General features: G+C 43.2%; 35 protein-coding genes. 15 read left to right on the top strand and 20 right to left on the bottom strand.

The window, feature by feature from the left end:
- The first annotated feature begins 113 nt into the window (after positions 1 to 113).
- Positions 114 to 1,421, top strand: coding sequence for a peroxiredoxin (locus M2132_RS09270; RefSeq protein ID WP_280673115.1), 1,308 nt, complete (start codon positions 114 to 116; stop codon positions 1,419 to 1,421).
- 110 nt (positions 1,422 to 1,531) lie between these two features.
- Here M2132_RS09270 and M2132_RS09275 read toward each other — a convergent pair whose 3' ends face one another.
- Complete coding sequence (locus M2132_RS09275; protein ID WP_280698273.1) at positions 1,532 to 1,717, bottom strand: hypothetical protein; 186 nt, start codon at positions 1,715 to 1,717, stop codon at positions 1,532 to 1,534.
- Between the two features lie 190 nt (positions 1,718 to 1,907).
- Between M2132_RS09275 and M2132_RS09280 the strand changes: the two genes are divergently transcribed.
- The 3 genes from M2132_RS09280 to M2132_RS09290 all read left to right on the top strand — a co-directional run bounded on the left by M2132_RS09280 (position 1,908) and on the right by M2132_RS09290 (position 4,700).
- Positions 1,908 to 2,819: a TraB/GumN family protein gene (locus M2132_RS09280; protein WP_280673113.1), complete on the top strand. Its 912-nt coding sequence runs from the start codon at positions 1,908 to 1,910 to the stop codon at positions 2,817 to 2,819.
- A gap of 126 nt (positions 2,820 to 2,945) precedes the next feature.
- The gene (locus M2132_RS09285) at positions 2,946 to 3,845 is read left to right on the top strand and encodes a DUF2156 domain-containing protein (RefSeq protein WP_280673112.1); all 900 of its coding nucleotides are present in this window, start codon (positions 2,946 to 2,948) and stop codon (positions 3,843 to 3,845) included.
- Between the two features lie 9 nt (positions 3,846 to 3,854).
- On the top strand, positions 3,855 to 4,700 hold the full coding sequence (locus M2132_RS09290; RefSeq protein WP_280673111.1) for a GNAT family N-acetyltransferase: 846 nt from the start codon (positions 3,855 to 3,857) through the stop codon (positions 4,698 to 4,700).
- 6 nt (positions 4,701 to 4,706) lie between these two features.
- On the opposite strand, the gene M2132_RS09295 is transcribed toward M2132_RS09290, so the two are convergent.
- From M2132_RS09295 to M2132_RS09315, 5 genes are all read right to left on the bottom strand, one after another.
- Positions 4,707 to 5,534 carry an MBL fold metallo-hydrolase gene (locus M2132_RS09295; RefSeq protein ID WP_280673110.1) on the bottom strand — a complete coding sequence of 276 codons (828 nt, stop codon included), beginning with the start codon at positions 5,532 to 5,534 and terminating at the stop codon, positions 4,707 to 4,709.
- Between the two features lie 89 nt (positions 5,535 to 5,623).
- Entirely contained in the window at positions 5,624 to 6,574 is a 951-nt protein-coding gene (locus tag M2132_RS09300) for a nitronate monooxygenase family protein (RefSeq protein ID WP_280673109.1), read from the bottom strand.
- Between the two features lie 94 nt (positions 6,575 to 6,668).
- Entirely contained in the window at positions 6,669 to 7,832 is a 1,164-nt protein-coding gene (locus M2132_RS09305) for a peroxiredoxin (RefSeq protein WP_280673108.1), read from the bottom strand.
- Between the two features lie 69 nt (positions 7,833 to 7,901).
- A complete protein-coding gene (locus tag M2132_RS09310) occupies positions 7,902 to 8,669 on the bottom strand; it encodes an amidohydrolase (protein ID WP_280673107.1) in 768 nt (255 codons plus the stop codon).
- Between the two features lie 34 nt (positions 8,670 to 8,703).
- Positions 8,704 to 9,252: a lysophospholipid acyltransferase family protein gene (locus M2132_RS09315; RefSeq protein WP_280673106.1), complete on the bottom strand. Its 549-nt coding sequence runs from the start codon at positions 9,250 to 9,252 to the stop codon at positions 8,704 to 8,706.
- 238 nt (positions 9,253 to 9,490) lie between these two features.
- Between M2132_RS09315 and M2132_RS09320 the strand changes: the two genes are divergently transcribed.
- Positions 9,491 to 11,152, top strand: coding sequence for a glycogen/starch synthase (locus M2132_RS09320; protein ID WP_280673105.1), 1,662 nt, complete (start codon positions 9,491 to 9,493; stop codon positions 11,150 to 11,152).
- A 99-nt stretch (positions 11,153 to 11,251) separates the two neighbouring features.
- Complete coding sequence (gene glgP / locus M2132_RS09325; protein ID WP_280673104.1) at positions 11,252 to 13,828, top strand: alpha-glucan family phosphorylase; 2,577 nt, start codon at positions 11,252 to 11,254, stop codon at positions 13,826 to 13,828.
- Positions 13,829 to 13,909: 81 nt separating this feature from the next.
- Here glgP and M2132_RS09330 read toward each other — a convergent pair whose 3' ends face one another.
- Together M2132_RS09330 and glmS are read right to left on the bottom strand one after the other, a co-directional pair.
- On the bottom strand, positions 13,910 to 15,805 hold the full coding sequence (locus M2132_RS09330; RefSeq protein ID WP_280673103.1) for an amidophosphoribosyltransferase: 1,896 nt from the start codon (positions 15,803 to 15,805) through the stop codon (positions 13,910 to 13,912).
- Between the two features lie 137 nt (positions 15,806 to 15,942).
- Entirely contained in the window at positions 15,943 to 17,787 is a 1,845-nt protein-coding gene (gene glmS, locus M2132_RS09335; protein WP_280673102.1) for a glutamine--fructose-6-phosphate transaminase (isomerizing), read from the bottom strand.
- A 359-nt stretch (positions 17,788 to 18,146) separates the two neighbouring features.
- Here glmS and M2132_RS09340 point away from each other — a divergent pair, with 359 nt between their 5' ends.
- From M2132_RS09340 to thrA, 8 genes are all read left to right on the top strand, one after another.
- The gene (locus M2132_RS09340; RefSeq protein WP_280673101.1) at positions 18,147 to 18,830 is read left to right on the top strand and encodes an ABC transporter ATP-binding protein; all 684 of its coding nucleotides are present in this window, start codon (positions 18,147 to 18,149) and stop codon (positions 18,828 to 18,830) included.
- A 30-nt stretch (positions 18,831 to 18,860) separates the two neighbouring features.
- Complete coding sequence (locus M2132_RS09345) at positions 18,861 to 20,108, top strand: ABC transporter permease (protein WP_280673100.1); 1,248 nt, start codon at positions 18,861 to 18,863, stop codon at positions 20,106 to 20,108.
- A gap of 29 nt (positions 20,109 to 20,137) precedes the next feature.
- The gene (locus M2132_RS09350; protein ID WP_280673099.1) at positions 20,138 to 21,388 is read left to right on the top strand and encodes an ABC transporter permease; all 1,251 of its coding nucleotides are present in this window, start codon (positions 20,138 to 20,140) and stop codon (positions 21,386 to 21,388) included.
- Positions 21,389 to 21,451: 63 nt separating this feature from the next.
- The gene (locus M2132_RS09355; RefSeq protein ID WP_280673098.1) at positions 21,452 to 22,591 is read left to right on the top strand and encodes an efflux RND transporter periplasmic adaptor subunit; all 1,140 of its coding nucleotides are present in this window, start codon (positions 21,452 to 21,454) and stop codon (positions 22,589 to 22,591) included.
- Positions 22,592 to 22,618: 27 nt separating this feature from the next.
- Positions 22,619 to 23,962 carry a TolC family protein gene (locus M2132_RS09360; protein ID WP_280673097.1) on the top strand — a complete coding sequence of 448 codons (1,344 nt, stop codon included), beginning with the start codon at positions 22,619 to 22,621 and terminating at the stop codon, positions 23,960 to 23,962.
- A gap of 5 nt (positions 23,963 to 23,967) precedes the next feature.
- Entirely contained in the window at positions 23,968 to 24,729 is a 762-nt protein-coding gene (locus M2132_RS09365; protein ID WP_280673096.1) for a GDSL-type esterase/lipase family protein, read from the top strand.
- A gap of 4 nt (positions 24,730 to 24,733) precedes the next feature.
- Entirely contained in the window at positions 24,734 to 25,342 is a 609-nt protein-coding gene (locus M2132_RS09370) for an L-threonylcarbamoyladenylate synthase (protein WP_280673095.1), read from the top strand.
- Between the two features lie 256 nt (positions 25,343 to 25,598).
- Positions 25,599 to 28,040 carry a bifunctional aspartate kinase/homoserine dehydrogenase I gene (gene thrA, locus M2132_RS09375; protein WP_280673094.1) on the top strand — a complete coding sequence of 814 codons (2,442 nt, stop codon included), beginning with the start codon at positions 25,599 to 25,601 and terminating at the stop codon, positions 28,038 to 28,040.
- 166 nt (positions 28,041 to 28,206) lie between these two features.
- On the opposite strand, the gene M2132_RS09380 is transcribed toward thrA, so the two are convergent.
- From M2132_RS09380 to M2132_RS09400, 5 genes are all read right to left on the bottom strand, one after another.
- Entirely contained in the window at positions 28,207 to 30,651 is a 2,445-nt protein-coding gene (locus M2132_RS09380; protein WP_280673093.1) for an FAD-dependent oxidoreductase, read from the bottom strand.
- Between the two features lie 60 nt (positions 30,652 to 30,711).
- On the bottom strand, positions 30,712 to 31,068 hold the full coding sequence (locus M2132_RS09385) for a MarR family winged helix-turn-helix transcriptional regulator (protein WP_280673092.1): 357 nt from the start codon (positions 31,066 to 31,068) through the stop codon (positions 30,712 to 30,714).
- Positions 31,069 to 31,315: 247 nt separating this feature from the next.
- Positions 31,316 to 31,642: a cupin domain-containing protein gene (locus M2132_RS09390; RefSeq protein WP_280673091.1), complete on the bottom strand. Its 327-nt coding sequence runs from the start codon at positions 31,640 to 31,642 to the stop codon at positions 31,316 to 31,318.
- A gap of 19 nt (positions 31,643 to 31,661) precedes the next feature.
- Positions 31,662 to 33,293, bottom strand: a complete 1,632-nt coding sequence (hcp, locus tag M2132_RS09395) for a hydroxylamine reductase (protein WP_280673117.1) — start codon at positions 33,291 to 33,293, stop codon at positions 31,662 to 31,664.
- Between the two features lie 27 nt (positions 33,294 to 33,320).
- The gene (locus M2132_RS09400) at positions 33,321 to 34,169 is read right to left on the bottom strand and encodes an ATP-binding protein (protein ID WP_280673090.1); all 849 of its coding nucleotides are present in this window, start codon (positions 34,167 to 34,169) and stop codon (positions 33,321 to 33,323) included.
- 112 nt (positions 34,170 to 34,281) lie between these two features.
- Between M2132_RS09400 and M2132_RS09405 the strand changes: the two genes are divergently transcribed.
- Positions 34,282 to 34,944, top strand: coding sequence for a Crp/Fnr family transcriptional regulator (locus tag M2132_RS09405; RefSeq protein ID WP_280673089.1), 663 nt, complete (start codon positions 34,282 to 34,284; stop codon positions 34,942 to 34,944).
- 14 nt (positions 34,945 to 34,958) lie between these two features.
- Here M2132_RS09405 and ccsA read toward each other — a convergent pair whose 3' ends face one another.
- The 7 genes from ccsA to M2132_RS09440 form a co-directional block, all read right to left on the bottom strand.
- Positions 34,959 to 35,741, bottom strand: coding sequence for a cytochrome c biogenesis protein CcsA (ccsA, locus tag M2132_RS09410; RefSeq protein WP_280673088.1), 783 nt, complete (start codon positions 35,739 to 35,741; stop codon positions 34,959 to 34,961).
- Positions 35,738 to 37,021 (bottom strand): cytochrome c biogenesis protein ResB, encoded by a 1,284-nt coding sequence (locus tag M2132_RS09415; RefSeq protein WP_280673087.1) that lies wholly within the window; start codon positions 37,019 to 37,021, stop codon positions 35,738 to 35,740. The genes ccsA and M2132_RS09415 overlap by 4 nt, the downstream gene beginning before the upstream one ends.
- Before the next feature lie 41 nt (positions 37,022 to 37,062).
- Positions 37,063 to 38,559, bottom strand: a complete 1,497-nt coding sequence (gene nrfA, locus M2132_RS09420) for an ammonia-forming cytochrome c nitrite reductase (RefSeq protein WP_407932419.1) — start codon at positions 38,557 to 38,559, stop codon at positions 37,063 to 37,065.
- A gap of 8 nt (positions 38,560 to 38,567) precedes the next feature.
- Positions 38,568 to 39,152 (bottom strand): cytochrome c nitrite reductase small subunit, encoded by a 585-nt coding sequence (nrfH, locus tag M2132_RS09425; RefSeq protein ID WP_280673086.1) that lies wholly within the window; start codon positions 39,150 to 39,152, stop codon positions 38,568 to 38,570.
- A gap of 228 nt (positions 39,153 to 39,380) precedes the next feature.
- Entirely contained in the window at positions 39,381 to 39,569 is a 189-nt protein-coding gene (locus tag M2132_RS09430; protein WP_280673085.1) for a transposase, read from the bottom strand.
- A gap of 187 nt (positions 39,570 to 39,756) precedes the next feature.
- Positions 39,757 to 44,712 (bottom strand): hypothetical protein, encoded by a 4,956-nt coding sequence (locus M2132_RS09435; RefSeq protein WP_280673084.1) that lies wholly within the window; start codon positions 44,710 to 44,712, stop codon positions 39,757 to 39,759.
- A gap of 73 nt (positions 44,713 to 44,785) precedes the next feature.
- Positions 44,786 to 45,439, bottom strand: coding sequence for a hypothetical protein (locus M2132_RS09440; RefSeq protein WP_280673083.1), 654 nt, complete (start codon positions 45,437 to 45,439; stop codon positions 44,786 to 44,788).
- Positions 45,440 to 45,557 lie beyond the last annotated feature (118 nt).

A 45,557-nucleotide genomic window follows, 5' to 3' on the forward strand; every position in this document is an offset into this window, starting at 1 on the left:
AGAGATTGAGCAAATATTCAACGCGCTTATTTCATTGATAATAAATATTTTAACTAAACAAATCAGCGAATTGTTTCAACTACTGATTCGCATTACTAATAATTGAGACATCTATGATAAAAAAAAATCTCATAAGTATTTCCTTTTGTCTTGCCGGTATATGCAGCCTTGCTGCTCAACAAGTACAACTGCAATCGCCGCTCTTGGCAAATAAGGATGCCAAACTCTATTATTTTACAGGGGCTAAAGTCGATTCCCTGCTTTCGGTAACAGATGCTTCGGGGAAGGTTATCTTTAATATCACTTCCGGTGATTACCGGGGTATGGCGGCATTGGTTGTTCCCGGCGCGGGAGGTGTCGAACTGGTAGTGGTGGAGCCTGCGGTTACAGTAGAATGCGACAGTAACCAGCTGAATACTGAAACTGTCAGTTTCTCCGGTTCCAAAGAAAATTCCTTCCTCAAATATATCTTTACAAACCAGAGCCGTTATATGCGGCAGCAGACTTGGCTACAGGCAGGCAACCAGCTATTCGATGCCGGTTCGCCTGTCCTGTCGGCTATTCAGTCCGAACAGGCAAAAGTAGAAGCTGCAATGCAGGCCTTAGATAAAGAGATTAACTCATCTTCCCTTTATTCAGCTAAATATTACCGTCTGGTCGATTTTATGAACCGCCTTTTCGACACCGAACAAAAACGGGATAGCGAAAGGGCTGCCTTTATCCGCAAGGAAATGGAGGAAACACTGGATATTGCTTCTCTATATACATCGGGGCGGTTGTGGGGCAGCGTATTGAACTTCTATATCAGCCTGTTCAACCATACCGCCGGAGAAGATAAGCAACAGCAATATGCAGCTTCAATACAGCGCGCATCGCAACGGCTGCCCGCTCCGTATTACGAAGCTTTCTTGGCAGGCTGTATAACAGAAACGGAGCGATTCGGCTGGCGTGAGGCACAGGATGGTATCCTTGCTGCGATTCATCCGCGGTTCGCGCCTTCCATCGGAAGCCTTCAACGGGCATTAGGTGCGTACCGTGCGAAGAATAGCGAAACCATGCCTTCTCTTGTGGGGCTGGAAGATACTAATGAGTTATATGATAAAACTTTGGTCGTTTTTTACGATTCGAATTGCGGCAATTGCAGCATTGAAATGTCACAGTTGGTAGCAGCTTATCCCCGATTGCAAGAAAAAGGCGTCCGAGTGGTATCCATCGCTGCCGATGTAGACAAAAATAAGTACGAAAATAGTATTAAAGACTTTCCGTGGAAAGATAAACTATGCGACTTCAATGGATTCGAGGGGGTGAACTTTGCCAATTATAATGTAATTGGTACTCCTTCTTTTTACTTGCTGAATAAGGATAATAAGTTAGAGGGGATATATTTTGCGGTGGGAAAGGTTATAGAAGGTGATCTATGAATGATGAATGAAAAGTTTAAAGCTAAGGAGGGTCAAAAGTGGGAGCGTAAATTAAACTGTGTCAGCGTTTCGCTTTCACTTTAAGGTTTCAGGTTTTTTATACCCCTGTCTCATTCAATGGGTAATGAGGAACCTGAGTTGGCAATGATGTATTCTTTAATGCCGACTGCCGGATTTACTTCCACATCACGGATTGTTACTGTTGAAGGAAGCGAATTCTGTCGAAATGTAACCGTTAGCGGTTGCACTACTATTCCAACAATTAAGTCGGACGGGAGTGATACCCATATACTCAATATATGCGATAAGTTTTGCGATTCACGGTTTTGTGTAATGTTTAGGTCTACAAGCTTCCCAGGGCTTGTAGGCCTTTTTTATAGGGAGAGGTAATATAAAATTAAGAAAACCCTCACAGATATAGCACGTTTGCCTATTTATCCTTATTTTTAAGGTGAATTTTCAGTAAACGAAATAGCACGATCAATTATGAAAAAAACGCGCGCTTCTATTCTTGTATTGGCATTAATGGTTTGTTTGTCCGTACAATTGTGTGCCGGCCAAGAATTTACAGGGGCTTTGCTTTGGCGGATTTCGGGGAACGGGCTGTCCCGCCCATCTTATATAATGGGTACGCATCACTTTGCGCCGATAGGCTCATTGAATCGTATTGCAGGGCTGCAAGACGCGCTCGCCGAATCGGAACAGGTTGTAGGAGAGCTGCTGGAGTCTGACATGGAAAATCTGAAGGATCAGTTTGTCGATAAAATTGTACTACCCGCAGGGTACAGCTATCGGACAATGCTTACCGAAGAAGAATACAACCTCCTTGACGAGTATCTGACCACAAAGGTCGGGCTGGGCATGGAGCAAATGAGCCTCATGAAACCGGCTTTCATTGCTATAATGTGTGCCGAGCAGATGAATATGGCCGCAAACCCCGAATTCGATTTGTCGGTTCACGAAGACATGGATACTTATTTTCAACAGATTGCCATCCGAGACGGCAAATCGGTTGTAGCACTGGAAACCGTTGATGAGCAGATGCACGTCTTGTTCGAAAACGGCTCGTACCAAGAACAAGCCAAAAGCCTTGTTTGTACAATCCAAAATTTAGACTACTCCATCAGCATGATAAAAGAAATGGATGCTTACTACGAGGCTGGCAATCTGACGGCTTTGTTCGGTCTGATAGACGATCCCCACGATCCTTGCCCCATGAGCCGGGAAGAAAAAAACATGCTGAATAAAGACCGTAATCGGAAGTGGCTGCAAAAACTGCCGCGGATAATGGCCCATAAGCCAAGCTTTATTGCTGTGGGTTGCCTGCACCTTGCCGGAAAAGACGGGCTTCTGTACAACCTTCACAAACAAGGATATCTGGTTGAGCCTGTAAAGTAAAAACAATAGGAGCAGAAAGGCTGTTAATAATATTTAAGCCAAAATACAGATTTACGGACTAATCTAAAACGGACGTATCTTTGTTTATTGGATAAGACAAATAGAAATGACACTCACAAAATTCCTATGCTCAACTTTAAACCAATAACCCTTGCCGACAGAGATACGATATGCGAAGCCCTTGCCGGGCATCCTTACCGGGCTTGCGATTTCACCTTTGCCAACCTGTATGCGTGGAACGCAAAGTTTAAAACCCAATATACAATCGCTGACGGTACGCTCTTCCTTCGTTTCAGGGGAGCATGCACCAATATGTTCTACATGATGCCTGTTGGGGGGCAGCTTACTGTGAAACAAGCCGTAGAAAAAATGATGGCAGATGCCGCCAATAATGGTGTTGCATTCAGCATGAAAGCTATTACCGACAGGATGTGGCAAAAAATAGAAACCGAAATGCCCGGCCTTTTCGACTATACGCACGAACGTGAAAACGATGAGTATATATACCTGACAGAAAAACTGATAACCCTCAGCGGAAAAAAATTGCAAAGCAAGCGCAATCATATAAACCGTTTCAAGGCCGACAATCCCGACTGGGAGTATAGCTCTGTTACAACCCAAAAAGACTTGGACGAATGCTTGGAGATGCTCAACAAATGGGACGATGTACACGATGATCCCGGCAATTCGCTCGAATACGATTACATTGCCACAAAACTAATGCTCCAAAACTTCAACCCTCTGGAGCTAAAAGGTGGAGCAATCCGTGTGAACGGACAAATAATTGCTTTTTCGCTGGGTGAACCGCTAAACGAAGACACTTTTGTGGTACATGTAGAAAAAGCATACAGCCACATAAACGGCGCTTACACCATTATGAACCAACAATTTGCCATGCACGAGGCTTCCGAATACAAATACATAAACCGAGAGGAAGACATGGGGCTGGAATCGCTACGCAAAGCAAAACTTTCTTATCAGCCCGAACTTATTTTGCAGGAGGGCATTGTAAAACTTAAAGCATAGACCCGCCTTATGATTCGATTTGCCAACAACGAAACAAAACCCGAAGTCAGGGACATGTGGAAAACCTGTTTTGGAGATTCCGACAGCTTTATAGACATGTATTTTGCCCAAAAATACAAGAACGAAAATACCCTCATCTACATCGAAGACGGCAAAGTTGCCGCATCCTTGCAGATGCTGCCTTATACAATAACTTTCTGTGGAGAGGAAATTCCCTGTTATTACTTTTCGGGCTTATGCACCCTACCCCAATACCGCCGGAAAGGGTATATGGAGAAACTAACTCTTGAAGCCTTCAGGGTGATGCAAGAGCGTTCCATTCCGTTGGCAATACTGATTCCCGCCGAAGATTGGCTTTACGGATTTTACAACCGGTATGGCTTCGAAAAAGTTTTTGATAAAGATACGGACGCCATTCCCTTGAAAGATATTCTGGATAAGTATCCCAACGATTTAATACAAGCATACGAAGCCTTCGACAAACTATTCCGGCACAAGGATTTTTGCGTTCAGAAAACATTCGACGATTTTAAAACCATCGCCTCCGATTATATCGCCTCCGATTATCCCCACAAACATAACCTTGCAGGCATGGCACGTATAGTAGATGCCGACAGGCTTCTGAAAGTTTACGCACGGAACAATCCCGATAAGTCGTTCATGCTGAAAGTATTTGATTCGCTGATTGCACAAAACAATCTGTTGTTCATTAACAAAGATGGTGAAACAGAACTGGATGCCGAAATTAAATTTTTGGCACGGATGCTATTCGGTTATCATACATACGAGTTTAAGCCCAAATACAAGGCTTTATTCGAAGAACATCATCCCATTATGAACCTGATGTTGGAATAAAAAGGATCAGAAAAGTTTAATATCCGAAGGTTTACCCCTGTTCAGCGTTTTCAGCTTTACATCGCGGTTCACCTCGATGCCACTATTGGCTAAGCAGGTTTCTACGGTTTTGTATGCCAGTTGCGGGTGGTTATTATCGTTGCTGAGATGACACAACCACACTTCTTCTAAAGTTGGGGTATAGATAGAGGCTATAAAGTTGCCAGACAGACGATTGCTCAAATGTCCCGACCCCGAAGTTATACGCCGTTTCAGGTATTCGGGATAGCGGCCAAAGCGAAGCATCTCGTCATCGTAATTCGATTCCATTATCAGATGATTGGCTGTCGATGCATAGTGGGTTATGGTTTCCGTGATACGCCCCACATCGGTAATAAGGACAACGGTTTTCCCCTCGAACGTAATCTGATAGCCAACATTTTCGATTGTATCGTGCGGAACATCGAAGGCCGTTACTGTGAATCCCCGGATGGCAAAAGCCTCATCTTTGCATATAATCCGGCGGGAGGTAGAAACCAGATTCTCTACATAGTGGCTGCGCTCTATTCCGGCATGCACAGCTTCTGTTGCATAAACAGGCACATGCATTTTGTTGGCAAATGGCGCTACGTTTTTTATGTGGTCGGCATGATCGTGCGTGACAAGCACACCAATTATTGTTTCTATGGCTATGCCATATTCGCGAAGGTATTTTCTTACTGTCCGGAAGCCTATCCCTGCATCAATCAGAATTCCGTATTCGGGAGTCCCCAGATAGTAGCAGTTTCCACTACTGCCACTCGATAAGCTTAAAAGACGGAAATTTGTTTGTTTTGAGAATAGGTCTAACTGCATGACGTGCAAAGATAGTTATTCCACAATAAAAAAACCTCGGCGCTCATTATTTTTTATAAGATGCCGAGGTTATATTTAGAAATTTTACTTTACAGATTCAATCCGCCCAGTCTTTTCGCACTATCATTAAATTCGGCTATTATATTCTTCATAACTTCGCCAACAGAGGGAATGTCGTCTATCAGGGAGGTAATTTGTCCTATTTCAAGCTCACCTTCAACCAAATCGCCTTCAAATATTCCTTTCTTTGAACGCCTGCGCCCAAGTATTTCTCTGATCTCGTCGGCCGATGCTCCTCTGTCTTCGGCTTCCTGCACTTTTTGGTAGAATTCGTTTTTCACCAAACGTGTAGGGCTTAGTTTTTTTAGAGACAACATTGTGTCACCTTCCTTCAGGCCAACGCAAAGCTTCTTGAATTCGTCCGAAGCCGAACTTTCTTCGGTTATGGCAAAGCGTGAACCTATTTGCACACCCTCTGCTCCCAAAGCCATTGCTGCCAACATGGTGTTGCCTGTTCCTATACCACCTGCCGCAATGAGAGGCGTTTTGGTGAGTACTTTTTTTATCTGCGGAATCAGCACCATAGTTGTTGTTTCTTCGCGCCCATTGTGCCCACCGGCTTCGAAGCCTTCGGCAACGATGGCATCGACACCCGCTTCCTCGCACTTCATGGCAAATTTAGAGCTGGCTATAACATGCGCCACCTTTATTCCATGTCCTTGCAAATGGTTTGTCCATGTTTTAGGGTTACCCGCCGATGTGAAAACGATAGGTACTTTTTCGTCCACTATTATTTGCATAATCTCTTCCAAGTCGGGGTAAAGCATAGGCACATTCACTCCGAATGGCTTGTCGGTTGCTGCTTTACACTTCCGAATATGTTCGCGCAATGTATCGGGATGCATCGAGCCTGCACCTATCAACCCCAATCCACCGGCATTACTCACAGCCGCCGCTAAACGCCATCCGCTGCACCAAACCATTCCCCCTGCAATGATGGGGTATTTTATCCCGAAAAGAGATGTTATTTTATTTTCCATCGTTTTTTCTATTTTTGAAATTACTGTCCGTATGCAAAAGTAGTAATTATTATTGAGGCTCGAATATGCAACCTATTTCACTCTCTCTTCTCTTCTACTGCACAGCATTTTTTAGTAATGCTGCACGGCTGGCTATTTTCCCGTCTTTGATGAAAAAATAGGTAGGTGTGCCAATGATTCCGTAGTTGGCAAACAGTTTGCCATCGGTATCGCTGATGTTGTCTTCCCAAGGGAGATTTTTTGCCCGGTCTTCGTTGGCGGCTATCGAAACGACTACAATGCCCTGCTTTTTCAGTTCGGGATATGCCTCTATCAGTTTTTTCTTTTCATCGTCACAGTGGCTGCAGTTGTTTTCGTAAAAAAACAAGAGGATGTTATTTTTCAGATAGTCGTTTAAGCGTTTTTTCTGGCTTATCTCGAAGTCCACAGGAGGTTCACCAACCACAACACCAATGCTTTTCATGCTTATCAGCAAATTTTTAGTGGGATTTTTTATCCGTCCCGAATTGTACATATAGAGAACAATTTGAGTTTTCACGTAATTCCAGTCATATTGTTCGCAAATTTCTATCATATTGTTGCCAAACTCGTCCATAACTTCTTCCGAGCGCATGTTGTTTATAATCTTTACGGCATCGCCAATCAGATAATCGTCACTGTCCGTTTTTTGCATAACAAACCCTACCCAATAGCTTATCAGGGGCCTCCACAGGGAAGAGTGGTATAAAACATCCATGTCGAGCTCTTGGGTTGCAAACCTACGCATCTCCTCGGTCTGGCTCGGTGTAAAGTTTCCAAAATTATTCAACTGCTGAAAATAGAGGGTTGTTTGCAAAAACCTTTCGGCATAGAGTGTCATATCTATACTCTCCACACCAGCTCTGCCCATAATGTGGTCTTGCAGATACGAATTCTCGGGCGAACCTGTAAATATCATATTACTGAAGTTGGGGTCTACCGCCTCCGAGTGGATGCTTAACGGCTCGTTATCTAATACGAAGTCTATACTGGTTTTCCCGGTCAGTATGAGCGATGCTATACCTCTGTACGATTCTGAGCTTGCCGGTATTTGTATATCGCCACTGCCTGTTATGTTAAGGCTACCCGAAGCGATGGTATCGATATGCGTTCCCCGGTACGTAACAAGCACATAGTCTTGCAACGGAAACTGACTGAAGGATACATGTATAGACGATTGCACCTGCGCGTAAATTCCAATTAAAACAAGCAACAGGCAAAAAAGGTGTTTTCTTTGCATAAATATCGTTTGGGTTTTGTGTTTTGCAAAAATAGGGCTTTATGCCCAATATGAAAAATGAGAAACCGGTTAAATAATAGTAAAACTATCGGCATCTTTCCATACAGGGAATTTTTGCCTGAAATTGTCCAATTCGGCTTTCGATATTTCAATAGTTTCAATTTGTTCCGCACCGTCTTGTATCGACGACAGAATCTTTCCTTTAGCGTCAATCAACCGGGAACCTCCCGAATAGTTCAACCCGTTACCATCAGTACCGATGCGGTTCACACCACACACATAGGCCATATTCTCAATAGCGCGGGCTACGAGCAAACTATCCCACACATGTATGCGGGGTACAGGCCAGCTGGCAACATAAATCAACAGGTCATATTCATTGTCAACGTTTCTGCTCCATACGGGGAATCGCAAATCGTAACATATCTGCAAGCAGATGCGGAAATCTTTGTAGTTGACAATAAGCTTCGAATGGCCCGCTTCAAAATGTTTGGGCTCTTCGCCCATCCGGAAGAGATGTTTTTTGTCGTAATAATATTCTGCATCGGGAGTAATGAAAAAGCCACGGTTAAAGAATTTTCCGGCCGATTGCCCGATATGACTACCGCAGATGGCAACTTTATATTTTTGCGCCCACAATTTCAATGCCGAAACCGTGCTGCCATCGTTCGCTTCGGCTAAGTTGTGGCTGTTCATCGAAAAGCCTGTCGAAAACATTTCGGGCAAAATCACCAGATCGGTTTTCCCCGAAAGGGATGCGATTTTCTCTTCGGTCAAAGCCAGATTCCGGGCTTTGTCTTCCCAAACGATATCGGTTTGTATAAGGCTTATTTTCATGACTATTGAGATTGTTACGTGAATTTAAGCGAAGCTAATTGTTTGCTTCAAATTTATCGGGATGCCTTCCTTGCGCTCCTGCGTAATATAATTGTATTTTAGGCAAATCGCTGTCTACATCGCCCGTAGGATAAAAAACATCTTTAAAGGTCACCGTTTTTTTCTTATAGTCCAAAACCACAATCAGTATCGGCACTTTTGCAGCCAAGGCAATATAATAAAATCCTTTTTTCCACTCTTTCGCTTTTTTTCTTGTGCCTTCGGGTGTAATAGCCAACTGAAAAGTATCTCTTTTGCCGAACTCATCGGCCATTTGCTCTGTCAGCGACGATCTCTTGCTCCGATCCACAGGAATCCCCCCTATCGCATTGAAAAGTAGATTCATCGGAAAGAAAAACCATGTCTTTTTTATCAAGAAACAGGCTCGCCTGCCCATTGCCGAATATATCAGTTTGCCCAAAATCAAATCCCAATTGCTGGTATGTGGAGCAACACAAATAACACACTTTTGGGGGCTTTCGGCAAGGTTTTCTATTTTCCAACCTATCGCTTCAAGAATCTTTTTACTTAATATGCTTATCATTGAGGGCTATCGTATTGAATTAATACTGTTTTCAATCATCATTCTCGTTACTGAGTCCTTAAACAGTATCAATATTAAAAATCCCTTTATTTTATTTCTTATCCATAATGATAAGAACATTCTTTTCCCGGGAATTGTTTTTATTTTTGACAAAAGTAATAAAAAGAAGTTGTGGCATCGGTATATCAAGACAATCTAAATAAAATTAACTTTGTGTTCACATCTCAAAACTAACTGTATGACCAAAAAACAGGTTAAGAATGAATTGCTCATCCCCGATTATGTATTCGAAGCAAGTTGGGAGGTGTGCAATAAAATGGGTGGAATATACACCGTTTTATCGTCGAAAGCCAAAACCATGCAAACCATCTACAACGGAAATGTATTGTTTGTAGGTCCCGATGTGTGGAAAACGGACGAAAGCCCGTGGTTTGTGGAAGATAAAAAACTATTTGCCGACTGGATAAAAACAGCCAAAAAGGCAGATGGGTTGAAAATCCGTTGCGGATATTGGGATGTACCGGGGCAGCCAAAGGCCGTTTTGGTAGATTTCCAATCATTTTTCGATAAAAAAGATGATTTCTACACCCATATGTGGAATACCTTTAAAGTAGATTCGCTTCATGCCTATGGCGATTATGACGAATCGTGTATGTTTGCTTACGCGGCTGCTTCGGCGATAGAAAGCTTCTATAACTTTTACCGGCTGGAAAACAAAAATGTAGTTGTCCATTTTGACGAATGGATGCTGGGCATGGGGCTTTTGTATGTGAAAGACCGCTTGCCAAAGGTTGCCACCGTTTTTACAACCCATGCCACAACGGTGGGGCGGTCAATATGCTCTAACAATAAACCCCTGTACGGACAGCTAAAGGCTTATAATGGCGACCAGATGTCGCACGAGTTGAACGTAGTATCCCGCCATTCGGTCGAAAAAGCGGCGGCTCACGAGGCCGATTGCTTCACCACTGTGAGCGGAGTAACGGCAATGGAATGCGAACAACTGCTCCGGTGCAAGCCCGAAATAACTCCCAACGGTTTTGAAAAAGATTTTGTGCCAACCGGCAGGGCATATACCACAAAACGGAACCGTGCCCGTAAGGCACTGATAGGTATGACCGAAAAGTTGACAGGCCAAAAGATAGACAAAGACTGCCTGCTGATAGCAACAAGCGGACGCTACGAATACCGGAACAAGGGAATAGATGTTTTTATTGATGCCTTAAATCGGGTTAAATATCTGCATAAGCTCGAAAAACAAGTCATAGCCTTTATTATGGTTCCCGCGTGGGTAGACAGTCCACGGGAGGATTTGAAAACGCGCCTCAAAAGTAAAACAGATTATACAACCCCACTCCCCAACCCATTCATTACACACAATATCCATAATATGGATAATGACCAAATTGTGAGTCAATTGCGATGGTTAAAACTCGACGAAGTGCAAAGCCGGGTAAAGATTGTCTTTGTTCCTTCGTACCTGAACGGAGCGGATGGAATACTCAATATGGATTACTACGATTTGCTGATAGGTATGGATGCCACCTTTTTCCCGTCGTACTACGAACCTTGGGGATATACCCCTCACGAAAGTATCGCATTTTCCGTACCCACACTAACAACCTCCTTGTCGGGCTTCGGTGTATGGGCAAAACAGATTGACGATTGTTCTTCTATTGCCAGCGGAATAAGGGTAACAACCCGCAACGACGATAATTTTGTGCATGTGGCTATTCGCATCTGTGATGCCATATGCCAACTGTCGGCTATGCCTCCCGAGCGTGTAGCCGAAATGCGTAAAAAAGCGACAGACAAAGCCGCCATAGCCGACTGGGGACATTTTTACCGTCACTACAGTGATGCTTACAGCAAAGCCTTGCACAAAGCAAAAGCCAGATAATAGAGACTTTAGTAAAAACAACCCGATAAAATTCGTTATATTTGTTGTTATACTAACCTCATTCAGATTTTAAAAATAAGTTTATCAAAAGCACTTAATATGAAAATTCAAGCCAGTTATTCGAATACACCTGTATGGAAATATGCACACACACAGGCCAGACTTCCAAAGGAGTTGGAGTTACTTGAAGAAATAGTGCATAACTTGTGGTGGGTATGGAACAGTGAGGCCACCGACCTTTTTGCTGAGTTAGACCCTAAGTTGTGGAAAGAATCGGGATATAACCCTGTTCTGCTGATTCAAAACCTGTCGAGCGAACGGGAACACCAGATAGTAGCCGACAAGGATTTGATGAAAAAAGTCAGTAAAGTATTTGCCGATTTTGAATACTATATGTCGCAAAAACCCAATCCGGCAAAACCCTCGGTGGCATATTTCAGTATGGAGTATGGTTTTACCCATATCCTGAAAACATACTCTGGCGGTTTGGGCGTTCTGGCAGGCGATTACCTGAAAGAAGCCAGCGACAGCCGTGTTGACCTCGCAGGGGTTGGTTTTCTGTATAAATACGGATACTTTACACAAACCCTATCGCCCGACGGACAGCAAGAGGCTATCTACGAGGCGCAAGACTTCACCACCCTGCCTTTAGAGCCTGTTCTTGAACATGACGGAACCCAGATGGTGCTGGCTGTGCCTTATCCGGGCAGAGATGTGTATGCCAATATATGGAGAGCCAATGTGGGGCGTGTTCCTTTATATTTAATGGATACCGACCTTGAGAGCAACAGTGAGTTCGACCGCGTTATTACCCACCAGCTTTATGGCGGTGACAACGAAAACCGGTTGAAGCAAGAATACCTGCTTGGCATTGGTGGCATTCTGTTGCTTAACAAGTTAGGAATTAAAAAACAAGTATATCATTGCAACGAAGGCCATGCCGCATTGATTAATATACAACGGCTGCTGGATTTGATTGAAGGCGAAGGCCTTACTTTCAATCAGGCTCTTGAGGTGGTTAGGGCATCGGGTTTATATACCGTGCATACACCCGTACCGGCCGGTCACGATTATTTTGACGAAGGGCTTGCCGGCAAATATCTGGGGCAATTCTCCGGTCGTTTAGGAATATCGTGGAACGAACTGATGGATATGGGACGCGAAACACCCGGAAGCCACGAACAATTCTGCATGAGTACCTTTGCCTTGAACACTTGCCAAAGGGCAAACGGCGTAAGTTATTTGCATGGAATAGTCTCGCGCCATATGTTTAGCCCCATCTGGAAAGGGTACTTTGCCGAAGAGTTGCATGTAGGCTACGTAACCAACGGCGTGCATATGCCAACATGGGCAGCCAAAGAGGCAAAAGAAGTGTACGAAAAAACTTTTTCCGAAAACTTTTATGAAGATCAGTCGAACACAAAAATATGGGATGCAATCCAAGATGTTCCTGATATAGAAATATGGAATCTGCGGAAAGCCTTGAAGAAGCGGCTTATCGACTACGTAAGGGAACACCTGAGAGACAGTTGGATAAAAAACCAAACAGACCCTAAGCGCATACTGTCTATCGTTGAAAAGGTAGACCCCGACGCACTTCTGGTAGGTTTTGGCCGCCGTTTTGCCACTTACAAAAGGGCTCACCTATTGTTTACCGACCTCGACCGTTTGGCAAAACTGGTGAATAACCCTAAACGGCCTATCCAATTTTTATTTACCGGAAAAGCCCATCCGGCCGATGGTGCGGGACAAGGACTCATTAAGAAAATAGTGGAAATTTCGCGCCGCCCCGAGTTTATCGGGAAAATCATTTTTCTCGAAAATTACGATATGAACTTGGCCGAGCGCCTCATATCGGGGGTTGATATATGGCTGAACACACCAACCCGCCCCCTTGAAGCTTCGGGCACATCGGGCGAAAAGGCTGTTATGAACGGAGTTCTCAATTTTTCGGTTCTTGACGGATGGTGGTACGAAGGTTTTCAGGAAGGTGCAGGCTGGGCGCTGACCGATAAGCGAAGCTACGAGAATCAAGGCTTTCAGGACGAGCTTGACGCGGCAACTATCTATTATACGTTCGAGAACGTGATTCTGCCACTATACTATGCCCGTAACGAGGGTGGTTACTCCCCCGAATGGATAAAGTACGTAAAGAATTGCATCGCAAAAATAGCTCCGATGTACACAACCAAACGTATGATTGACGACTATATTTCAAGGTTTTATATCCCGTGTACCGAACGCAGCAAATTTGTTACAGACAACAATTATGCAAAAGCCAAAGAAATTGCGGCATGGAAGGAGGATGTATCTTCGAAATGGAATACCTTTACGGTAGAGTCTATCAGGGTGAATGGCGCAGACCCCTCTACTACCCCGATGTCTACCCAGTTTGAAGAAGAAGATATTATCGTGGAAATAGTTATCGACAAGAAGGATATACAGGGCAATTTAGGAGTTGAAACCGTACTGGTGAGAGACGATAATAAAACAAACCGTTCTAAATTCATCTTGGCAAACCGCATTCCGTTGGTAAGGCAAGAAGGTTCTAAACTTTATTTCAAACGCGAAGGAAAGCTCCAGCATATCGGTAATTATAAATACGCATTCAGGGTATTCCCCGATAACCCCGATTTGCCACACCGCATGGACTTTGCTTATGTCCGCTGGATTTAATTTTGAGACGATTATATAGAAAACAAAAGCAGGATAACCTCTTTTCCGGAATATCCTGCTTTCGTTTTTATAATACTTTATTTAATACGACCGCTTGTCTACTCCTTCTATATAGTTAAGGAAGGCAGTATTTACCATACGCATACCGCCGGGGGTGGGATAATTGCCCGAAAAATACCAGTCTCCTTTATTGTTGGGGCAAGCTTTATGCAGATTTTCCACACTCTGGAAGATAATCTCTACTTTGGCTTTAGTTCCTTTCGGGGTCAGCATTTCGGCTATCTTATCCGAAATCTGTTTGTCAGTAAAAGGGGCATATATTTCTTTTACGTAATTCACAATTTCTTCTTTCGGTTTATCACGCTGTGCAGCCGATTTTTTGTAAACGCTGTCTATCACCGATTGCATATTGTTTTCTTTCAGCAATTCTATGGCCGCACGGAAAGCGGCAAACTCGGTCATTCGAGACATGTCTATGCCATAACAGTCGGGATACCTTATCTGTGGAGACGACGACACGATGACTATTTTCTTTGGGTTCAGCCTATCCAATATCTTTATGATGCTCTGCTTGAGGGTTGTGCCACGAACAATACTGTCGTCAATAACCACCAGATTATCCTGATAGGGATCTATCGAGTTGTAAGTAATATCATAGACATGTGCCGCCAAATCGTCGCGACCATTATCTTGCGCTATAAACGTCCTTAGCTTTATGTCTTTTATAGCAACTTTCTCGGTACGTATACGACGCGACAAAATCCCGGCCAGTTCTTGGTCGGTTATATCTTTTCCTTTGCTTAAGATAGCTTTTTGTTTTTCGTCCTGCAGATATTGATCCACGCCTTCGGTCATGCCATAAAAGGCAACTTCGGCCGTATTGGGGATAAAAGAAAATACCGTATGGTCTATATCGTTATCGATCGACTTCAGTATCTGGGGCAAAAGCAATTTCCCCAGTTCTTTACGTTCGCGATAAATATCGGCATCAGACCCACGAGAAAAATATATACGTTCGAAAGAACAAGGAGACACCGTTTTTTTTCTGTCTTGTATTTGCGATAAAGACACCGCACCATCTTTTTTGATGATAATAGCTTGTCCGGGGTCGAGCTCCTTTATATCTTCCACGGCAAGGTTGAAGGTTGTTTGTATTACCGGACGTTCGGATGCCACAACGACAATTTCTTCGTCCTGATAATAGAACGCGGGGCGTATTCCCCAAGGGTCGCGATATGCAAAAGCGTCGCCACAACCAATCAGACCACAAATAACAAATCCTCCATCCCAGTTTGTGCTGGCTTTGTTCAGCAAGAAGTGAAGATCCAGATTTTTTTCTATCATGCTGTTCAGTTCAGCTCCCGAAGCCCCTGTTTTACTGGCTTTATCGTACTGATACTGCACCTCCCTATCGAGGCCATGACCAAGTTTTTCGAGCAACACGAACGTATCGGCATACTCCCGGGGGTGCTGTCCTTCGGCAACAAGCTCGTTAAACAGTTCGTCAACATTCGTCATATTGAAATTGCCTGCCAAAACAAGGTTTCTGGAAATCCAATTGTTTCTCCGCAGAAATGGGTGTACGTACGACAATCCGCTTTTTCCTGTCGTGCTGTATCGTAAATGCCCTAAAAACAATTCGCCGGTAAAGGGCAGGTTCTCTTTGGCGTAAAAAACATCGTTGAGACGTGCGGGGGGTATATTCTCGTAGTTCCGGTGAACATCCGAAAATATTTTGGAAATGGCGCTCGAACCCTCGGCCCTTTCTCTGAAAATAAACTCTTTTCCCGGTGTAACATCCATCTTTACCACAGCCAAGCCGGCGCCTTCTTGTCCCCGGTTGTGCTGTTTTTCCATCAGCAGGTATAGTTTATTCAATCCATATTGCCACGTTCCGTATTTTTCCTGATAATACTCAAGTGGTTTTAGCAGACGGATCATAGCGATCCCACATTCATGTTTTAAGGGCTCTGTCATAGCGGTTTAATGAAGACATTGTCTCTATTTGGGTTGTAACTTCTTATTGAAACGGTAAACGTAAAAGGACAAAGAAATTCTGATTTGTTTTTCTCTGTCCTTTTTTCGTTATTTATATCATATTTAATTCTAAAGTTTTATTCTACGGTAACCGATTTAGCCAAGTTTCTGGGCATATCTACGTCTCTGTTTTTATTGACAGCTATATGGTATGCCAACAATTGCAAAGGAATTGTTGATAGCAGTGGGTCAAGGCACTCGATAGTAGAAGGGATTTCGATGTAATGATCGGCTATATTCTTTATAGCAGTGTCTCCCTCGTTAATGATTGCGATGACACGTCCTTTCCGGGCTTTTATTTCCTGAATGTTGCTCACTACTTTTTCGTAGTTTGCATTGTTAGGAGCAATAGCCACAACAGGCATTTCATTATCAATCAAGGCTATTGGCCCGTGTTTCATTTCGGCAGCCGGATAACCTTCGGCATGAATATACGATATTTCTTTCAGCTTCAAGGCTCCTTCTAATGCTACCGGGTAGCTATATCCACGACCTAAATAAATAAAATTATTTGCGTACGTAAAGATACGGGACAAGTTGCGGATTTCGTCGTTCAATTCCAATATTTTGGATATTTTATTAGGTATGTCTTGCATTTCTTTCAAGATTCGGCCATAGTCCGCTTCCGAAATCGTTCCTTTGGCTTTGGCAATGGTCAAGGTCATCATGGTCAGCACTGTAACCTGTGCGGTAAATGCCTTTGTTGATGCCACACCTATTTCAGGTCCGCAATGGGTATAAGATCCTGCATCCGTATTGCGGGGGATGGAAGACCCTACCACGTTGCAAACACCATAAACAAAAGCCCCTGCTTTGCGGGCAAGTCCTATTGCCGCCAACGAGTCGGCTGTTTCGCCCGATTGCGAAATGGCGATAACCACATCGTCGGGATAGATTACCGGATTACGATACCGGAACTCCGAAGCATATTCCACTTCTACCGGTATCCGGCAATATTCCTCAAGCAGATATTCGCCAATCAGGCCGGCATGCCATGATGTCCCACAAGCAATAATGATGATGCGGCGCGCATTGATAAATTTATCTTTAAAGTCGATGATACCAGACAATGCCACATTCGAACCTTCTACATTAATACGCCCACTCATACAGTTTTTCAGAGTTTCGGGCTGTTCAAATATCTCTTTCAGCATGAAGTGGTCGTAACCGCCTTTTTCAAGCTGGCTAAGGCTCATTTCCAGTTCGGCAATCTGGTGTGTTTTTTCTACATTGCCTATGGTAACAATCCGGAGGTCTTCTCCTCTTTTGATAACAACAATCTCCTCATCGTCAAGATAAATCACTTTTTTTGTGTATTCAACTATTGGCGAGGCATCCGATGCTAAAAAGAATTCGTTTTCGCCAATCCCAACCACCAAAGGACTGCTTTTACGGGCTGCTATTATCTGATCCGGATTTCCTTTTTCTATCACGGCTATGGCATATGCCCCAACAACCTGGTTCAAAGCCACCTGTACGGCCGTAAACAAATCGCATTGATTGCGGTTCTTTATATATTCTACCAACTGTACCAAAACTTCGGTATCGGTACTACTCTGGAATGTAAAACCTTCTTTTTCTAATTCAGCTTTCAGCACAGTATAGTTTTCTATAATACCATTGTGTATGAGAGCCAAAGACTCCGACTGAGAGTAGTGAGGGTGCGCGTTACAATTGCTGGGTTCTCCGTGTGTAGCCCATCGTGTGTGTGCAACACCTATCGTACCCGTTGTGTCTTTTTCCTTTGCAAAATCTTCCAAATCCTGAACACGGCCTTTTGTTTTATATACCGCCAAATTGTTCTGATTGTTAATCAGAGCCACCCCGGCACTGTCGTATCCACGATATTCCAAACGGTGAAGCCCCTTCATTAGAATAGGGTAAGCGTCTCTAAATCCTATATATCCAACTATTCCACACATACATACAAATATTATTGGTTTCTTATTTTTAGTTTTTGGTTTCTTACTTTCTTTGCCCAGAAGATAATAAGCATATTAACAAGAATATGGTTCTGGAGGTTTTTCGAGCGTCAAAGATAAAAAAATAAAGCCGTTGTGACAAATCGTAGAAACTTGCGACTTATTTTTTAAAGACATATTTATTAAATTATCTAATTATATCCCGATTACAATATTTGTGATATTTTTACGTCTCTAATGGTATCGGGAACGAAAAGATAGGAAATACAAAGTATATGTCTGCTTTTTGTAACAAAACCAGCATTTTTGTTAATGTTAGGAAAATTAACCAGTTTTAGCTTCTAAAAAAATTCAGCCTTGTGATAAAAATTAGAAACCTGAATAAAACATACTTCGGAGCATCGCCCCTACATGTGCTGAAAGGCATAAACCTCGATGTGGAAAAAGGAGAATTCATTTCCATAATGGGAGCCTCGGGTTCGGGAAAATCTACCTTGCTTAATATTTTAGGCATCTTGGATAGCTACGATACAGGAGAATATTACCTGAACGATACTCTGATACGAAATCTGAACGAAACCCGTTCGGCGCACTTGAGGAACAAGATGATAGGCTTTGTTTTTCAGTCATTCAACCTCATTTCGTTCAAAAACGCATTAGAGAACGTGGCTCTGCCTCTCTACTACCAAGGTGTAAGCCGCAAAAAACGGAATGCGATAGCTATGGAATATCTCGAAAAATTAGGACTGGGAAAACATGCTGCCCATATGCCTAATGAGCTTTCGGGCGGACAGAAACAACGGGTAGCCATAGCAAGAGCGCTGATTGCCAAACCTCAAATCATTCTTGCCGACGAGCCAACAGGTGCGCTCGACAGTACAACCTCGGTCGAGGTTATGGAACTGATGCGAAAACTGAACATAGACGAGGGTATCACCATGATAATTGTAACCCACGAACAGTCGGTAGCGGATGCCACCGACAGGGTTATCCATATAAGAGACGGGATTATAGGTTCGATTGAAGTCAAGAAAAACATATAATCAAGGAGTTTAGAATAAAAAAGTTAAACCATGTTCGATTTCGATTCTTTAAAAGAAATACTCATAACCATCAGGCAAAACAAACTGCGTACCTTCCTTACGGGTTTTGCCATAGCTTGGGGTATTTTCATCCTCATTGTTTTGCTTGGGGCAGGAAACGGCTTGCGCAACGGGGTTACATCAAACATGACACGGAGGGCAAAGAATACGATAGGCCTTACTCCCGGATATACTTCGATGGCCTATGCGGGGTTGCCTGTTGAGAGAGAAATAAAATTTGACGACCGTGATATCGAACTCATTCGCGACAAAACCGAGGGAGTATCGCACTTCAGCCCAATGCTAAACAAATCGGCTACCATGTCGTACGGTACCGACTACGGCTCATGGTCGCTACGAGGTGTATATCCCGATGCCGAATACATCAACAATATGACCATTCTGGAAGGACGCTTCATCAACGATATCGACATTAAGGAGAAACGGAAGGTTATGGTTATCAGCCCGGAGATGGAAAACATCCTTTTCAAAGACAAAAATCCCATCGGCAAATATCTTACGGTCGACAGTCTGGCTTATATGGTTGTAGGGGTTTATAAAGACGAGGGTTCGTTTGGCTCTTCGCCTGCCTATGCTCCATTTACGACCGTGCAGGCTGTTTCGAGCAAGTTTTTTGGTTTAGACAGGATAGAGTTTGTTGTTCCCGACATCGATACCGAAGCTAAAAGTTTGGCTTTCGAGGAAAGCCTGCGCAAACAGTTGGGAGCCATACACCGTTTCGACCCCAAAGACCGTTCGGCTCTTTACATTCGTAACACAGCCCAAGATGCGGCTCAGGCAAATATGATCTTTGGCGGTGTCGACTTCGTGATATGGATGATAGGCTTCCTCATATTGGTGGCCGGAGTTATCGGCGTAGGCAATATCATGCTCATCACCGTAAAGGAGCGTACCCGCGAGTTTGGCATACGCAAAGCTATCGGCGCCTCGCCGGGGTCTATATTGAAACTTGTGGTGCTTGAGTCTATCATTATAACCGCTGTGTTTGGCTACATAGGCATGATATGCGGTATAGGTATAACGGAGGTTATCAATTACTATATAGAATCCATACCTCGCGACCCCGACGCTCCGGTTATGTTTAAAGACCCTACCGTTGGTTTGGGTATAGTGATTCAGGCCACCCTGACCTTGATTCTGGCAGGCGTACTGGCAGGTTTGATACCCGCGCTGAAAGCCGTCAGGGTGAAACCCATAGAAGCAATGAGAGCCGAATAAATATTTACGATAACAACAATGCTACCGATATGTTAGATAAATGGCAAGAAATATTAGAAACGCTCAACCGCAATAAGCTACGGAGTTTTTTTACAGGCTTTGGAGTTTTTTGGGGAATATTCATGTTGATAATTTTGCTGGGGCTGGGCAGTTCGTTCGAGGGAGGGGCATTGAAGTCGATAGACGGCTTTGCCACCAACTCTTGTTTTTTCTGGACAGGGCGTACAAGCAAACCATACAAAGGCTTTGGCACAGGCCGTTTCTGGACTATGAACAACAAGGACATAACCCAGATAAAACAAAAAGCATCGGCTTTGGAATATATCTCACCCATACTCTTTGTCAATAGCTTCAACAAGAATGTGGTGAACGGACAAAAAACATCAACGAGCGATATCCGAGGGGTGTATCCCGAACATTTCGATATAGAACGACAGGATGTTCTCTTCGGGCGACTGTTTAATGACCGTGACGATAAAACTGAACGCAAATCCTGCATTATAGGTAAAAAAGTTTACGAAACGCTTTTTTCCGAAACAGAAGACCCGATAGGAAAATACATACGTGTAAATGGCATTTACTTACAGGTTGTTGGCGTTATCCGCCCAAAATCGCATGCATCCATATCGGGCGATGTAGAGAACTCGGTGTTTATCCCTTTTTCAACAACCCAGCGCCTTTTTGGTATTGGCGATGTCATTTATTTTATTGCCTGTACCGCTAAACCCGGATACGACTGTGCCACGCTCGAAGAGCAGGTAACCAATATACTGAAAGCCAATCACGATATAGCCCCCGACGATACCAAAGGGGTTGGAAGCGTAAATGTGGAAAAACAGTTCCTTACCTTCTCCAATTTCTTTCTGGGAGTTGAAGCCTTGGTGTGGATTGTGGGTATCGGTTCTCTGTTGTCGGGGATTATAGGCATCATGAATATAATGCTGGTTACCGTACGCGAACGCACCCGCGAGATAGGTGTGAGGCGTGCTTTAGGTGCAAGCCCAAGGAATATACTGACGCAGATAATGAGCGAAAGTTTACTGCTGACAGCCTTGGCCGGTTTTTCGGGGCTATTCTGCGGAATGATACTCTTAGAGATAGTCCGGGCTATAATGACTATGGGGCCGCCCGAAGATTCATTCTTTGTTCCCCCTTTCATCTCGATAAGCAAAGCCATTATAGCACTTTCCATACTTTGCGCTTCCGGCCTGTTAGCCGGCCTGCTGCCTGCTTATAGGGCTTTGCAGATAAAAGCCATTGATGCTATCAGGGACGAATAAATGAAACATCCGGTTAATAGAAATAATACAAAAGAAAAACAATAACATAACATATAGATAAAGATGAAAAAAATATTCAAAATCATTCTTATTTGCGTCGTTGCACTGATAGTCATTGTACCTTTGGCGCTCATAGTTTTGAGAACAGGCAGCAAAAACACGATGTACGAAATTGTTACTGTCGAAACAGGTGATATAGAAAACACGACGGTTGCCACCGGAAAAGTTTCGCCCCGTGACGAAGTTCTGATCAAACCGCAGATATCGGGTATTATTTCAGAAATACGGAAGGAAGCGGGCGATTATGTGAAAAACGGAGAGGTAATTGCCGTAGTGAAGGTTATACCCGAAATGTCGAGCCTTAACTCTGCCGAATCGAGAGTGCGGGTGGCGCAGATAAACCTTAATTTGGTGAAAACCGAATTTGAGCGGCAAAAACAACTTTTCGGAAAAGGTGTCATAGCAAAAGAGGAAATGGATAAATCGGATGCCGAATACCGGAAGGCAAAAGAAGAGTTGAGTAATTCGATCGACAATCTGGATATCGTGAAAAGCGGTATGTCGAAAGCCACGGCACAATACAGCAACACCCAGATACGGGCCACGATAGACGGTACAATCCTTGATGTTCCCGTAAAGGTGGGTAACTCTGTTATTCAGGCAAATACGTTCAACGACGGAACCACCATAGCATCGGTTGCCAACATGAACGATATGATTTTTGTGGGCAAAATAGACGAAACCGAGGTAGGGCGCATTCATGTAGGTATGCCTATACAACTGACAGTGGGAGCCATAGAAGATAAAAAGTTTGAAGCTACGCTCGAATATATTTCGCCCAAAGGTGTGGAAGAAAACGGAGCCGTACTCTTCGAGTTTAAGGCTGCCGCCAAAATACCTCAGGGTACATATATCCGTGCCGGATACAGCGCCAATGCCGAGATTGTTGTAGCCAAAGCGGCAAGCTCTTTGGTAATACCCGAAAGCTGCATAGAATTCTCGGGCGATTCGGCATACGTTTATGTTGTAAAATCGGAACAACCCGAACAGGTATTCGAGAAAAAACACATCAAAACAGGGCTATCCGACGGTGTGAAAATAGAAGTGAAGTCCGGCTTGAAAAAAGGCGATAAAATACGTGGAACGGAACAAACTTCGTACAAACGGACTAAAAAAGAGGTAGAAGTGACGGTAGAACATTAATCATGATTAAAACAATACGAAGGATTTATGAAAAAATATATAATAAGCGCATGTCTTCTCTTGTCGGTATTTTCTATCCAAGCGCAAGATAAATGGACATTGAGGCAATGTATAGACTATGCCATTAAGAACAATATAGAGATAAAACAACAGGATGTTGCCGTACAGAGTGCCGAGGTAGACCTCAGTACAAGCCGCAACAGTCGCCTGCCCAACCTAAACGCAAGTGCAGGGTATAGTCTTGGTTTTGGACGGGCAAAGACGGTGTCGAACTCTTCCGAAAAAATACCATCATCGTCCTCTTCTTTCAGTTTCGGTGCATCGAGTAGCATGCCGCTGTTCACAGGTTTCCGTATCAGTAACGAAATTGCAGGTAAGGAACTCGATTTGAAAGCCGCAATGGCAAATTTGGAGAAAGCCAAAGAGAATATGGAACTGCAAGTTACCTCATATTATCTGGATATCCTTTTCAAGAAAGAAATCTTGAAAGTTTATCAGGAACAAGCTGCTTTAACGCAAACACAAGTCGAAAAAACTCAATTTTTGGTCGAAAGCGGAAAGGTGGCGGCATCGCAGCTATACGACATTAAAGCACAGTTGGCAAACGACGAGCTAAATATAACCAACTCGCAGAATGACTTGGATTTGAGTTTACTGAATCTTTCGCAACTGCTCAACTTACAAACCGATGATTTGACCTTTGATATTGCCGAACCTCATATCGGGGATGTTATAATGGACAATATATCGAGTATCGTTCCTCCCCGGCATATATACGAAACAGCCATTGCCATAAAACCCCATGTAAAAGAATACGAATACAAACTTGCCAGCAGTAAAAAAAACCTAAAAGTGGCGCAATCGGGCTATTGGCCAACGCTCGATTTGAGATTAAATTATGACGCCAGCGCATACTTTATAAATGACTCGAAAGCTAATAATCAGAGTTTCTTTGGTCAGTATAAGGATAGCCAGCAGGAGGCCATAGGCATAACGTTGAGCATTCCTATCTTTAACCGCTTCCAAACACGTAACCAGGTGCGTACAGCCCGGCTGAGCATACAGAACAGCGAGCTGGCTCTCGACAATATGAAGCTATCGCTCTATAAAGAGATACAACAAGCTTACCAGAGTGCCATTGCCGCTCAGGCAAAATATACATCGACCGAAAAATCGCTGGCTGCGGCAACCGAATCGTTCAAATATGCCAAAGAAAAGTACGAGGTCGGTAAGTCGAGCGTGTACGAGTATAACGAGGCCAACACAAAGCTGATAAGCAGCAAATCGGAGCAGGTACAGGCTAAATACGATTTTCTGTTCCGGGCAAAGATTCTTGATTTTTATTCGGGCAAGGAAATTGATATACAATAATATATATGAAAAAACACAGAGGCTTGCTCATTGCAACGATATCTCTTACTGTATTGTTTGCCATTGCCCTCTCATTCAGAGTGCCGCAGAGAGTTTACGGTCGTTTTTTTCAAAAACCGGACTCGGGTCCATTATGTACTTACGAGTTGAAAAACTTTAAATTCCATTATCAAAAAGAAACCGCAACACCCTCCATTGTGATGTTTGGCAACTCTCTGATTGATTATGGCGACTGGAAAACCATATTGGGGCGAGAAGACGTAATCAACAGAGGTATAGCCGGCGATCAGACCTATTGCATGTGCGAGCGTCTTCAGTATCTGACATCGCTGAATGCCAAGATATGGTTCATTGAGGGTGGAATAAATAATATAGGCATGTCGCCCGAAGGTATTTTAGGCAATTATGCGGAGATTGTGCAATTTGTAAAGAACGAAAATGCTGTGCCTGTCATAAATTTGGTTTTGCATATCGGAAAAAACGCAGGCAATAAATTCACCGCTTTTAAAGATTATGAAACGGTAAACAGCAGGGTTGACGCCCTGAACAAGCTTCTGACTGGCTATGCCCAAGAGAACGGAATAAACATTATCGACCTGAATCCGTTATTAACAGATAAGGAAGGTTTGCTAAAGGACGAATTCACCACAGACGGCGTTCACCTCACCGACAAGGCATACAAGCTTTGGGGCAACGAAATTGATAAGCTTTTAGAAAGTCACAACATACAGCAACCATCCCAAAGAGCTATTTCATCAAACAATTAGAATTATGATAGTGAAAATATATCCCGAAAACCCCAATCAAAAAGAAATTGATAAGATTGTGGAAATTCTCCGCGACGGAGGGCTTATCATATACCCCACTGATACGGTTTACGCGATGGGATGCGATGCGCTCAACGTCCGTGCGGTAGAGCGGATTTGCCGTCTGAAAGGGATAAATCCCGCAAAAAATAATTTGTCTATCGTTTGTCACGACCTCAGCAACCTGAGCGAATATGCCAAAGTGGATAACAGCACCTTCAAACTGATGAAGAAAAACCTGCCGGGCCCTTTCACTTTCATCCTAAATACAACATCTAAACTCCCCAAAATATATAAAGAAAAGAAAACCGTTGGGATACGCATACCCGACAATAATATCCTCCGTGAGCTTGTTCGCTGTTTGGACTCCCCCATTCTTACCACATCCATAAAAGATGATGACGAGGTTATCGAATACACAACCGACCCGGAACTGATTCACGAAAAATACAATGAACTTGTAGATGCCGTCATAGACGGAGGATATGGAGGAATAGAACCTTCCACAATTGTTGACTGTACAGGTAACGAACCCGAAATAACACGACAGGGAAAAGGCGACCTTATCTTGTAATTTACACTTTTTAGTTATACATTTGCTCCCGCCGGATTTTTAGGCAAATTTGTATTCGAGAATCTTCTTTTTTGTTTGAACATAAAACTTTTAAGTACAGTATAAAAGTTGTCGTTTTTTTTGTCATGCTCCTGACCAGAGGAAAATACTTTGCTTCCATTCAGGGCACGACACTATAATGGCAATAAATATTTTAGATTGCTTAAAAGGTTTTGGTGTTAGAAAAAAAAACAATTATAATTATTAAAAGAGAATTATGAAAGTCATGAAGTTTGGTGGAACATCGGTTGGTTCTGCCCAGAGTATTTTGAATGTCAAGGACATAGTCGATGCCGAGCAAGGCTCGGTAGTGGTAGTGGTATCCGCATTGGGCGGTATAACAGACATGTTGCTCAAGACTTCGATGATGGCTGCCGAAGGTGATTCGGACTACGAAATAGAATATAGCCGGATAGTAAAAAGGCATACCGGTGTTATTGATGAACTAAAGCTGGAGAAAGGCAAAAAGGCGGAACTGTTGTCGGCCATCACTCCTATTTTTGAGGAGATGAGCAATATATTTAAGGGTGTGTACCTAATCAATGACCTTTCGCCTCGCACTTCCGACAAGATTGTGAGTTATGGCGAAAAGCTCTCTTCTTTGATAATAAGCTACGTTTTTGACGATTTTTCGCTGGTCGATTCTACCAAGCTTATAAAAACAAACACAACGTTCAGTAAGCATATCCCCGATATCGATCTGTCGGCCGGATTGATAAAAGAGGCTTTTGCCCAATCATCGGGACGAATCATTGTTCCGGGTTTTATTTCATCGTGCAAAAGCAAAAACGAAATTACCAATCTGGGACGTGGAGGGTCCGACTATTCGGCTGCAATCTTTGCTTCGGCACTCGATGCCGATGTGCTTGAAATATGGACCGATGTAGATGGGTTCATGTCGGCCGACCCAAGGATAATAAACGGCGTTTATGTCATAGACCATCTTACATATACCGAAGCAACGGAACTTTGCAACTTCGGGGCAAAGGTTATTTATCCGCCTACTATATTTCCGGTATATCACAAAAATATACCGATACACATTAAAAACACGTTTAATCCTACGGCTCCGGGAAGTTATATTTCGAACGACGATACTCCCCGCAAACGCAAGGCTATCATTACCGGAATTTCGTCTATCGACGATACCTGCCTGCTTACCTTGCAAGGCTTGGGTATGGTAGGAGTTATCGGAGTAAACGACCGTATATTCAGCGCTCTGGCTAAAAGTGGAATAAGTGTGTTTCTTGTTGCGCAAGCTTCGTCCGAAAACAGTACCTCGATAGGTGTACGCACAGCCGATGCCGAACTGGCGGTGCAGACTCTCGAAAACGAGTTCGCAAACGATATTGCGTTGGGTAGCATCAACCCCGTACTGATTAATAAAGACCTGGCTACGGTTGCCATCGTAGGCGAAAACATGCGCCGCACACCGGGTATTGCCGGTAAACTGTTCGATACCTTGGGGCGCAGTGGTATAAGCGTTATGGCATGTGCGCAAGGTGCGTCCGAAATCAATATATCGTTTGTTATTCGTAAAGAATATTTACGTAAGGCACTGAATTCGATACACGATTCTTTTTTCCTTTCGGAGTACAAGGCTTTGAACCTTTTTATTACGGGTATTGGTGTAGTTGGCGGAAGGCTGATAGAACAAATCAGACAACAACAGCCCAAGCTGATAGAACAATTTTCATTGAAATTGAATGTTGTGGGCATAGCCAACGGACGTAAAGCACTCTTCTGCCGCGAGGGTATAGATTTAAGCAACTATCGTGAGCAGTTGGAAGAAAAAGGCATAGCCAGTTCGCCAAGCATATTGCTCGACAATATTGTGGATATGAATATATTTAATGCTGTGTTCGTAGATTGTACGGCCAACGATAATATTGCGGGGTTATATCAGGATTTGCTGTTTAAGAACGTTTCGGTAGTCACGGCCAACAAAATAGCGGCATCGTCGGCTTACGACAAGTATCTGAAACTGAAAGACACATCAAGGGAACGGAATGTGAAATTCCTTTTCGAAACAAACGTAGGGGCAGGCTTGCCTATTATCAACACAATGAACTCGCTTATTAATTCCGGCGACAAGATTGTGAAGCTCGAGGCCGTCCTGTCAGGTACGCTCAACTTTATATTTAACACCATAAGCAAAGATATTCCGTTCAGCAAGGCCATTCTTATGGCCAAAGAAGAGGGCTTTGCCGAACCCGACCCCCGTATAGACCTCAGCGGGATGGATGTTGTGCGCAAATTGGTTATCCTCACCCGTGAGGCAGGTTATAGGGTAGAACAGCAGGATGTGGTGAAAAACCTGTTTGTTCCGCAAAAATATTTTGAGGGAACACTCGACGAATTCTGGGCAACCATCAACGAGCTTGACATTGATTTCGAAACTCTCCGCCTGAAACTTGAAAAAGAAAATAAACGCCTACGCTTTGTTGCCAAATACGAAAACGGAAAATGCGAAGTAGGGCTGAAAGAAATAGAAATGAATCATCCGTTCTATAATCTGGAAGGCAGCAACAACATCATTCAGATTACAACCGAACGGTATAACGAATATCCGATGATAATAAAAGGATACGGCGCAGGTGCAAGTGTTACGGCTGCCGGTGTTTTTGCCGATATCATCAGCATTGCCAATATCAGGTAAGGGAAAGTCAAGATAGTTTCTTAACCCGTAGTGCATTTAGAAATTTGTCTTTCTGGGTGAAACGAAGGATCTGGAGTAAAAAAAAACAGAGATTCTTCACTTTGTTTAGAAGGACAAATATTATAGACTATTTGATATAAATTCTCTAAATGCACTACGGGTTAGATTAGATAAATAAGCTCATATTAGATTTTTCGGCTCGCTCCAGATAAGTGGCCACTCCACCCAATTGAACATTATCTAACAACTCTTCTTGCTTAACCCCCATCACATCCATCGACATGGTACAGGCTATCATTTCCACTCCCGAATCAACGGCTTGTTGTATAAGAGCTTCTAAACTGTCGATATTTTTCTTTTTCATAATAAGGCGCATCATCCGGCTACCTATCCCTCCCATATTCATTTTAGAAAGAGATAATTTGCTACTGTTCGAAGGAAGCATCATTCCAAACATTTTACCAAAAATGTCTTTCTTTACCGAAGGTTTCTCTCTTTTTTTAATCACATTTAACCCCCAGAAGGTAAAGAATAAGCTGACTTTTTTTCCGGTAGCGGCAATTCCGTTAGCAATAACAAAAGAGGCTAAAGCCTTATCCAAATCGTCGCTAAAAACAATCATGGTCTTATTGCCTCCCATAGAGATGGAGGGAGTAGTTTGAGCTTCGCTCACTTTTTCGACAGTGACAGAGATGGTTCCTGCCTCGTTTTTTTGTTCTACCAATCGCACTCCTGTGATGTTGCACCAGCTTTTGGCATCTTGACTGAAAGCCATGTCGGTCGACTTAACCTCCAATCGCTCGCCGGTATTCAACAAATCATAATGTTTTTTCAACTGTGTAATAGGTCCGGGGCAGGCCAGTCCGCAGGCATCCACCCTAATTGTTTTTGTATTGCCGGAATCGTGGTTCATTGTATTTTGGTTTTCGTTCATATTGTCTGGCTCGTGATAACAAGATTGTTCGCATGTTACCGACGAATAGGTTTTGAAGCCTCCCGAAAGGTTATATACATTCGTAAAGCCTTTTTGGGTCAGTATTCTATAAGCTAAATAGCCACGTAGCCCGACAGCGCAATACAGAATTATCCTTTTATCGGTAGGTATTTCGTTCAATCTACCTCGCAAATCATCCACAGGGATATTTACTGCCCCCTCTATATGGTTTAGGTCGTACTCGTGTTCCGTACGAACATCCAACAGAAAATCCTTTGCCGGGTCAATAGTGGCGATATCGCGCCAATGCACTATTTTCATTTTTCCCTTTATTATATTTTCCGCTACAAATCCGGCAATATTCACGGGATCTTTAGCCGATGAGAAAGGAGGAGCATAAGCTTGTTCTAATTCGGTCAGGTCGTAAATTGTGCCTCCATTTTGTATTACTTGCGCCATCATCTCGATGCGTTTGTCCACACCACCAAAACCAACAACCTGCGCCCCGTATAATTGCCCTGTCGCGGGAGCAAAAACTATTTTAACCGAAAGCGGCAATGAACCGGGATAATATCCGGCATGCGAAAAACTATGGGTGTAAGACGACACATAGTCCACATTCAATCGTTTCAGCACTTTGGCCGAAACTCCCGCAGCGGCAACCGTCAAGTCAAACACTTTAGCTATGGAAGTTCCGATTGTTCCTTTATAGATATGTTTATTTTCTTCCAGAATATTGTTGACGGCTATTCTGGCTTGTTTGTTTGCAGGGCCTGCCAACGGAATCAGCGCAGGCGTATTGGTCACCGGGTTTCTTACCTCAACGGCATCTCCCACAGCATATATATCCGCATCAGAGGTTTGCATGTATTCATTAACCCAAATGCCTCCCAATGTGCCTATTTTCAAACCTGCCGACTCGGCTAATTGTTTTTCGGGGCGAACACCGATGCTACATATAACCATATCAGCTTCTATCCGCTTGTCTCCATCGAGCAAAACATTCAAACGATTTGCGGTAGTTTCGAATCCGGCAACTCTTTCCTTTAACCAAAGATTAATCTTTTTCTCCTTCAGGTGCTGATGCACCATAGCGGCCATAGTGAAGTCGAGCGGTGCCATCACTTGGTTGCTCATCTCAACAATGTCTACATCCAAACCCGCTTCGTGCAGGTTTTCCGCCATTTCCAAGCCGATGAACCCGGCGCCCATTACTACAGCACGCTTGGGTTTGTGCTGTTCGATATAGGTTTTGATAGTGTCGGTATTCGGCACACTTCTTAGCGTGAATATTCGGGGATCATCAATACCCGGCAGCGGTAGCTTTACAGGTTCTGCTCCGGTAGAGATAATGAGTTTGTCGTACGATTCTGTGTAATCTTCTCCTGTTTGCAAATTCTTTATCCTTATAGTTTTATCATCAGGCGAAACAGACACGACTTCCGATTGCAACCGGATATCAATATTAAAGCGGTCAATAAACCCTTCGGCCGTCTGAACAAACAGCCTATCGCGCTCTGCAATTGTTCCCCCTATATAATAAGGAAGTCCACAATTGGCATACGAAACATATTCACCTCGCTCAAGCAATATTATTTCAGCATTTTCATCCATTCGGCGGAGACGGGCTGCCGCGGTTGCTCCTCCTGCTACCCCTCCTATAATTAATACTTTCATATCTAAATTGTATTTAATATTAATATTGTCTATTAGAAAATAATCAGTTAAAAAAAACGATTACTCGTCTTTTATCAGTTTAAATAAAACATCGTCCAATGGTATAGGTTGCTTCTTCATTGTTTTCACAATTTTCCCACCCTCTTCCGATAGAGAGAAAATCATTTTCCGTTTATCTTCTGCCCCTATTTCGCGTATTATCCAACCTCTTTCTTCCACCGACATAATAATTTTTGATACGCGCGAGTTGGAAAGCCCTATAAATTCCGCGATTTCGCAGGCCGAATGAGGCTTCCCGTCCTTCATACAACATAATAGCATTGCTTCGTTTATCGTCATGTCAAAATTTTTAACAAACTCTTTTTCAAACAAATATAATGCTTTGTATATATTTTTTATTTTGCATATCAGTTCCATCGAACATATTTTCTAATACGAATTATTTACAAATGAAATAATATTTTCCGAGATATACAATTTAAACCATTAAAATTTAAGGAATATTGTTGATTTGTAAAAATCGGATGTAATTCTTTAAGGAACTCTGCTGTTGTTTAATATCTGCCAAGCATTACTAAAAAAGAAGGTATCGCAAAAGTAATTTTTGATTTCTTTGAGGATACCTTCTTTTTGGTTTATACATTCTTTGTCAAGGCTATGTGTTTTACCCTTTAATCATAGTGAGTAACATTTTAAACCGCTGCTTAGCAAAGAGTGCATGCGGAATATTGGCCGGCATAATGACGGCTTGCCCGGCTACCAACAACAAAGGTTTGCCGTTTATCATAATCTCAGCCTCTCCGTCTAATATTTCCACTACGGCGTCGAACGGAGCCGTATGTTCGCTCAATCCTTGCCCTTTATCGAAAGAAAAAAGGGTAATGTTTCCTGCATTGTTTTTTAAAACCTGTTTACTAATCACTCCGCCTGCAGAGTATTCAACCATTTCCGCCATATTCAGAATGGCTCCTTTTTCAAATAATTCGTCCATGATTAAAACTTATTTATTGTTATCCTAAAAACATTTTCATATCCTCATCCACAGTTGTAATTCCTCCAATACCAAAATTATCGATCAGCGCCTTAGCTACGTTCGGCGAAAGGAATGCTGGCAGCGTAGGCCCTAAGTGGATATTCTTCACCCCTAAAGAAAGCAGAGCCAGAAGAACGATTACTGCCTTCTGTTCATACCAGGCAATATTATAGACTATCGGTAATTCATTCACATCATTCAGATCGAACACCTCTTTCAGTTTCAAAGCGATTAGTGCCAGTGAATAGCTGTCGTTACACTGTCCGGCATCCAGTACACGAGGGATACCGCCTATATCGCCCAACGGAAGTTTATTATAACGGTATTTGGCACAGCCCGCGGTAAGGATAACCGTGTCTTTTGGAAGCTTCTCGGCAAATTCGGTATAGTAGCTGCGGCTCTTCACGCGCCCATCGCAACCTGCCATCACAAAGAACTTACGGATAGCGCCCGATTTCACGGCATCGACCACCTTATCGGCCAGCGCGAATACCTGTTCGTGAGCAAAACCTCCAACAATTTCACCTGTCTCTATTTCAGTTGGAGCGCTGCATCGTTTGGCATGCTCAATCAGTTTCGAAAAGTCTTTCGGCTGTCCGTTTTTACGGTCTTCAATGTGTGTGAATCCGGCAAAACCGGAAGCTCCCGTAGTATAAACCCGGTCGGCATAAGTAGAAGTGGAACGGGGTGGTACGATACAGTTGGTTGTAAACAGGATAACACCATTGAAGGATTCGAAATCTTCATTCTGCCGCCACCATGCACTACCGTAATTCCCTACAAAATGTTTGTATTTCTTGAATGCCGGATAATAATGAGCCGGGAGCATCTCGCTGTGTGTATAAACATCTACACCTGTACCTTCGGTCTGCTCCAGCAAATCTTGCATATCGCGTAAGTCGTGTCCGGATATCAGTATGGCCGGGTTATTGCGCACGCCGATATTTACCTTTGTTATTTCCGGATTGCCATATGTAGAAGTATTGGCTTTGTCGAGCAGAGCCATTGTCTTCACGCCGTATTCGCCACATTTAAGCACCAAAGCCGTTAGCTGGTCGGCAGAAAGATCTTGAGTTGTAGCTACCAATGCTTCTTGCATAAAAGCTTGAATGTCTTCGTCGTCGAAGCCCAGATTAACCGCATGCTCCGCATATGCGGCCATACCTTTCAGACCATATATCAGCAACTCCCTGAGCGAACGCACATCTTCGTTTTCGGTTTTGAGGACTCCAACCGTAGCGGCTTTCTCTTCCATTTCTTCCAAAGTATTTCCTTTCCAGGTTATGCAATCGCAATCCGCAGCAATGTTTCCTGCCTCTGAGGCAAGCTTATCGCGCAATGCGATGGCTTCGTGGATACGTGTCACAAAACGCTCCTTGTCGAAGTTAGCATTGGTAATTGTCATAAATAACGATTCCATCACAAAGTGATTAGTTTGAACGGATACTTCAATACCCTTTTTACGCATTTCTACGGTATAACGGGAAATACCCTTTAACAGGAATATCAATAAATCCTGCAAATTAGCCACATCGGAAGTTTTTCCGCATACTCCTTTCACAGTACAGCCTTTATTCTGTGCTGTTTCCTGACATTGATAGCAAAACATGTTCATCTTTCTTTAATTTTAATTTGTTTATAACCAGTTTTCTTCTATTATTTCTCCTTGTATACCTATAATAACCTGTTTTACGGGGACTTTGTTTGATACCTGTTCCAAAGCCATTTTAACCAATTGCAATAATCCGCCACAGCAGGGAACTTCCATAATAATTACTGTCAGTGTGTTAATCTGTGCCCCGTTTATCATATCGGCAATCTTCGAAACATAAACCTCTTTGTTGCTGTCAAGTTTCGGGCAGGCGATAGCCAATGTACGGTTTCTTAAGAAACGGTCGTGGAAACCACCATAAGCATAAGCCGTACAATCGGCAGCCAGAACTACATCCGCACCCCGGAAATATCCCGCCTGAGGATTCAGTAAATGAAGCTGCACAGGCCATTGGCGGAGCTGCGAAGGGATACTACCGGTTACTGCCATCGGTTTTACCGGAGCGAAAGACATCTCCCGACTTCCCGGACATACGGTGAATCCTTGCCCGCAGGCAGAGACTTGTTCTTTATTTTCTATATCCATATCTATCCCGATGTTATGCTCTTTCAGATAACGAAGACCTTGAGACAAAAGTTCTGTTTCATTATGATCTTTCAAATGAAGTAGGTGAGCCCGGATTGTTCCTTCTCCTTTAGGGACAAGTCTCTCCATAACTGCAATTTCATTGTAAGGTTCAGCCTCGCGTTCCTCAAGGTCTATCGCTCCAACAGGGCAATCTCCGATACAAGCTCCCAGCCCGTCGCAATACAGATCGCTAATCATCCGGGCCTTACCATCAATTAGTTGCAATGCTCCTTCGTGACAGCCACTGACACAGATTCCGCAACCATTACACAGGTCTTCATTTATTTTAATAATCGTTCTTTTCATTAATTTTCTTCAATTATACCTTTGCAAACATACAGTGGTACGAGAGCATAATCCGTAACATTCGTTACGCTTGTGAAATTTATTATACATAACTTTGCAAAAAATAGAATTTATGAATCAGGACTTACTGTTTTTCTGTACAATATGCCGGGATAAATCGCCCGAAGAGATCGAGAAAATAAGGTGTGCAATAGACCATACGGTAAAAAACTATAAGAGGGGTGAATTGATCGCTTCGCAAGGTGACCGAATATCCAGCCTGTATATGCTGACGAAAGGGAAAGTAAAAACGGAAATTATTTCTAAATCGGGGCTTGCCGTTTCGGTAGAAGAGATTACCGCGCCTTATCCGTTGGCTGCCGCTTTTATTTTTGCGGACAATAACCGCTTTCCGGTAGAAGTTACCGCAATGGAAGATTGCGAGGTGATACTGATTGGTAAATCGTCCATCGAAAAACAGATGGCTAAATGCCCCGGATTTTTGAGAGGATTTATGGCCTTCACAGCCAACCGTGTACAGTTCCTATCGGAAAGGCTAAAAATATTTTCGCAGAAAGGAATCAAGGCCAAAGCAGCCTATTACATTCTGCAACATGACCGGAACGGAACGTTTGAACTGGGACGAAGCATCGCGTCACTTGCCGAGTATTTTGGAGTAGAGCGTCCCTCGCTTTCGAGAGCTATATCAGAGATGACATGCGATGGTATTATCGAGTTTGAAGCAGGAAAAGGAAAGATTTTAAAATACAACGACCTGAAAGAGTTATTGGGCTGACAAATAAAAACACGTCAATATACATGGATACTTCCCTGTGCCGAAGGTAGGTAGTTAACTCCAATCCACGTTATCATCAGCAATATAAAAGCGATGGGGAGCAACCAGAGGGATGTTTTCTCGTGTTTCTTTCCGTATATCCTGATGTGTATATAAGCAAGATAGCCCATAGAGGTGACAAAGGCCCATGTTTCTTTTGGGTCCCACGACCAATAATGCCCCCATGCTTCCTTAGCCCAGACAGCACCCATAAGCATACCCAGCACAAGAAACCCGAAACCGATATAGACAATATTGTCTATAAAGGAGAAAATATTTTTGTCCGATTGAGCCGTCAGCCGTATTTTACGGAGTTGTACAAAAGCCCCGATGGTAGCCGCTCCCAGCATGGCATACGATAGAATGTAGGAGGTTACATGAGGCACAAACCAAATGCTTTGCAAAGCAGGCATCAGGTTTTTAGAGTGAATTTCGGGTTTGAACAGATTTACAAACACAAAAACAGAAGCGACCAATGCAGAGAACGACAGGAGCCACGGATATTTCCACCGACGGTATGCCAGATAACCAACAACAGACAGAAAAAAAGAATACCACAGGCGGGTTTCGCCCATAGTTCGCATGGGTGGACGTTCGATATGAATCCAAAAACCGACAATAAATGTCGTAAACAGAGCTATCCCGGAAAGCATCAGTATATCGGCCAGCCGCTTTTGCGACCTATAAACTGTAACTCCGGCAGCCAACCAAAACGCCACCGAAGGCAATGCAAACCATATAAAGTTATTCCAATTCATATATTTTCCGTTTCCAAAGACTTACCGCTCTCTTCATCTCCCCGTTTTGTGTTTTTCCCGGTCAGTATCATGCTTATTGCTCCTAAAGCCATAAAGGCGAAACCAATGTAGACAGGTGTAATCCAAGGATCATACACCAACTCCATACTGCTATAAGACGATAATCTTCCGGCTTTGTCATCATAACCATACTGATAGATTGTCCAATTACCTATACGCAAGGGGTGGTTCACTTCCAGTATTCCTTTTTCAACACTTCCATCGGGTGTGTAAGCCTCTATGTCCGACATAAACCGCTTGGGCTCAGGCACGGTCATCACAACACATTGCTGCTCGTTGAGCGGTAAGGTCATATATAACTGTGCCTGATTTCCTCCGCATACCCAACCGCTCCGTTCTTTTCCTTCGGAGTTTACAGCCTTTATTTTAACAGCCGGAGTTGCTCCGGGCATAGGTACTTCGCGATAGGTGCTGTCGCTACCGCGAACAGCCTGATGGATATATTCTTCTATCTTTATATCCCATCCGTTCAGACGGCTCACAGGCGATTTTACATCTATCTGATAATAATCCGGATTATTAACCGGCTGCGACTCTCCGCTCTGGCGGTCAATCACGGTTAGTTTGGGAGGGTATTCCTCCATATCAAAATCGTTGAGCTTTATGCCTATGGGCAGTTCCTTTACATTATCATTATCATCGTAGACACGCCATTCCACTTCGCCTTCACGCACATACATAACATACCTTGCCATGTCGGCATATCCCAACCCCGAAGCAAAAAGCACAAGCCAAAGACCTATATGGTTCAGGTAAAACCCGTAGTCTTTCAGCTTGAACCGACAGAGCCGCCGGGCTATCAGACAGCCAAGAGACAGAAGGGTGATGAAATAGATGAATACAAAAACCCACGAATAGGTCATATTGTCGAACCCTAAACGGCTGAAAATATTTGTGTAATTTTCGGTAAAAGCAACTTGTGGGGTTAGCCCCATAATAAGACTCAAGATAAGCAATGCCGAAATCAGGCAAACGGAAAACGGTATTCCGGAAAACCACCTCATAAACTGGCTTTTGCGCACCCATAGCGAAGCAACACACAGTGCCACAAGAATGATTCCGACCCACAGATTGACCGGAGCCGCCAGCAGATAGAAATTGAAACTTCCGGTGGTGAGTTGTAGCAAGAAGCCCACAACAATAACTCCACAAGTAATGATAATACTTTCAGGATATCCCCAAGGCATTTGCCATATCTTGCGATTTGTCGCTTTTTTCATTCAATCGATAATACCTGTGTGTGCGTTCCTTTTCTGAAAGTTTAATTCGCCGCTAACTTACCTTCGGTTTTTGCTTTTTTCAACCATGCAGGTAATGTGGTTTGTATCCATTTGTCTTTCTCGTTTCGTAATTTTTTCATATCCAAACCAATATATTCCTGCGCTTTTTCTTTAGTGGAAATATCTGGCATCTTAACATCGGTTATGCCAAGTGAGAACAGTACTTTTTGTAGTTCTAACTGCGCCTGCATGGTACGATCCAGACTATGGGCAAGGATACGTTGTGTTTCCACAGGAGCGTGGAACGATGCTCCATGCGAAGCTACCGCAAAATCCCAACGCCACTGCGCCTGACGGATCAGCTTCAACGATTCTTTCATCTTGGTTTCATCCGCCCCGCTATCCCATGCCATTTTTGCCATGATATGGGCTTTAGATAGTTCAACCTCAATGCGGTTTCTGATTTCCAAGGCTTTGTCTTGATATTGGTAAACATAATTACGAAGGTTTTCTTCGCTATCCCTGTGGCAAGTCTGGCAGGTAGAAGATATATTTTTAAGTGGGCTCATCACTTGATGGTTCGAGTATTTTATTCCCCCCTCGGCCATATACGGCATATGACAATCGGCACACGCTAACCCTCTTTGTGAGTGAGGGCCTAAAAGAAACAGCTCGTAGTCGGGGTGTTGTGCTTTCAGCATGGGTGTCTTGCTTAATCCGTGAACCCAATCGGTAAAGCCTGCATTATCGTAATACTCTTCCATTGCTTCAACAGTCATTCCGCCATCCCAAGGGAAGGTCAGATATTTGCCGTCGCCTTTGAAGAAATATTCTACATGGCATTGAGCGCAAACTAATGTACGCATCTCCTGTGGAGTAGCTTGTGTTATATCTTTGCCTTGCCGCTCAAATGCCTCAATCAGTGCCGGACGGGTAATAGTAAGGTTCATTGTCCGGGGATCGTGACAGTCGGCACACCCCAAAGGATTTACAATCTCGCTACCAAACTGGCTCCAAGTTGCTTTGTAAAAATTCTCTATACCAACTTCGTGCATCATGCGGGGTACATCCGGGCTTTTGCATGTCCAACAAGTAGCCGGTTGCATATCCTTATGGTCGTGGTCGGGCGTTCCGGTACGAAGTGTATGCGTTATATCTTCAATCGTGTACATGTGCCCACGCGGAGCGGAATAATCGCGCGAAAAAGCATATCCTGCCCAAAGCACTACCATTTCGGGACGGCTTTCCAGAACATCTTCGGGCATATTCCCCAAATGTTTGCTGCGGAAATTCATTTCTTTGGTTTTTTTCCATGTATCGTATTCGCGGGGATAGTTTACTCCCCATTCTTCACTTTTTGGGTTTATCCCCGAAATTTCAACCTTCTTGTTATTGTACAAAGTGGCTATTTCTGCCCTGCGTTCGGTTATGGATGCCGCTAAAAGCCCCAACACAAACACTGCAACCATCACTGCTGCAAAGATACCCCAGCCAATGATTGGTTTTCGCTTGATTGCTTCTGCTAATTTTCTGAACATATCGGATATTATTTTTTATTTTTCATAGTATTTTTTAACCAGTCCGGCACAGGCGATTGTGGCAACGGAACTATTGCGTTAGGCGATGAGGAAAGATTACTTACCTCGGTGTGCGGCACTTCTCGGTGGCAATCCCAACAGGCTTTGCCTTCCCCTTCTTTTACCTGCGTATAGTTTATCATACCGGTATTAACAAACTCGGTATTCAATTCAGTATGACAACGAATGCAATTATTCATTATTACCTCCTTGCTTGCATCGCGCGGACGAATAACCTGTGGCTCTTCCCTAAGTGTGAACACGGCGGCGTGATATAGCCCGTCCATTGCCTTGAAAGCGTATTTGTTCAATTGATTATCTTGCGGAACGTGACAATCGTTACAGTTGGCCCACTGATGATGGGAACTGTGCATCCACGATTGATAATAAGGAGTCATTATATGGCAGTTGACACACGCCGAAGGGTCGTCCGAGAGATAAGAATGAGCCCGCGACATATATACAGAGTACCCCCCTAACCCAACAGCTATTCCTGCTATCACAAACAGCGGAACAACAAAGTACCATGGTATTATATTAAGGAACTTTCTCATTACATTTCGATTAGGAGCTTAACTTCACAAATATATAAATAAGAAACGACAATACACGTAACAAATGTTACGAACCTATTGTTTTGTTTGCTAAAAAATAAACGAATCATCCATATATTCTACCATAATTAAGTTTATTTACTCTGCTTATACTGTATTACAAAACGGATTCATATTAAAAATCACATTATTTCCGTTGGAAATTTATTTCTAAGTAGATGTTCAAAATTAAGCAGCCTTATGATTATAGTTAATTCTCAGATTCTTCCCCATATCTGCCAATGCTCTATTAGTAGCATAGAACAAGGTATCGGCAGAAGCATAATCCTGTGGCCTGAGCCATTTTCCTTTCATGATCCGCCAAAGCGTCTCAGCAATATTCAAATGCGGAGAATATGGTGGTAAGTAAGTGTCCATAATTCCAAATGTAAAACTAAAAACCAAATGTTAGGCGACGCGGTTACTTTTGAAATTTTGGAAATTACATCTGTCAAAACAAAACGAAAGATGGGGGGATGGTCTGATAATAACAAATGAGACTGACTGCCCTTTTGGGGCAATCAGTCTCGTTTGCAAGGAATCTTTATTCCCCTATTTATATATATTATCGAAGTTTGTCACCAGGGAGAAGCTTGGTATCTTTTATATCCACTGTCAAGGTGGGATTTGCGCTTTTCGCTTTCACCAGGAACGACTGCATTGGAGCAATCAAGTCCATTGTCTCATTATCTTTATTTTTATAGTTCGTTCCATCCCATTTGAAAGTAACATATGAGTCTACTTTCCCTTCAGTGGTACTTTCTCCGTAAGCTATTGTGAATTCACCCGGATCAATAGAAGGGCTGTTTCTAAGTAAAAATTCCCTTATTTTCAGATGGCACATAAACGGATTCCCTACCAATATATATTCGTCAACCGCAGCACCAGTAAATTCTGGTAATGTCACGATTTCTCCCGAAAGAGGAGACCTTTCGTAAATAAACCTTCCGAGATAAGTGCGATCTATGGCTACTACGGAGTCAACTTTCTCTTGATTGCCAATTGAATAAATATAGTACTGCTCGTCATCTTTCGGAAAAGTAAATTTAGGATCATTACCCTTCACCCAAAGTGCGAAACCTTCACCCAAAGCAAATTCTCTATCAACATTATTGAAACTATTCGACCAAAGATACTGGGTTCCTGTTTGTAGAGAATCAGTTTGCGGGTTATCTTGATTGAATAACATAGGGTAAACCAAGTAACCGTCCTCGTATCGCTCCGGTTTGTTTACATAAAGATCGCCACTATATGTGTCGTGTAATGGAGCCGACAACATATACCATTGGCTTGAATTTAACTCGAGTTCTACTATAGCTTCGCTATAATTCAACAAATCGGTACGAAGCACCTCACCGCCATGTTCGAAAGTGATAATGTCGCAAGCGGGTTCATTCGTTTCGCCTACTGAGTCACCAAAGTCATACAATGATGTTTTGGTCAAGTCGGGATAATTGTTTATACCATCGGGGATCAAGACGCTGACGCACTTGGACGGAATAGCGTTATCGGGGTTGTCATTATTTCCCTTCGTCAATTCCCAGTTGCCATAATCGTGCCAATCCTGATTGCCTTTTCTTCCGTTCCATATTAAATATCCGACATCTGCAGCCTTGACGGTTATCCACTTGGCGAGTTTACAACCTGTTCCATCGCCGACATAATCAACAACACACCAATAAACGCCGGCATCTGTAGGCCTTTTGACTTTTATATCGAAGTCAGTGCTCACGAGTACAGCATTCCCACTCGGCTGGATTGGTCGAAGTTTCTCCTCCTGAGTTTCAGGATCAGGAAATCCTTCAGGTTCTTTATACCACTCGACAATACTTTTCGGAGTAGGAACCATTCCTGCTGAACGAATGGTGTATGCGTAAAACTCGCAACGGATGGTCGGACCTTTATCCAACCCACTAGAAATATTGTTTCCTTTTGGAGCATATAGCCAATTGGTACTAGCAGCATCGTGATTACTTGCAGAACCCAACTTTGGTATAGCTTTGCCAGTTCCTGTCAATGCATTCATGTTTCTCAGACTGACATAATCCATGAGAAGGATATTGTCCTGAAGTGTTTCTCCGCCAGTTCCTACTTCTGTATAGTTGGCTGCGTCACTGAGAATGTTGACGTTTGCCAATATTGTTTCTGAGGTCGATTTAATTATACTATTGGGATGACAATTGTTTCCGCTGGCAAACCAGGCTTTATTGATCGTTGAAGTATTGCCTGCTGTGAATTGAAATGTATGATCATCTTGTTCAAACCATAAAGTGTCTGTAACGATATTGTTGATCGTAGTGTGTTCATCCAGATATACTTTGTTGAAGGTGGCATCCTTGATTTGAAAATTGGGTCTTGTCGACTCCAGGTTGTAATAAACATCGCCGACTTTCGCTTCAAATATATTGGGTGTAGCATATTGCCCTGCTGGACCCACTATAATGGTCGAATTTTTGGTGTCTTCGTACGTCAATGCTGCTCCTCCGGTATATTGCCAGGGATTATGGGGGTATCCGGTAATTGTAATGATCGATCCGGCTATTTTCAATGTCCGGTCGGGGTTAGTGGTGTTTGTACTCGTAAAGCTATTGATGCTTACTTTCTGCCCATTAAAATCAAGATGTCCGTTTTTGAACAAAAATGACTGAGAAGCGTGTCCGGTTTGATACAGCTCATCCAGCAGCTTCCAACCGCCACGTCCTTCAAAAATCATGTGACACGGGATTTTCACCCCGTTGGTTTTGATTGTTTCCATGGAGCGGCTAGAGGTAAATATCATTGCCTTTCCATAATTATCATTTAGCGGATCCATTCCAGATATTTCCATCCCTTTTTTAAGTTCTAACGAACCGCTGATTTGGATGCCATAGCCAGCCATATTGAATACAGGGTACTTACCATCATCGTCAATCCATTTCATATTGTTGCAAAATGCTGTCCCGTCCAGTTTAACAGTTTGTCCCGAAGCTGAAAATGAGTTTTTGTCAAAAGTGACATTGTCTGTCAAACCTGGAATACATGTCGCCTTTGTTTGTGTTTCTCCCGAAGAATGTGCCCAGTTATTAGGATCTGACCAATTGCCAGTGCCGCCAACCCAATAAAACTCTTTAGGAGTTCCGGTATTAAACGTCCAACCTTTATTGCCGCCCAAATCGACCGATTCCTTTACAGTATAAGTAGAGGGTCCGATATGGATATCCGTCAATGACAAATTACTTAAATCAACGACGCCAGCAGCTCCCATCTCAAATTTGCGCGGACTACCGGGAACCTCAGAATAGATGATGATAGCTCCTCCGCAAGAACTTGACTTTAATAGTTTATTCACCTTTACGGGGCTGTCGGGAGTTTTCATTTTATATTTTCCATGGGTAGTAAAAATTAATTCATCCGTTTCTAAAGAAAAGATCTGGGCGTGAGCCGCCCCGATGGTTATCTTTTTATGTTTTCCACTTTTTATGAACCCAAAAACATCTCCTGATGGACCAATACCCGATCCTAAACATTCCAATTCGTTATATTGATCCCCGGGTTTCCCTTGGAAGAAGTTACCGCTTATGTTGTCTATTATAATCTTTGAGTCTTTAGTTTGTTCCTCAGTTAAAGCCGCACCGCCTACGTGAAGCCAGCCGCCACTGTTAGATGGTTTTGACCAAACTTTTAAATGAATAGTAGCCCCTGCAATATTCAACGTGCGACCAGTCTTACAACGGCTGTTGTTAAGATTGAATTCGGAGTTTACTAAGCCCCCATCAACGCCGCTATAGAAGCGGAAAGCAGTTACCGTTCGCTTATTAAAATCCAAATGGCCGCTTTGAAATTGGATACCATTGAAACGGCCCATATCATTTGTATAACGAGCTTGGTCTTTGCTGACAAGTTCAATATCGTCTTGAAAAGTCCATTTTCCGGTTCCGGTAGCTGAACCTTGGGAAAAGCTATTGAAATAAATCGGTACTTCATTCAGTTTTACCCCATTCATGGTAATTTTTTCGTCCGTGTCGGTGCTCCTGAAAACAAGCGAGGCGGTAAGGGTTGTGAAAATTTCTGGCTTTTCTACTTTCATATTTTTTTGCAGTTCAAGCGAGCCATGAATTTCTATTGGAAAATAAACCATAACCAATGGCGGATTGCCACCTTTGAATGTGAGATCATGAGCATAGGCCGTCATATCAATCAATACCTGATCGCCACTCGCCAATCCGGAAGTGCCATCAAAGACTACATTGTCGAAAGGCGTAGGGACGCAACTTCCACTCCAATGAGCAGGGTCGTTCCATCGGCCAGCTCCGCCTTTCCATGTACGAGTTACTCCTGATGTAATAGGAGTAATAGTCCACCCGTCGTTGTTTCCGCCGTCAAGACCTATGGCAGTACGAGGACCGCCACTAAGGGCGATGTCTGTAATCAATACACTCTCCGCTCTTACAGTACCAGGGCTACCTTTGATAGTACGTCGGACCGTTGGATTAAAACTGCAAAGCTCAATAAATCCTCCGCAACCAGAGCTTCCAAAAGGCCTGATATCCAGTGTTGTATTGACGGTTATATCACCTTTCAATTCATATTTCCCCGGTGCGTAGAGTTGCAAAGTATTTGTTGTAATGGTTCCTCCCTCTGCTAAAGTACCATTGGCTCCCGTGAAACTCAATCGATCGAAGTTTCCACTGTAAATTTTGATAGGAACCCATCCGCCAGCCACCACGTCTACAATGTTGTATTGGTCTGTAGCTGCGTTGGTTTTTAACCAAGCTTTGGGAATCATTTCTGAGTGATAGTTCTTTTTTTGAGACAAATTAATCGTAGAGCCGGAAGTGGCAGCCAAACGAGTCAAAGCTTGAGTTGAATTGTATTCCCAACGAGACACATTGACCGTTGCATTTTTCATGCTTATTGAGGCAGTGTTATTTGTATGGAAATAAAAGCCGGTGTAGGTTTTGCCATCCAATATTAATTTCCCTTGATTAACACTAATTCCCCGTTGGTTCGGAGGGTTAGTATAATCACTGGACACGATGGTTAAGTTATCCATTAGCGTCCACTCTCCGCCAGAGCCATTAAATAAAAATTTATGATAGAAAGTAGCCCCCCAGGTTTTAATTTTATTTCCCGTGGTATTAGACAGGAAACTGATGGTGTAATTAGTATTATCAAGAGGATCTGTGGGCTTTTCAATTTCCATCCCGTCCTGAAATATGAGTGAACCATGTATGTACATATTTGCCTTTATTATCAATTTCGGAGGGGCAAGGCAATCAAATGTCAAGTCTAGGGCAGAGGCATCCGCATCGATGGTTACCGCAGATCCAGCAACCAACCCTGATTGATCATCAAAAAATACATTGTCATCTTTAGTCGGAGCATTGGTATAAGAAGCCCCACCACTGGTTTTCCAATGACTGATGTCTGACCATGTTCCGCTACCGCCTCGCCAATAGAAGTCGGCGGCTTGAAGGGCATTGCTGCCTAATGCGGTAAACAGCACCAGCAGTAATATATATTGCAAAGTTTTTCTTTTCATAACTATAAGCATTGTTTTATATGAGTTTTATTTGTTTTCATACGAATCTGGCACAAGCAATTTGCCACAACTATTAGGGATTTATTTTATTACTGTCTTTATAACTACATGCGTTCGATACTTTCAGCCAGATAGGCTCGGTATACTCTGTACCAACGGCAGGAGCAGGCATCTGTAATGTAGGGGTAGTTGAACCCGATATACCCCCACCATCATTAAGCTTTGTATCGCCTAAATACCATTGATAGGTGAGCGGTTCAGTAGCATCGTCAGGGAGTATTTCATCCACCTTGAATGTGTAAAAAATAAATTCATGTACAGGCTTTATGAAAACGGATAATAATTCAACGCAAGGGTTGGGGCATTTCTCGTGCATCCTCACCCATTTCTCACCATTCCAGTGATATAGTCCGGGGCAGATATTGGTGCCCAATACCGTATTGGTGTTGTATACCCATAGTCCGGTATGAACTTTCTTGTCCCAGGTAGCACTGGCATTAGCCATCGTTTCCGACATGTCAGTACCCGTTTCCGCTAATAGTTTTACGCGGGGCATCAATAGCCCACGAGCCGAATTGACGCCTGTTTCGTCTGTCTCTTTGAGTTGCAGGATGGCCCCATCGGCGGGCTTTTCGCCCATCCCTACGGTTACCTGTGCCTTGATGCCGGAAAAGCCGGAAAGCAAGATAACAAACATAAGGAATTTGATTGATTGCAAATATTTCATATTTTGTTTTTTTTGTCTATCTGAAGGAAATCTTGTGTTAGTCATTAGTTAGGGTCGGTCAGGCTAACGGGTAGCCATTCGTATTCAGGGTCTTTTGCTTTATCGTAGTTCCATACAT

The sequence above is a fragment of the Dysgonomonas sp. PH5-45 genome, from assembly GCF_029893235.1.
Classification (GTDB): domain Bacteria; phylum Bacteroidota; class Bacteroidia; order Bacteroidales; family Dysgonomonadaceae; genus UBA1309.

Bases quoted from the DNA above. Each gene is read 5' to 3' on its own strand.
- M2132_RS09270 (WP_280673115.1), top strand. From the start codon at position 114: ATGATAAAAAAAAATCTCATAAGTATTTCCTTTTGTCTTGCCGGTATA.
- M2132_RS09280 (WP_280673113.1), top strand. From the start codon at position 1,908: ATGAAAAAAACGCGCGCTTCTATTCTTGTATTGGCATTAATGGTTTGT.
- M2132_RS09285 (WP_280673112.1), top strand. From the start codon at position 2,946: ATGCTCAACTTTAAACCAATAACCCTTGCCGACAGAGATACGATATGC.
- M2132_RS09290 (WP_280673111.1), top strand. From the start codon at position 3,855: ATGATTCGATTTGCCAACAACGAAACAAAACCCGAAGTCAGGGACATG.
- M2132_RS09295 (WP_280673110.1), bottom strand. From the start codon at position 5,534: ATGCAGTTAGACCTATTCTCAAAACAAACAAATTTCCGTCTTTTAAGC.
- M2132_RS09300 (WP_280673109.1), bottom strand. From the start codon at position 6,574: ATGGAAAATAAAATAACATCTCTTTTCGGGATAAAATACCCCATCATT.
- M2132_RS09305 (WP_280673108.1), bottom strand. From the start codon at position 7,832: ATGCAAAGAAAACACCTTTTTTGCCTGTTGCTTGTTTTAATTGGAATT.
- M2132_RS09310 (WP_280673107.1), bottom strand. From the start codon at position 8,669: ATGAAAATAAGCCTTATACAAACCGATATCGTTTGGGAAGACAAAGCC.
- M2132_RS09315 (WP_280673106.1), bottom strand. From the start codon at position 9,252: ATGATAAGCATATTAAGTAAAAAGATTCTTGAAGCGATAGGTTGGAAA.
- M2132_RS09320 (WP_280673105.1), top strand. From the start codon at position 9,491: ATGACCAAAAAACAGGTTAAGAATGAATTGCTCATCCCCGATTATGTA.
- glgP (WP_280673104.1), top strand. From the start codon at position 11,252: ATGAAAATTCAAGCCAGTTATTCGAATACACCTGTATGGAAATATGCA.
- M2132_RS09330 (WP_280673103.1), bottom strand. From the start codon at position 15,805: ATGACAGAGCCCTTAAAACATGAATGTGGGATCGCTATGATCCGTCTG.
- glmS (WP_280673102.1), bottom strand. From the start codon at position 17,787: ATGTGTGGAATAGTTGGATATATAGGATTTAGAGACGCTTACCCTATT.
- M2132_RS09345 (WP_280673100.1), top strand. From the start codon at position 18,861: ATGTTCGATTTCGATTCTTTAAAAGAAATACTCATAACCATCAGGCAA.
- M2132_RS09350 (WP_280673099.1), top strand. From the start codon at position 20,138: ATGTTAGATAAATGGCAAGAAATATTAGAAACGCTCAACCGCAATAAG.
- M2132_RS09355 (WP_280673098.1), top strand. From the start codon at position 21,452: ATGAAAAAAATATTCAAAATCATTCTTATTTGCGTCGTTGCACTGATA.
- M2132_RS09360 (WP_280673097.1), top strand. From the start codon at position 22,619: ATGAAAAAATATATAATAAGCGCATGTCTTCTCTTGTCGGTATTTTCT.
- M2132_RS09365 (WP_280673096.1), top strand. From the start codon at position 23,968: ATGAAAAAACACAGAGGCTTGCTCATTGCAACGATATCTCTTACTGTA.
- M2132_RS09370 (WP_280673095.1), top strand. From the start codon at position 24,734: ATGATAGTGAAAATATATCCCGAAAACCCCAATCAAAAAGAAATTGAT.
- thrA (WP_280673094.1), top strand. From the start codon at position 25,599: ATGAAAGTCATGAAGTTTGGTGGAACATCGGTTGGTTCTGCCCAGAGT.
- M2132_RS09380 (WP_280673093.1), bottom strand. From the start codon at position 30,651: ATGAAAGTATTAATTATAGGAGGGGTAGCAGGAGGAGCAACCGCGGCA.
- M2132_RS09385 (WP_280673092.1), bottom strand. From the start codon at position 31,068: ATGGAACTGATATGCAAAATAAAAAATATATACAAAGCATTATATTTG.
- M2132_RS09390 (WP_280673091.1), bottom strand. From the start codon at position 31,642: ATGGACGAATTATTTGAAAAAGGAGCCATTCTGAATATGGCGGAAATG.
- hcp (WP_280673117.1), bottom strand. From the start codon at position 33,293: ATGTTTTGCTATCAATGTCAGGAAACAGCACAGAATAAAGGCTGTACT.
- M2132_RS09400 (WP_280673090.1), bottom strand. From the start codon at position 34,169: ATGAAAAGAACGATTATTAAAATAAATGAAGACCTGTGTAATGGTTGC.
- M2132_RS09405 (WP_280673089.1), top strand. From the start codon at position 34,282: ATGAATCAGGACTTACTGTTTTTCTGTACAATATGCCGGGATAAATCG.
- ccsA (WP_280673088.1), bottom strand. From the start codon at position 35,741: ATGAATTGGAATAACTTTATATGGTTTGCATTGCCTTCGGTGGCGTTT.
- M2132_RS09415 (WP_280673087.1), bottom strand. From the start codon at position 37,021: ATGAAAAAAGCGACAAATCGCAAGATATGGCAAATGCCTTGGGGATAT.
- nrfA (WP_407932419.1), bottom strand. From the start codon at position 38,559: ATGTTCAGAAAATTAGCAGAAGCAATCAAGCGAAAACCAATCATTGGC.
- nrfH (WP_280673086.1), bottom strand. From the start codon at position 39,152: ATGAGAAAGTTCCTTAATATAATACCATGGTACTTTGTTGTTCCGCTG.
- M2132_RS09430 (WP_280673085.1), bottom strand. From the start codon at position 39,569: ATGGACACTTACTTACCACCATATTCTCCGCATTTGAATATTGCTGAG.
- M2132_RS09435 (WP_280673084.1), bottom strand. From the start codon at position 44,712: ATGAAAAGAAAAACTTTGCAATATATATTACTGCTGGTGCTGTTTACC.
- M2132_RS09440 (WP_280673083.1), bottom strand. From the start codon at position 45,439: ATGAAATATTTGCAATCAATCAAATTCCTTATGTTTGTTATCTTGCTT.